The following is a 57,671-nucleotide window of genomic DNA, read 5'->3' on the forward strand; positions in this document are numbered from 1 at the left end:
GAAGTATCGCAAGAATATTCGTTTACGCTAAGACCTGTAGGGGCAGCAATCAGTCATTTAATCTAACAAAACTATTACGGCAGGCGGTAGCGTGGCTTAACGTTTTAAATTAGTTTTAGTGAGTGACTGCATAAGTTGCCCGGAGCGCGCGGAACTAATGACCAAACTGGCAGGACTGACACTCGCGGCGCTGTTGTCGCCTTCCGCCTTGGCGCTGAATGAAGAGACACAAGCCAAAGATGAAGGCATGCGACTCTAAGGTATTCGGAAGGCAGATGCCTCAATCCCTTATTTAGAACAGGCGGCTGAAAAAGGTGATGTCGAGGCGATGTATTACCTTGGTGAGACGGACCGTCGATTGGTTATGGGTGGTATGAATCAAGCCGCTCAACACGGCGGACCCTACGCTATGTTGCGCCTGTTTGATGGTAGAGCCTGCGAGTTGGAGGACGTCTGCCCGGAAAACGGCGACGACTGGCCCCAGGAGGCGGTTGAACTCACTTTGCCCGAGGCCGAAGCGGGTGATCCCGAAGCCATGGCTGCGCTTTACGATATTTATTACTACGTTAAAGAGCCCGATGAAGATGAGGCAATGAAGTGGCTACGGCGTGCCGCCGAGGCGGGCCATGTGGAGTCCATGCATTTGCTGGGTGAGATAGCCCGCAACGACGAAGGTTACGCCAACGATACCGAGCGTCTGGAAGCAGCAGAGGTATTGCTATAGAGCCGAATCATTAATCCGTCGCCGTAAGATGTATCCGGCTCGAACCTCTCGCCTGCCCTGCTGAATCTAACGGCAAAGCTTCTTAGCCTTAATACCCCTCCCTGACCAACCACGCTTTCAAAAAAGCAATTTCACTCTCCTGAGCAGCAATTATTTCCTCGGCCAGCTGGCGAATCTCTTCGTCTTCGCCGTATTCCAGTACAATTTCAGCCATGGCGATGGCGCCCTCGTGGTGGGGGATCATGCCTTGCGCGAAATCCACATCAGGGTTTCCTGTGAACGCCATTGCCATGTCTTCATGCATTCGATCACTGGCGGCTTGGTAGGCGGCTACAGCAGGGTTATCACCGTGGGAACCAGCAGTGGCACTGTGCTCGCCGTGGCTGCCATGGTGGTCATTTTGCTGGGCGATGGCAGACGGCGCTACCAGCACTCCGGCTACTACACATAGGCTTGCAGCCATTTTCAATGCAGAGAGTGGTCGGAAAGTGGACAACGGGCTGTTGGCATAAATTGGCATAGCAATGCTCGTATCGGCAATAGTGGTAATTAAAGTTTAAAACCTACTGGCAGCCCACAGGTCAAGATGTGCTAAGTGGGTTACCCTGTAAAGCATCACCGACACATTGCATTGGAGAGCACATGGATTGGAACCCGGCTTACAGCTGGCTGGTACTCGCCCTACTATTAAGCTTGGCAGAACTGACTTCTGGCGCGATGGTGCTGCTCGCGCTGGGTATTGCCGCGGCGTTAACGGCAGGCGGTTCTGCACTAGGATTAACGCTTCCCTGGCAACTGCTTAGCATGGCTATTTTTACCGGGGTACTGCTGCCGATATGTATTATGGTCATTCGTCCGCACTTCTCCCCCCGCGGCGTAGCTTATGGAACAACAGGTACGGGCGTGGAAAAAGGTAATCGCTACACCACTCTACGCCGCGATTTTGATGACGCTACAGGTATTAAAGTCAACGGCGATTTCTACCGTTTACGCGTACTTGAGAGCGGTAAAACCGAGCTACCTAGCGGTACCCCGGTCGTATTTAGACGTTTTGAAGGCACCACTGCGCTGGTCGCATTACATCAGCCCGCTGACATAACCCCTCAAGACAACAATTCCCAACGCAAGGAGCCCTAACAATGGATTTACCTATAAGCCCAGGTTTATTAATAAGCCTTATTATTGTTGTGATCGCCGTACTGATCATCTCTAAAGGCCTGATTATTATTCGCCAATCAGAAGTCATGGTGGTTGAGCGCCTTGGTTCGTTCCACCGCGTTTTAGAAAGCGGCATTAACATTATTATCCCGTTTATCGAACAACCCCGCGCGATCACCATGCTGCGTTATCGCAAAATGGGCGAGGACTACACCGCCATCACCTCAGACGAAACCCGTATCGACCGCCGCGAAACGGTGATGGATTTCCCCGGTCAGCCCGTGGTCACCACCGACAACGTCACCGTGCGTATCAACGGTGCGCTCTACTACCAAATCATCGACCCCAAGCGGGCCGTTTATGAAGTTGAGAATATGAGCCAGGCCGTCGAAGTACTGGCCAAAACCACGCTGCGTTCAGTGGTCGGCAAAATGGAGCTGGATAAACTGTTTGAGTCCCGCGCTGAAGTGAATAACGAGATTCAGGCCGCCATGGAAGAGCCTGCGTCTAAATGGGGGGTCAAAATCTCCCGCGTCGAAGTACAAGACATCGCCATGCCTGAAGAGGTAGAAACCGCTATGCGCCTGCAAATGGCCGCAGAGCGTAAGCGTCGTGCCACCGTGACCGAAGCCGAGGGTGAAAAATCAGCGGCAATTGCCATGGCCCAAGGCCAGCGTGAGTCTTCGATTCTTAACGCTCAAGGCGATAAAGAGTCGGCGATTCTGCGCGCCCAGGGTGAGCAGGAGTCGATTAAACTGGTGCTTAATGCGATTGGCGATAGTGAAGAGAATAAGCGCACCGTAGTGGGCTATCTGCTCGGTCAGAGCTATATCAAGGTATTACCCAATATGGCTAAAGATGGTGAGCGGGTATTCGTACCCTACGAGTCCTCTGCCCTGCTTGGCTCTATGGGTATGTTCCGGGAAATGGCAGGTTCACCCGAAGATACTGTGGCTAACCATCTTAAGAGCCGTAATCACGGTGACAGTGATTTTCGCAGTGGAATTGTAGGCGGCGCCGCTAGCGGTTACTAACCGAATCATCAAAACACAGGTTGCAAATGCGATAGACCGAGCCCCTAAAGGCTCGGTTTTTTTAATGCTGATTTAATTTCTCTATTAACCATAGTCAACCGTTGAAGAAACACTCATCACCTAAGCCAATTTTTAGCTAAACTAAAAACCACTGCCTAGATGCACGGGCATCATGCAGCATATCTCTTTGCTTGTGTCATTGGTTGATGCCTTAATCGGTGGAATGCAATATTGTTGGAAATCAGGACGTTCGCCATGCTGCTTCGTGGGTACGCCATTCGTTATGGCATTCTGCTCGTAATGGCATTTGCCATTCTGTTGTTTTCGCCAAGCGGCCTCCTCGCTGCTTCTCCGCCACAACCCCTGCAGAGCTGGGAGTATCGCTGGGGCGACTCTCCCTTCGATGCCGATAAGCGCCCTCAATGGCTGCAAAGCGGCTCAACAGGGTGGCAGTCGATTGATTCCCCTTCCAACCCACCTGGTCGCGAGGGGCACGAACACCTTTGGCTACGCACTACCGTGCCCACCGGTGATTGGAGCGATCCAGTGCTCTTTATCACCAGTATCAATTTGATTGGGCAAGTTTATCTAGGCGACGAACTCATCTATCAATATGGCCAATTTGATGATCAGGGCAGAGGTGATTTTGCAGGCTGGCCCTGGCACATGATCGAGCTACCAGAAAAGGCCGCCGGTCAGACGCTCAACTTTCGATTTTACTCTTACTACACCAGTATTGGCTTATGGGGCCAAGTCCAGGTAATGGAGCGCATCGAGGTCTTTAAGCAAGTTATCCATGACTCCGCTCAGGATCTCGGCGTGAGTGCCTTGGTTTTGGTACTCGCTATCTTGGCCACCATTTTCGCCATAATAGGCCCCGAACGTCGCGGTTTTGGGTCTATTGCGTTATTTGCCTACGCTTCAGGGCTGATGCTGCTTGCGGAGACGCCTGCCCGCCAATTTATTGCCGATAATCCATTGGCCTGGGACACACTCCGAGCGGGCAGCTACTACACACTGCCGGTGGCATTAGGGCTGTTGCTTAGCTACTGGCTGGAAGGGACCGCTAAGCGCTGGATAACGCACTTGTGGGTTATTCACTTGGTGTACTTGGTGTTGGCGATTGGCTTGGTTCAACTTGGGGTGGTGAGTCTTTCACTAACCTTCCCCGTATTTGATGTCATGCTTGCCTTAACGCTTCCCATGATGCTGGCGCTTGCACTCATGCGGTTTCAACGGCTCACCCTTGAACAACGGCTTTTAGTAGTGAGTTTTACTTTTTTTGCCCCGCTGCTGTTGGCTGATATGGTAGTCGCCCACGGTTTTGTGGGCTGGCGCAGTGTGCCCTTGAGCTACGGTACGCTGGCTTTTTCGTTAGCTAACGCGGCAATTTTTCTATGGCACTACCGGCATACACAGCAACAGCTTGCCATGGTCAATGAGACCCTAGAGCAACAGGTCGCCGCACGAACCGCCGATCTCGACCGGTTAGTTCAGGAACTGGAAGGACTCTCACGCAAAGACCCGTTAACAGGCTTGCACAACCGACGCCATTTCGACACGGCATTCGAGCACCAGTGTCAGCGAGTAAAGCAGCATGCCAGTCAACTGTCCGTGTTAATGCTGGATGTGGATCATTTTAAACAGATTAATGACGATTTTGGTCACGATGCTGGAGACGCTGTACTGGTCGAAATCGCCCTGTTACTGCGTCACCACCTGCGGGATCTGGACGTAATTTGTCGCTTTGGAGGTGAAGAGTTTGTTGCCTTGCTACCCACCACCTCTCGGATCGCTGCCGAATCTCGCGCAAAGGCGCTGCTAGAAACCATTGCTCATCAGGCATTTATCCATCAAGGCACCCCACTGCGGAAAATCACGCTCTCCTGTGGTGTCGCAACGTATCCCGATCACACTCAAGACCCTAAGAAACTGCTACGTCTTGCCGATGAAGCGCTTTATCAAGCCAAGCACAGCGGCCGTAACCGCTGTGTAATATGGGAAAAGACGCTAGAAGTGCAGGGATGTATGCTCGGTAGACAGCAACCGCAATAATGACTCATGGTGTTGGTTAATTAAGCCGACCCCGTCGCCAGAAAGTGATCGATAAACACAGCATAATCCTGCTCTGTGCAGTCGGCGTAAGCTACCGCCAGTGTCGACACTACCTCAACAAACAGGTCTTCACGCCCTTTTAATCGTTGGCAAACGGCCTTGGCAAAGCGTGTTGGGTCACCCTGGTTAAGCACCTGGGCACCGCGCAGGTGCTCACGGGCGAGAATTTCTCCCCACTGCTGGGCCAGTTTTCGATATGACTTATCGCCAGAGAGTTTATGGGTCGGAAAGTCTTTCTTGAACGGCGAGCGCTCACGCACCGAAAACACCTTTCCGTTCATGGTTAGCCAGCCAAGATAGACGTCTGGATGCTCGGCAATAGCGTGGAAAGCCGCCGCATGGCGGATGGCTTCGTTAGGAAACAACTTACGCCACGCCTGCTGCTGGTTTTTATCCATTAACCGAAACGCTTCCGGGGGAATCTGCTCTTTAACATCCAGAATGATGTCATCGTGCTCTTGCTCGACTCCGCCCTCAATCAAGACGTAATAGCGTTCCACGCCCAACGAACCAGTGCCTGCGTCCAAGCGTCGTACCGTATCTTTGACGCGAAAATGGTGGGGATCACTCTCTTTAATAGCGTGTTGCAGCGTTTGCTGATACTCCTGCTCAATCAGGCGGCGCAGTTGGCTGGCCACATCCGCCGGAAGGTTAGCGAGCTTGCCAGGCCGTTCGGCGAACTGGCGGCCTTTCTGCTCATCAAGGGACGTCCACTTTTCAAGCATGCGAGCACGGCTCTGCTTATCGGCCACTTTACTCATGAAGGGCTTTAGTGGGCCTTTGGCGCTATCAAGCGTCACGGCATGAACGGGTTTGCCGTCAACGTGGTTAGCCAGCGTTTGGTAATAGCCCTCTATTAACTTTTTAAGCGCTTTATCAATCGCTTTTGAATCCATCTCAGCGTTTTCGCGAGCATCTAACACGACGCTGATGGCCAGCCGCCACAGATCATATTGGTAATCGCCAATTAGCGCATCATCAAAGTCATCCATACCGTAGCGCACTTGATCATCATGGTGACCATAGGCGCCGAAGTTGTAGACGTGAGCATCCCCTTGTAGCCAGGTTTGGGTTTCCGGCCAGCCGCCGAACAGTGCAAAACGCCAATCGTGCCATACATCATTCCAGTACAGATGGTTACTACCTCGGTAAAAGCGGTAGGGCGACGCAGCCATTTTGGCGTACTTGGCTTGGCGGGTGGCCGTTGGCAAGGTGTTATTCGCCTGGTGAGTTGCCTCAATCACTCGCTGAGGGCGATTATGTCCAGTTAATGCATGACTCATCGAATTACCTTGTTTGATGCAGAGAAGCGGTTTGTTATAAAGGTAGCCGATAACCATGAATAGATTAAGTCAGCGGCTGACCGTGCACACCTATTGGCCCAAGCGAGTAAAGCCACGAGGGGCGGCAATACGAAAGAAACGCTCGACCACCTCGTCGTGGGTAGCCGGTGTCATCAACGAGACCGCCACAAACACCGGCAGATTAATCATCAATCCCCAGAAGCCCGCGTGAATACCCAGCGGATGCGGCCAAAGGGTCGTAAACGCCACGGTAATCAGAAATCCCGCCACGATACCGGCTATCACGCCCAAGCGAGAAGCCCGGGGCCAGAAGAACATGCCGATAAAGGCAGGCAGCACCTGGGAGGCAAACCCCAACCCCACCAACAGGATCATTACCAAACTGCCGGGTTCGGCAATCGCCAGCGGGGCTACGACTAAGAACATGATGGGCAGGATCAACAGCCGTGCGAGTTTACCGGTAACACCATTCGAGAGCTTTAACACTGGCTGAAGTACATCCTTGCTTAGCGATAGCGATACCGAATGAATAAACGGCTCGCTGGAAGACATTGAGGCCGCCAAGGTACCCGCGCCGAGCAATCCCACTAATACCACCGGCAAGTTCTGCATGGCGTATTCGAGTACAACGGTATCGGCCCGGGCCAGCTCAGGCAGCGAAAAAATGCCGATAAAGCCTACAACCACCATAGGCAAAATAACCACGTAATAAGTAGGCAGCCAAGTAGCGCTGCGGCGAATAGTGCGTGCTGAGGAAGCGCTCATCCACTGCGTCCACACCGGCGGCATAAACGAGAACATTGAAACGATGATTGAGGTCGTCCAGAAACTAAAGCTCATATCGCCCCCAGCTCCTGGCAGGGTGAGAAACTCGCTATGCTCGGCCTGAATACGCTCGAACACCCCGCCAAAACTTAAGCCGCCGGTAGCGCTGTGTACCGCCCAAAGGCCAACGGCCCAGGCCACGATCAGCATTAACACGCCCTGAAAGGCATTGGTGCGGCCAATCGCCCGCTGTCCACTGGCATAGAGGTAGACGGCAATACAGGCCAGCACCAGCACAACCCCCAACCAAATGGGAATCAAACCACCACTAATCACAAACAAAATATAAGCGGAGCCAATGGTTTGCAGTACCGCGTAGGCAATAGAGCCGATCGCCATCACGAGTGCCGCCAGAGCTCCCAGCGCAGGACTTTGATAGCGGTCAGCTATGGCGCTTGCCTGGGTCACGTGGCCAAACTGCTCGCCGAACTGCCACACCTTCGGCCCGAAGTACCACGCTATCAACGCCAGGTAAGCAAGGTAGATCGCTACATAAAATACCGCGACGCCTTTTGAATAAGCCCAACCGGGCGCTCCCATAAAGGTGTAAGCACTCACACTACCGGCGGCGATCAGCAGGTAGAGCGTTACCGGCCCCATGCTACGCCCCGCCACTCCCCACTCTTCCAAGTTATTCATAGAGCGGCCTCCCCTGGCGCGTAGGCCAATCGCCATCGCTATCGCGACATAGGCCAACGTAATCAGCAGTGGCCAAGGGCTATTCATGGTCGTCTCGCTCCACAATACGATTACCGATCAGCATCACCACTACGCAGGCAAAAATCACCAAGTAGCTCCACACCACTAACAATGGCAAACCGATCACCAAAGTTGCCCGGTTCACCCAACCAATCACCGGCCACGTACCCGCCAGCACCAGCGCCAAAAAAGCAATTAACAGCCCCCAGCCCGCCCAGGAGGTAGGCAGCACCAATAAACGTCGCATTACTGTTTCCCTTGGTAATTTGTTGAAAGCTTTTCGATAAAAGTTTTTTAATTAGAGAGCTAGTCAAGAAGGCTATTACGTCTAACCACCTCAGCCGCCCCGGCTTCGTCCAGCGCCGATAGAGCGAGATTCCCTACGAATGCCCACTAGCCCCGCGCAAAATCTGGCATCCTGAATCGCTTACGGTAAGCGCCTGGCGCAAGCCCGGTTGTGCGTTTAAACAAGCGCCGAAAGAAAGCCGCATCCTCATAACCCACCTGCCAACTGATGTTATCGATGCTGGCATCAGTACGCTCCAAGCGGCGTTTGGCATCCTCAACGCGTAAACGCTGGATGTAAACGATAGGCGTCAGACCGGTGCCGCTAGCAAATCGACGTTTGAAAGTGCGTTCGGCAAGTGAGGAGCGCTTGATCATCTCCTCCACAGGGTTAGCGACCGAAAAATGTGTGCACAGCCACTTTTGCGCGGCCTGAATATCGGCATCACCGTGGTCTGTTTTACCTTCGAAGATCATGTAGGGAGTAAGGCCATCCTGATGCCACTGCAGGGCGTAAAGGCGTGCGATTTCCTGCGCGGTGGTGGCACCGGCGTAGCGCGCAATAAGGTATAACGCTAAATCGTGCCAGCTGGTGGAGGCACCGGAACTGATCAATTCGTCACGCAAGCCAGCGATAACCAAGACACGCTCGGGGTGCGCCACCACCTCAGGATAGCAACTCGTAAACGCTTGGGCGTAGCCAAAATGCACCGTGGCATCACGGCCGTCGAAAAGGCCAGTCTCGGCTATCAGGAAAACACCAGAGCAGGCTGAGCACAGCACGGCGCCTTTATTGTGCATTTCTTGCAGCCATTCAACCAGGTGTGAATAACGCCCTTTCTCCCAACCAGACGCGCGCAGCAGTACCGAGGGAACGATCACGATATCGGTGGTGGCAATGCTCTCAATTGCTCGCTGAACGGTGATAGGTACGCCACTCGCCAGTGCAAGGGAGCCCTCGGCCTCGCCCACAATTTCAACATGAAAAGGTGCGGGAGCCCCCTCTGGCACAAGGTTCATCAACGAGGCAGCGTTCATCACATCGTAGATACCCGCCAGCGTAGAGATCACCGCATCAGGCAACGCCAGCAGGCTGACATGATAAGGAGTAGAGCCAAAGCTAGCGAGTGGTTGAGGCATGGCCTAGGTTTCCCAGCGCACAAAAACGTCGTGGCAGAAACGAACCGATTTAGGGTGATTCTGACTCTTATACCGAGAGGGCACCGCTGAGATTATGAATGCGGCCAGTTGTTACCTTCAACTGATACCCTCACACCACACAAGAGAAGCTTAGACCATGTGCGTAGCAACTATCGATCAAAACAAGTTGGAAACCTTTGTCATGCAGGCGGTGGGCGATCTGTCATCTGCTTATGGCGGTGTTATGGTCAGCCTGGGGAACAAGCTTGGGCTTTACAAAGCAATGGAGAGTGCAGGCCCCATTAGCGCTATAGAACTTGCCCAGCGCACCCACTGCGCTGAACGCTATGTCCGGGAGTGGTTAAACTCCCAAGCCGCGGGCGGCTATGTTGCCTACCATGCTATCAGCGATACCTACGAACTCCCTCCTGAACAGGCGATGGTGCTGGCAAATGAAGAGAGTCCAGTTTTCATACCCCCCGCATGGCAGGTGCCCGCCTCAATGTGGTTTGACGAAGAAAAAACTCTTGAGGCATTTCGCACTGGCACCGGCGTGGCATGGGGCGACCATGACAGCCGCCTTCAGTGCGGCGTCGCGGCCTTTTACCGTAACGGTTATCGCAGCAGCCTGGTACCTGAATGGCTGCCCGCCCTAGAAGGCGTCATTGACAAGCTTGAAGCCGGTATCACGGTTGCCGACGTTGGCTGTGGGTTTGGCCACTCCACGGTGCTAATGGCTAAGGCCTTTCCGAAATCGCGCTTTTACGGGTTTGATGCCCATGAACCTTCTGTTGGCGAAGCGAGCCGAAATGCCACCCATGCTGGCATCGCCGAGCGCGCACACTTTGAAGTGGCACGGGCGGACGATTATCCGAACAGGCAGTACGGGCTGATTTGCTTCTTCGACTGCCTGCACGATATGGGCGATCCAGTGGCAGCCGCGAACTATGCCGCCAAAGTGCTGGCTCCCGGCGGTACCGTGTTGTTAGTTGAGCCTTATGCGCAGGACCATCTTGAACACAACCTGTCGCTGGTAGCGAGAATGTATTACGCAGCGTCCACGACTATTTGTTGTGCTCATGCGATCTCGGAAGGTGGCAAGCAGGTCCTCGGCGCGCAAGCTGGCGAAGCACGCTTAGCAGCGGTGTTTCGTAAGGCGGGGTTCAGCCATTTCAGGCGCGCAGCTGAGACACCGTTTAATTTGATCCTTGAGGCGCGCCTTTAAGGGTAGAGAAGATAAATTGGCTGCGTAAAACGTTACATAGGGCGCTCCATTAGGAGCACCCTATTTTACAAGCAACACAGATTGAATATCAGATGGATACAGGCTTCATTTTCTCAGCCAGCTCATCGTCCAACTCATTGGCCCGCTTGGCGGCTGGCCTGCTTTCCATGCGCTCTATGTAATGCTTAAACACCTCGTTCGGCGGGATATTCTTCTGCATTGTCTCCCACCAGAGATAACTGCTAACCAATATATCTGCGGCAGTAAACTGATCGCCGCAGATATAGGTGTTTTCACTAAGGACTTTTTCAAGCGTATTGATACTGTCTTCCACTTGGCCACAACCGACAGCCTGTGCGTTGCTGCTGTCGATTTTCCAATCGTAGGCCATAGCACTGGTGGCCATTTCGAACGGTCCCGCCATAAAAAACAACCAGCGATAGTAGGCTCCGCGTTCGGGAGATTGCGGGGGCGGTGACAGCTTTTTATCTGGGAACTGATCTGCCAGGTACGCACAAATAGCCGCCACTTCCGTCACCACAGTATTGCCATGCTTAATGGCAGGCACTTTCCCCATGGGGTTGATGGCCAAGTAGTCCTCGGCTTTCATCTCTGAGCCGTACTCCAGCCCCTTTACCGAATAGGGTATGCCGACTTCTTCCAGCATCCAGCGCACAATTCGCCCACGGGACATCGGATGAGTGTAAAACGTTAGCTCTGACATATTAGGCTCCTTTTTCAGTCAATTTTCCGGTGACATCAGGTACTACCAGGTCAGATTAGTTTGTTAATAGGCGAAAATCCGTCCTAAATAAACGCAACAATGCACTTTTTCTGCAAAACTTCAAAAATAACCTCGAGAGGAAGGTGGCAATGGCAGGACCCACGACGCGTGTGCTTGCTGTGCTTGAGTTGCTACAGGCTAATGGCCAGATGGACGGAGCAGACTTGGCTGAACGCCTGGGCGTGGATCGGCGCACTATAAGGCGTTACATTACCGCGCTGGAGGATATGGGTGTGCCGATAGTGACCGAGCAGGGGCGCTACGGCGGCTATCGACTGGTGGCTGGCTTCAAGCTGCCCCCCATGATGTTTACCGACGAAGAAGCTTTCGCCGTTTCTCTAGGCTTATTGGCCGCCAGCCAACTGGGACTGACGAATGCAGCGCCTGCCATCGCCAGCGTGCAAGCGAAGCTCGAGCGGGTGATGCCTGCGAATTTAAAAAGACAAGTACGTAGTATCAGTGAGACCACTCAGGTGTTCTTACCCCGGCGTGAACCCAGCCGTGATGACCGTGCACATGAAACACTGACCAAAGCCACTGAAGCTGCACGAAGCGTAGGGCTCACCTACCACTCCCCGCAGTATGGTTCGATTAAACGTCAGGTCGACCCCTACGGGCTAGTTTTCCAACAAGGCCGATGGTATGCCGTTGGTTTTTGCCATCTGAGGGGCGCCATGCGCTCGTTTAGGCTGGACCGTATCAGCGGCATTCACCTACTAGCCGACACCTTTATACGCCCCACCCACTTCGATGCAGCCGAGTTTTTAAGCGAAAGCCTTATGTCATGGGGCCCAACTCATGAAGTATCACTGGTGCTGCACACCGACCATGATTCGGCCGCTTACTTTGAGAACCAATTTTTCTGTACGGGTAAGTTCGAGCAGGTTGAAGGTGGACTACTGCTAAATACCCGAACCGACAGCTTCGAGTGGTTTGCCTATTGGCTGGCACAGCTCCCGTTTCGTTTTACCATCCTCAAGCCAGATGGTCTCAAAGAGGCACTACGTGAGCACGCCAACCAGTTAATAGCCAGTTGCGGGCACTCCTCATCACAACCAATTGATATGCCCTGATCCTGGCTAAAACCTTGGTGATAGGATGGGCAAACAGTGCTATTCGACTGACGCCAAGATAGGACTTCTTCGCCTCATAGATGCTAGTGTGTTAATCAAACAACTTCGAATACAGACTAACGAATGCAACCTTCTTTGAGACGCGCACACCGTCTTGCATTGGCGACGATTACCCCGCGAATTTTTGCCTTTTGCCATACCTTCGGGCTAACCGTATGGATCGCCGTCGTAGAAGGCAGCGGCTGGACGCTTATTCTGCCTGGGATTTTGCTGCTGCTATGGCCCGGAGTCGCCTATGCGCTTGCGGCAAACGCTCAGAACTCCAAGCGTGCCGAGTTCAGGAACCTCCTCTTCGACAGCCTGTTGTTTGGTTTTTGGTGTAGCGTACTGGATTTTTACGTTTTGGCCACCATCACCATCGGGCTTGCCTGTTTGATGAACAATTTAGTGGTCGGCGGACTGGGAAAGATGCTTGTTTCAGCTGTACTTTTTATCATCGCGGCCATGATTGGAAGTGTCCTAACAGGATTCACTTTTCGCCCCTATGTGAGCAACAATTTAGACATCTACCAATGGGCGGGGGCAGTGGTCTATTTTCTAACCATCGGTCGCGTAACTTACAGTCAGAATCGTCAGATCGGCCACAGCATTAGCGAGATTAAGTTTCAGAACCGAGTCTTTCACGCCCTACTTGATCTAGGAGCAGTCGCAAATCGCGCGACCAATATCCATTCCCTGCTGGATGACTCTTTAAACCACCTACATACTCATTTCCCCGACTACGGCTTTGCCGTTTTTCTCCTGGAACGGCAACGCTCTGAAGTAACACGCTACGCGGCTGTTGCGGGGCTAAGCCCAAAGGATGAACAACGCCTAAAGCCCCTATTGTCCAGCGTTCATGAGCAAAGAGAGCATCCGGTCAAACTGCCACAAACAGAGCAAGGTGAGAATCTATATATTACGCCCATGGGGGGCCGTTTAAGCTTGTACGAAGGTTGGCTGTTCTTGCAAGCTCCCAACCGAGACGATGGCTTGGAGCAAATACTGTCGCTATTTGCCGACCAACTGGCGACCGCTACCGAAAATAAATTGCTGCATTTGGAACTGAAGAAAACCGCTGAGCGTGACGGGCTCACTGGCCTTTATAATCGAGGCTTCTTGGAATCTGCACTGCAGATGAGCATTCAGGGCAAAGCACAGACGCCAAGCCTGGATTTTGCTGTACTGATGATGGATGTCGACAGACTCAAGGAAGTGAACGACCAATATGGCCATGTCGCAGGCGACCAACTAATTGCCAGCGTTGCCCAGTACCTGCAACTTCATTGCAGAGGCAGTGACGTACTGGCACGCTACGGTGGCGACGAATTCGTCATTCTGTTTCCCTCTGCCGATCTGACAGCAGCCAAGCGGATGGCCAGTCTGATCAGGGAAAATCTGCCCGACCAGCGCTGCATCATCGACACTGCTAGCGGCGAACGCGAAGAACTGGCGCTTCATGTAAGCTTGGGATTCGCCAGCTCCAGCGAAGCGCCTGCCCCGCAGGTGTTTGCTCTGGCAGATGAGCGCATGTACGAAGACAAAAGTCATCGCCGCAAACCAAATACAGGTGAGCCAGGCACAACGAGCAAGCCCTCCTTATAGAAGTTTTCTCATCAACCACTGTCCAGCGGTTGCCCCCACTTATCACCATGCACGAGTTCACTTAATGGCAGACGGGAGCGCCAGCCTTTGGCTTCAAGCTCCGGCTGATCTAAAAACTCGCTCACATAGCCAAGGCAGAGATACGCCAGCGGATAAACGTGCTCAGGCAGGTTCAGCGCTGTACTTAGCTGCTCCTGGTCGAGAATGCTCACCCAACCAACGCCGATGCCTTCCACTCGTGCTGCCAGCCAGAGGTTTTGCACTGCTAAACAGGTGCTGAAAAGGTCGGTATCGACAATGCTATTGCGGCCCAGCACATGGGGGCCGCCCCGGCTTCGGTCGCAGGTAATGCAGAGATTAAGCGGGCTTTCCATAATCCCTTGCAGCTTAAGGCTGCGATAATGCGCTTGGAGCTCGCCTTCAAAGCGCTTGGCGGCTTTCTGGTTCTCCTGCTCGAACATCGCCAGCACCGTTTCCCTGACGTCGCGGCTTTCAATCACGATGAAATCCCAGGGCTGCATAAACCCCACCGAGGGCGCATGGTGTGCAGCCTCCAGCAGGCGGGTCAGCACTTCAGGGGGAATCCGGTCAGGTAGAAACTGCGAGCGCACATCGCGCCGCTCAAAGATGGCGCGGTAGAGCCCACGCCGCTCAGCATCGGAAAAACGGTGGTTCGAGGTGGTCATTGCGCTGCTCGGGCCTTTTGCTGATCAATTGTGTCGACAGTGAAGAGTCTACACGAGCTCAGCCCAGCCGCCATCGCAGCGGGGCAGTCTGTCTTAAAATGCCGTCATCGTCCCAGTCACCCCATCCTGTAAAGGGGATTGGCAGTTCGCTATCCAAGTTCCTCAGACGAGATGACCAGGCCGCTTTGCAGTCCTCTAGGTGACCAATGATGTTAGCCTCCGCTTGATAGCGAATACCGCCCCCCTGAATGCCGTAGCTCACCTGAGGCGCTAACACGTCAAAGCCAACGTAGTATAACGATGCGTGCATGGGCCAAAGCCAGTGCACCATATTGCCGGCACGGCCAAAAGGCTGAAACGCCTTCTCCGGCGAGCCCGTGGTGACTGATAGCATCGCCTGCTTACCGCGATAGTAGCCCTGGTCGTAACGCATACGGCTTGTGTAGCGCCCGCCATACACCAACACCCGATCAAACCAGCCTTTTAGAATGGCAGGCTGGCCGTGCCACCATAAAGGGAACTGGAAGATCACCAAGTCAGCCCACTCAAGCCGCGCCAACTCCCGCTGAACGTCCTGCGGTAATGTGTTTTGCTGGAAGTGAGCGCGCTGCTCATTGAGGGGATAAAAGTAGTCCACATCAACGGCTTGATGCGGATAGTGCGCAGCACGCTCCACCGGATCAAACTGCTCTGCATAGAGATCATCCACCTCGACTGTATGCCCCGCGTCCACAAGCTGTTTTACCGCCACATCCACTAAGCCACTATTAAACGACCTGCGTTCTGGATGAGCCAGGACGATCAACACATTCATACTGCGCCTCCCCTATCGATTGGTTTGATGACAGGCTAACCTGTTCATATATGTCATAACACTGGCTAAAAATGAGAACCTGGCTTGCATGAATGAACAGCAGATAAGATGGGACGACGTACAAATTGTGCTAGCGATTGCCCAGGCGGGCTCGCTATCCGGTGCCAGCCGAGCGCTGCGTATCAGCCATGCGACTGTCTTTAGACGTTTAAGTGAGATGGAGCGAGGACTTGGCGTGAGCCTTTTTGAGCGCAGCCGCACAGGCTATACGCCTACCTTGGCAGGGGACGATCTGGCGGCTTCAGCCAGGCGCGTACAGAGCGAAATCAACAGCGCTGAGCGGCGCATTATTGGGCAGGATTTAACCCTCACCGGTAGCCTGCGCATCACCACCACCGACACACTTTTCGCGGGGCTGCTTTCGCCGCTACTGGCAGGCTTTCGCCAGCGCTATCCGGATATCACGCTGGAAGTGGTTATCTCCAATCAGTTGCAGAGCCTGTCGCGACGGGAGGCCGATATAGCAATCAGGCCTACTCGTAAACCACCCGAAACCCTGGTCGGTCGCAAGATAAGCGATATCACTCAGGCAATTTATGGACAAAAAACGCTTTGGCAAAACACTCCTCTGCCGCTAGAGCCATCGTCACTGCCATCAGAAAGTTGGATCGGACCAGACATTCACCTGGGCGACGCAACGCTTGAAAAGTGGATGATGGATAAAAACGCCGCCTACCGGCTGGATAGCATGCTGGGCATGCAATCAGCAGTGCGCCATGGGGCAGGTATTGCGGTGCTGCCCTGTTACCTCGGCGATGGAGATAAAGCACTGTTACGCCTAAGCAATCCTATTGAGGAATTAACCACTCAACTCTGGCTGCTCACCCACCCGGATCTGCGCCATGTGGCCAGAGTACGCGCGTTTATGGAGGCGATGACGGAGGGCATTCGCAGATAGTGATCGCTCCTCCGATGTTAAATACGCAAATTAATATAGTGGCTCGCATGCCGTTTCGGGCCATCCCCCTAGTGCTCAAACCCCGCTAAAAACTGCTTTAGCAGATCATCAAGCTGCGCCTGCTGCTCTTTACTCAGGCCACTCACCAGCTGCGCCTGGGTTTCTACATGGGCGGCCACCGCTTCGTCGATTAAATCGAACCCACGTTGGGAAAGAGAGATTAAAAAACCGCGACCATCATTGGGGTTTTTGACCCGCTCAATCAACCCCGCCTTTTCCAGCTGATTGATACGGTGAGTCATGGTGCCCGAGGTCACCATGGTGGATGCCATCAAATCCCCCGGCGATAGCGCGTAAGGCTCCCCTTCTCGGCGAAGAGTCGCCAGAACGTCAAAGCTGGCGTCCGTCAGGCCGTATTCCGCCCAGGTCTTCTCCATTGCGCGCATTAAAGTGTGGTTCAGCCGTTTGACCCGCCCGATGGTACCCATCGGCACAACGTCAAGATCAGGCCTTTCCTGCCGCCACTGTTTGAGAATGTTGTCTACATGATCCATAGCAGTATTCTGCGCCTAATTAGCTTGACGTCAAGATTAACCACACATACCTTGATATCAAGATATTTTCAAAAACGGTACGAATGAGAACTTCGCCAATGACGTTATCAAGCACTGCCCGCACAACACACTCACGCAAAAGCGCTTGGCTTGCCCCACTGGTATACCTGCTAGCCGGTGGCGCCTTGCTGGGTCTATCGACTAATTTGGCGAAACTTGCCGGTGATATTCAACTGTCAGCGCTCGCTTTTCTGTTCTGGTCGATTTCAGGGGCGGCACTCATTTTGCTGGTTCTTGCCGCCTTCCGCCGTAATCTACCGCCAGTTAACCGTCGCACCGTTGAGTATTACGCTATGTCAGGGCTGCTGGGAGTGGCGGGGGCCAACTTACTGTTTTTTTCTGCCATCCCCCATGTAGGTGCTGGGTTCGTGGCATTAATTATCACCCTGCCACCGCTACTCACCTACGTCGGCGCACTAGCGTTAAACATGGAGCGGTTCCAGGTGTTGCGTGCGGTAGGGGTAATATCAGCTCTAGTGGGGGCCGTTACCCTGGCCTTCCATAAGCTTTCTGCTCCGGATGCCGATTATCTCTGGATTCTCCTCGCTTTAATCGGCCCGGTACTGCTGGCCATCGGCAATCTTTACAGAACCTTGCGCTGGCCAGAAGGCGTATCCAGCGATGCGCTGGCGCCGGGGATGCTCATCGCCGCCGCCGTCATTCTACTCAGCGTGGGTTTTCTGCCGGGCTTCTCACTGAACGTTTCAACGGACCGCTCTCTGCCAATCATGCTGATTGCCGTTCAAGCAATGGTCTTTGCAGGCCAGTTCTTGCTGCTCTTCCTATTGCAAAAAAGTGGCGGCCCGGTGTTTCTGAGTCTACTGGGTTCCGTCGGCGCCGTGGTGGGCATCCCCGTCGCCATACTACTGCAGGGAGAAACCGCCCCCGAGGGCTTACTACTAGGCACCCTATTCATTGGTGTCGGCATTGCCCTGCTGAATATTGGCAAAGCCAAACAATATCCAAATACACCAGTCCAAAAAGGGGGATAAAAATCAAGGTAGTGCGCCGCATAGAGGCGTTCAGAAGAAGCCTTTAACCGAACCTGATTTCATTATTGGTTGAAGCCAGGGTTAAAGAATACACCGCTCCATATAGTGAGTATTATCTTCTGTTTTACAAATGCGAAAACCCATACGCTCATATAATGCTATTGCGGGATTTATACAAAATACGCGTAGCCGAAGTAAGTGAATGCCCGCTTGTTGAGCAATTTCTTCCGTGTATCGAATTGCCGCTGTACCGAAGCCATTGCGCTGCCATTTTTGATCGATCTGTAGTTCCCGAATATAGTAAGCGCTTTCATCGTGATTTAAGCACAGCAGCCCCACTCGTGACGCGTTTATAACCAGCTCGTAGCTGTCTAACTCACCCCACTGTTTAGCAAACAGGGCGGTATCCCAGCGCATATCCAGCTGCTTGTAGTAGGCTGACATATTCTGAAGAATTATGTTTTCCGCAAACGCCTTGTCATTAGTAGGCTGAATAATAGGCGTCATATACATACTCTCAGTGCTGCGTTCAGACACTTTCTCCAATAAGCGCTTTATCGGCTTCCGCTATTTCATACTGATTAAACACCAGAACGCCATGTTCGCGGAGCAGCGCGGCTGTCACTCCCATACCGGGTACTTTTTGACCAGAGAAACTGCCGTCATAGATAGAGGAGCTTCCGCATGAAGGGCTGAAGTCAGCCAGCACTGCGACGCTGATATCGAATTTATGGCACAGGCTCAAGGCGATAGAGGCACCTGCTAAAAACTCATTGGTTACCTTGCCTCCCTCTTTTTCGATAACATCGACCTCACCATTTAATACGCTCTCACCGCTGCCGTTGAAAATCTCTGCGGGGGGTCTGGGAATACTCATCCCCGCCTCAACCTCTGGGCAGACAGAAACGATTCGACCTTCCAAACGCCACCGCTCAACAATTTGGTCAGCCACGACAAGGGTTCCACCATCATAGCGGACCTTTTTCCCCCGCAGGCAGGCGCTCATTAATACTTTTCTCAAATCACCGATCTCCAATACGGCGGTTAACGTAAAAATGTAACTTCGACTTAATCCCCTTGATAGACGACACCCACCTCGTTTCAACCAATTGTCATGGGCCCGACTCCCTTCATCTTAGGCTAAGCCGACTTTTCTGCTTCTAGGAAGGGCTACAACTTGTCTATCTTTAATACCAATACGAACACATTATGAGGCTATAGAAATTCGATATTGAGTCACTCCACTAACTGTACGGTTATTTGGATTTCGACACTGTATAAGCACACTGTTTGGTCAAGTAATTGATACACCTCCCTAACGGTATTCGAGTTTCTCCGTGTTTTGAAAGCATCCATTGGTTGACCTCTGTCAATTTAATTCATGACAAAGCAACTACGCTGAGAATACACCCAGTGTGGAGAAATCACGTGAAAGATGAAAAACTCCCTCCGTCGAATCCTGAAGAGGATCTAGCAACACGATTCCCTACAGCCTACTCCATTCTCTTTCTATTAATCATTCTCGTAGCAGCGCTGACCTGGATCATTCCTGCAGGGCAATACGAACGCTCGATGAATGAAGAGGTCGGGCGCGAAGTTGCGGTACCCGGCACCTATGAAACCGTCGACTCAAACCCCCAGGGCTTTGTGGACGTTATGCTAGCCCCCACAGCGGGCTTTTATGACCCCGAAAGCTATGCCGCCAACGCCATTGACGTCGCCTTGTTTGTATTGTTTTTGGGTGGCTTTCTCGGAGTTATCAATGCCACTGGCGCAATTGATACGGGGATCCGCAACGTGATGCATCGGCTTGAGGGTCGAGAGATCTGGATGATACCCATCCTGATGACGCTGTTTGCCCTCGGTGGCACAACCTACGGGATGGCGGAAGAAACCCTGGCATTTTATGCCATTCTGATCCCGATCATCATCGCCGCGGGCTACGATGCTGTAACCGGAGTAGCAGTGATCCTGATCGGCGCCGGAATCGGCGTACTGGGCTCTACCATTAATCCCTTTGCTACAGTCATCGCCTCCAACGCAGCGAATATCCCCTTTACCGACGGTATTGTACTGCGGCTGGTACTACTGATCGGCGGCCTGATGATTTGCGCTGGCTACGTGATGCGTTACGCCAAACGGGTCAAGGCGGATCCTACCCGCTCCGTTGTCGCCAAACAAAGAGATGCTCACCGTAAACTCTTTCTTCAGGGGCATGATGAACTGGAAAATTTTGATCTTTCCGGTACCCAGAAAATTACTCTAATCATTTTTGCTCTGACCTTTATCGTGATGATCTGGGGCGTCTCGTCCCAAGGTTGGTGGATGGCCAAGATGGGCTCACTTTTCTTTGGCTCGGCTATCCTGGTGGGTCTTGTTGCTCGTTTGGGGGAGAAAAAACTGACCGGCAGCTTTGTCGACGGCGCTCGAGACCTCCTGGGCGTGGCCCTGGTCGTTGGTCTGGCCCGTGGCATCGTGGTGATCATGGAGCAAGGGATGATTGCCGATTCCATCCTGCATAGTGCCGAAAGCACGCTGGGTGGATTGCCAGAACTGGCCTTTATCAACCTAATGTTCTGGATTGAGGTAGGAATGAGCTTCTTCGTGCCCTCCTCATCAGGCCTTGCGGTACTTTCCATGCCTATTTTGGCGCCCTTGGGCGACTTCGCTAACGTGGGGCGTGACCTAGTGGTGACCGCTTACCAGTCGGCCAACGGCCTAGTCAACCTGATCAACCCGACCTTTGCCGTGGTAGTTGGGGGTCTGGCCATAGGTCGCGTCTCCTATGATCGATGGCTCATATTTATCTGGCCCCTGCTACTGATTCTGACTGTTTTTATTAGTGTTGTAATCAGCATTGGCGCGTTTCTTTAACCCACCGGCAAATGAGGATAAGACATGACAGAACATACGCTTGGTGTCCACTCCGAAACTGGCACCCTGCGGCAGGTGATTGTCTGCCGCCCGGGGCTTGCCCATCGGAGGCTGACACCGTCGAACTGCGATGCACTGCTTTTTGATGACGTGTTCTGGGTCAAGCAAGCCCAGAAAGATCACGACGTATTCGCCGGGCTCATGCGTGCCCGGGGCGTGGACGTACTGGACGTGAACGAACTGCTGGCAGAGACCCTTGATATCCCCGAGGCACGGGCCTGGATTCTGGACAACCGGATCACCTGGAACCATATCGGGGTGGGCATGGTGTCAGACCTTCGCGCCTGGATGGACGAGCTACCGGGCCAGACCCTGGCGGAGTTCCTGATCGGCGGGCTGGAAGTCGGCGACCTGCCGTTCGACCCTGTCGGGTTGTTTGGTAATCACCTGGGGCCATACGGATTCGTGCTGCCGCCGCTGCCAAACTTCCTGTTTACCCGGGACAACAGCGCCTGGATCTATGGCGGGGTCACCCTGAACCCGATGTACTGGGCAGCGCGCAAACCGGAGACGCTACTGATGAGCGCGATTTACCGGTTCCATCCGAAGTTCACCGGCAAGGTCAATGTGCATTGGGGCGACCCTCTTGAGGACCATGCGCTGGCGACCCTGGAAGGGGGCGACATCATGCCGGTAGGCAACGGCGCGATTTTAGTAGGCATGGGAGAGCGTTCCTCTCCCCAGGCCATCGGACAATTGGCTAAAGCTCTGTTCGACAGCGGCACCGCAGAACGAGTGATCGCCTGCCAGATACCCAAATCCCGTTCCGCAATGCACCTGGATACCGTATTTACCTTTTGTGGAGGCAACGTGGTGACCACCTTCAAGGAGGTGGCCGATGAAATGGTGTGTTACGACCTGCGTCCGGGAGAGGGGGACAAACATCTGTCATTTTACCAAGACCCCCGGCCGCTGTTTGAAGTGGTGGCGGACGTGCTTGGTTACCCCTCCCTGGAAGTGGTTGCCACCGGCGGCGACACCCCTGCTGAGCGGGAACGGGAACAGTGGAACGATGGAAATAACGTACTGGCATTGAGCCCTGGTGTCGTTATTGGTTACGACCGCAACGACGACACCAATGCCGCCCTGGAAGCGGCCGGAATCGAGGTGCTAGCTATTCCGGGAGCCGAACTTGGCCGAGGCAGAGGGGGTGGTCGCTGCATGAGTTGCCCTACGGTACGCGACGCAATCTGACAAGGAAGGAGCAAAACCATGGCTTTTAATCTCAAGAACCGGCATTTCCTGACCCTTAGAGACTTTACTCCCCGGGAAATCAGCTTTTTGCTCAAACTTTCCGCCGACCTGAAAACCGCCAAATACACCGGCACTGAAGTGCCACAGTTACAGGGCAAGGACATAGCGTTGATCTTCGAGAAGAACTCCACCCGAACGAGAGTGGGGTTTGAAGTTGCGGCGTTTGATCAGGGCGCCCGTGTAACCTACCTGGGCCCGACGGGCACTCATATCGGCCACAAGGAATCGGTGAAGGATACCGCCCGTGTGCTTGGCCGTGTATATGACGCCATTGAATACCGGGGCTTTGGGCAGACGATCGTTGAAGAACTGGCACAGTATGCCGGCGTGCCGGTTTACAACGGGCTGACCAACGAATTCCACCCTACTCAGATTCTGGCGGATTTCCTGACCATGCAGGAAAACGTTGAAAAGCCGCTGCGGGACGTGGCATTTGTGTTCATTGGGGATGCCGCCAATAACATGGGTGACAGCCTATTGATCGGCGGTGCCAAGATGGGAATGGATGTGCGTTTGTGTGCTCCCAAAGCCTGTTGGCCTAGCGAGGCGATTCAGAAGGAAGCCCAGAGCATTGCCAGTGACACCGGCGCGCGAATCATGATCACGGAAGACATTGACGCCGCCATGGCAGGCGTGGATTTTGTCTACACTGACGTGTGGGTGTCCATGGGTGAGCCCAAGGAGAAATGGGCGGAGCGAATCAAACTGTTGCAGCCCTACCAGGTCAATGCAGCACTGATGAAGAAAACCGGCAATCCGAGAACAAGGTTCATGCATTGCTTGCCGGCGTTTCACAATACCGAAACCACCGTTGGCAAGGAGATGCAGGCAGAATTTGGCATTGATGCCATGGAAGTCACCGACGATGTCTTCGAGAGCCCCGCCTCTATCGTATTTGACCAGGCGGAGAACCGGATGCACACCATCAAAGCGGTGCTCGTTGCCACCCTCGGAAGCTAATAGGGGAGCCTGATATGAGGAACCTGAAATGCTTGTAGTAGCTGCTCTTGGAGGTAATGCACTGTTGCGGCGCGGTGAACCCCTGACAGCCGATGCCCAGCGCGCCAACGTGAAAATTGCCGCGGAATCACTGGCCAAAATTGTCCGGGCTGGCCACCAGCTGGTTGTCACCCATGGCAACGGCCCACAAGTAGGCCTGCTGGCACTACAGGGTGCGGCTTACAAGCCAGATGAGGCTTATCCACTGGATGTGTTAGGTGCTGAAACTGAAGGGATGATTGGCTATATTATCGAGCAAGAGCTGGAAAATGCCCTGGACCATGATCGGCCCGTGGCAACTTTGTTAACTCAGGTACTGGTAGACAAGGACGATCCTGCCTTTAGCAACCCCACGAAATTTGTCGGGCCGGTTTATGAGAAGGAGGAGGCAGAGGCCCGAGCCAAAACTGCTGGCTGGCAGATCGCCCAGGACGGCGACAAGTGGCGAAGGGTAGTGCCATCGCCCAAACCTCTGGAAATCCCCGACATGCGAGTGATCAAACTGCTGCTGGATCAGGGCGTAGTTGTGATCTGTGCCGGAGGTGGGGGCATCCCTATTCTTCGCCGGGACGATGGCAGCATGATAGGTGTCGAAGCCGTGATCGACAAAGACGCCTCCAGCGCGCTACTGGCACGCCAACTGGGCGCGGATGCTTTACTGCTTCTCACAGATGTGAAGGCTATCTACCATGATTTCGGAAAAGACACTGCCAAGCCCATTCACATGCTGACCGTTAACGAAACAAAAGGACTTAACCTGCCCGCTGGTTCCATGGGACCAAAAATGGCCGCAGCGGGTAACTTTGCAGAAAGCGGTGGTATCAGTGGTATCGGCCGACTCGAGGATGCACTGGCTATTCTAAAACAGCAGGCAGGTACTTGTATTACTAGTTAGTACTTTTGTTGCGGATGTCTGACCTGAATGGTTCGGTGACTAACGAAGAGCGAACCCGCGACAGCTGGAGCACCAAAATAAATTAATATTTGCTTACACCCTCATCATACTAAGGAGGGTTGCCACCAACTCTGGGGGCAACCCTCCTTCATAGCGTTTTCTTTGCTTTGCTTATCCCCTATACCCCAACTGAAACGGGTAAACAGCCCCAATCTTTAATAACAGGGTTAGCTCATCCAGTGCAGCGAGGGACTCCTCCGCGAGCTGCGGATCAGCGAGATCATCAGGGGCAAGCCGGTCACGGTAGTGGCGATTCACCCAAGCCGTCAGGTCGTCATAAAGCCCATCGGTGAGCAGTACACGACCGGTAAGCGCGGCGCGTTCGGCGTCTGTCAGCACCACACGCAGGCGCAGGCAGGCCGGGCCGCCGCCGTTGCGCATGCTCTGCTTAACGTCTTTAACGATCACTTCGCTGATGGGGTTATTGCCCGCTAGTAGGTAGTCTTGGATGGTGCGCCAGACCGCTTCGCGCTCTTGGCATTCGCCGGGCACGACCAGGGTCATGGTGCCGTCCGGGTTGGAGAGTAGCTGCGAGTTAAACAGATACGAGGCTACCGCATCCTCCATGCTCACTGCTTCCAAGGGTACGCGCACGGGAATCAGCGGCGTGGCCATTTTAGCGCGCAGCTCGTCCAGGGTGCCCTCTTCGTCCAGAAAGGCCATTTCGTGGTAGAGCAGTACCGGGCCGTTGCCCACGGCAATCACATCGTTATGGAATACGCCTGCGTCGATGGCGTCCGGGTGCTGCTGGGCAAATACCGTCTGCGCCTCCGTTAAGCCATGCTGGCGGGCTACCGCCTGACTGGCTTCCAAGGTTTGTCTGGCGGGATAGCGCTTGGGTGCGCGCTCGCCGCTACGCACGTCACCAAACGCCTGGCGGCCATATACAAGCAGATGCACGCCGGGTTCACCGTGCTCACCGCATAGACGGGTGTGATTCGCCGCCCCCTCGTCGGAAAAGGCTGGGGTAGCGGGCAGTACCGGATGGTGGGCGAAGTGCTGCTCGTCACGGAAAATTGCTTGCAGCACCCGGCCAGTCGTTTGCGGCTCTAAATAGCGGTGAAAGCTGGACTGTAGGTTGGCTGGGGTGAAGTGAACCCGGCTATCGGGTGCATCCATGCTGGGCGTGATCGTGCCCGCGTTCGCCGTCCACATACTGGACGCGGAGCAGACCGCCCGCAGCAGTTGTGGAGCCTCACGAGCGGCACGGGCCAGCACTTCGCTATTGCTGCCGCTAAAGCCCAAATCGCGCAGTGCGCCAATATCTGGGCGCTGCTGGGGGGGCAGCACGCCTTGGGCATAGCCTGCGTCCATCAGCGACTTCATTTTTAGAAGCCCCTGCAACGCGCCCTCTTTGGGATTAGACACTAACCCGCCGTGGCTCATAGACGCCACGTTACCTACCGCCAGTCCCGAGTAGTTGTGGGTCGGGCCGACTAGGCCGTCAAAATTAACTTCCCGGACGTCGAGGGCGCTCATAGACTGACTCCTGGCGGCAGGGTCTCGGGCATCTCCAGGCTATCGGCTTCCATGGACGCGACCGGGTAAGCGCAGTAGTCCGCCGCGTAAAACGCGCTGGGGCGGTGGTTACCGCTATCCCCTACACCGCCGAAAGGTGCGTCGCCGGAGGCGCCGGTGGTTTGGCGATTCCAGTTGACGATCCCGGCACGAATGCGCAGCAAGAAGTCGTCCCAATCGGCTTGGTCACCGCCAATTAACCCAGCGGAAAGCCCGTAGCGGGTGTTGTTGGCAAGCGTGAGCGCTTCATTCCAATCGCTATAGCGGTGGATTTTCAGCAGCGGGCCGAAGTGCTCCTCGTCGGGCACATCCAATCCCGTCACGTCGATTAGCGCAGGGCTTAACAGGCTGGTGTTCTCTTTCAGGCGCTTCATACGATTGATCACCGTACCGCCCATGGTCTCCAACGCCTCTTGGGCCTTGAGCAAGCCATCCGCCGCCGCCACGCTGACCAAACCGCCGTAAAACGGCGCAGGATTTTCCTCAAACTGACCCGCCACGTGCAGCTTAGCGATTGCCTCTGACAGCGCATCGATCAAGCGATCACCGACGGCGCCTTCAGGCACCATCAAACGCCGCGCGCAGGTGCAGCGCTGGCCGCCGGAAAGAAACGCTGACTGCAGAATCGCCAGCACAGCGGCCCGCTCGTCGTCGACATCTTTCACCACCAGGGGGTTATTGCCGCCCAGTTCCAGCGCCAGAATCTTATCCAGTTGACCGGCAAACTGTTGGTGCAGCATCCCGCCCACTTTGGCGCTGCCGGTAAACAGCAGCCCATCAATATCGGGATTACCTGCCAGCGCTTGGCCCACCGGCACACCGCCCTGCACCAGGTTGATAACGCCGGCAGGCAGACCGGCTTCCAGCCAGCACTGCAGGGTTAAATCTGCCGTCAGCGGGGTTTGGTCGCTGGGCTTGAAGACCACACAGTTACCCGCCAATAGCGCAGGCACCATATGCCCGTTGGGCAGATGACCAGGGAAGTTATAAGGGCCAAACACCGCCATCACGCCGTGAGGGCGATGGCGCAGCACCGCTTTTGCACTGCCAACGGCTTTTTCCCGCTCACCGGTGCGCTCGTTATACGCCTTAATCGACAGCGCCACCTTACCCACCATGGCACCCGCTTCGGTGCGCGCTTCCCAGAGTGGTTTACCGGTTTCAGAGGCTATCGCCACGGCTAACGCTTCACCGCGGTTTTTGAGCACCTCGGCAAACCGTTCGACCAGCGCCTGACGCTCGGCAAAGGGGGTACGGGCCCAATTGGGGAAGGCACCGCGGGCGGCCTTTACCGCGGCGGCGACTTGTTCAGCGCTGGCGGTTGCGGCTTGCCATAACGGCTGACCGGAAACGGGATCAACCTTGCTCAACGGCTCTGCGTCGCCCGCGACCCAGGCGCCATTGATAAGTTGCTGCTGTTGGGCGTGCATAAAAAAATCTCCTGTAAACGTCGCCTAGGAAACCTCTGATTAACTATTGCGCTTGGCCATACTGCGTTAAAAATCGCCTCAAAATGCTCATTTACACCCCGTAAACTCCGCTTTTTCGTTGATTTTTGCCTTGTCTGGCCTGCGCTCATCACATTAATCAGAGGCTCCTTAGGTTTCGAGTAGCCGTAAGGTATCGCCGGTGGAAACGCCTAAACGCTGCGCTTCTTGTTCGCTAAGCACGATGGTGTTGTCATCGGTAGGCGCACGACCTACCCAGCTAGCGGTGAAGTTCAGCATGTGGGTGGTGGCGGCCAGCCAGCGGCTAACGCTCTCTTCCGCTGCGCTATTGGATATTTCCACGTGGCAGAGACGTGAGTTACGGATGGCGCGCACGTCGTCAATATAAGCTTCCACCGTCGGGCCACCGTCGAAAATATCGATATAGCCTTCCCAGCGCAGCCCCTCTTTTTTAAGCATTTCCAGCGCCGGGCGGGTATGGCGATGCACCTGACCAATACAGGCCCGCGCCTCTTCAGCCATAAAGGTGGTGTAAATAGGAAACTTGGGCATAAGCTCGCCAATAAAACTCTTCTGCCCCAGGCCGGTTAGGCGGTCAGCTTCGCTGAAATCCATAGGGAAGAAGTGTTTGCCCAGGCTCTCCCAGAAAGGGCTGGTATTGTTTTCGTCAAATACGCCACGCATTTCCGCCAGCACTTTATCCGGGAAACGGTCGCGGAACTGGGCGATAAACAGCCAGCGAGCTTTGGAGAGCAGCGCGCCGTTGCGCAAGTGTTTGTTGGCTTCGCCGCGGTATTCCGGGCGCAGAAACAGCGAGCACACTTCGGCGTCACCGGTGTGGTCAGAGCTTAAAAACAGCGTATCGATGGTGCGGTGCAGATCCAGCTGTACTGACGAGTGTGCCAAGGTGCCCAGCCGGTAGTTATAGAATGGCACTTCGCGGCCCACCTGGCCCTCTATGGCGCAGCAACCAGCGAGCTCGCCGCTTACTTCATCTTCCAGCACAAAGAAGTAGAGCCGGTCATCCACCGGGGTGCGCTCTTCAAAGGCGCTGGCCGCAGACTCAATCTTACCGGCCAGAAACTCGCGGTTATCTGGCAGCGAGGTAAAGCCAACGCCCGCCTGCTGCGCAAGCGCCTGGAGCCCATCCAAATCATCACGGGCAATGGGTCGAATGCGCATTACATCTCTCCTTCATCGAGTGCGTCTACCGCGGAGGGTAGCGTCAGCGGCGCGGCAAGCACCGCCCGCCCTTCCGTGACGCCCAACCGCTCGGCGTGCTCAGGAGATAGCATCAACTGACCGGTGGGTGACAGCGCGTAACGCGCGACGATGCAACGGAACTCACCCAGCTTTTGATTGGCAACCAGCGCCGGTTCAGCATCAGGCAAGGTGTGCTCCGGGCGGATGCGCACCGGGTGCCAGGCGGCACTGCGGAAGGTTTCCAGCCGCTCGCGCTCGGCTTTGACAATCGGCCCGGCGTCGAAAATATCCACATGCCGCGAACGCACAAACCCCTCGGCCAGCATCTCTTCCAGCGCCTCTTCGTGAGCGGGGTGCTCACGACCTATCGCCGCCCGCGCCTGGGGCGTTAGCAGCGGCAGATAGAGCGGAAACTGGGGCATGACTTCAGCAATAAAGCTTTTCGAACGCACCCCGGCAATATGATTCATATCCTGGAAGCTGCGGGCGAAAAAGTGCCGCCCGACGCTCTCCCAAAACGGCGATTCGCTGCGGGTATCCAAGTAGCCGGGGAATGCCACCGCCAGAATGCGCGAAAAGCGCTCAGGATACTGGGCGATAAACATCAACCGCGCCCGGCGTAACAGGCTCTCCGCGCTGGTGCCTTTGTAACGTGGGTTAAGCGAAAAGGCGCACAGCAGCGTGGCGTCCGAGACTTCATGGGAGAGAGCCAGCGTCTGCACTTCGCGGCGCACGTTGAGCTGCTGGGAAGCATGAATCAGCGTTTCCTGACGGTAGGTATAATAGGCCTCGTTGGCGCCCGCCTGGGCACGGATAGTGGCCGTGCCCAGCACTTCCTCGCGGGTGTCGTCCGCCAGAACAAAGGTATAGTGCTCGTCTTCTGGAAACTCAACGTCACCGTTAAAGGCGTCTTGAGAACGCGTGATACGCTCCTGAAGCCGCTCACGATTAGCAGGCAAGTTGGTCAGCCTAGGCACTGCATGCTCGGCTAATTGCTCAAGCGCCGTGAGATCAGACGCCCTAACGGGTCGAACGACTAACATCCTCGACGTACCCCCTTCAGTTAACACGATTGACGCAGCCTGCTGCTCACTCATGCTGTCGCAACTAACCGCTCAATCGCGCGCTCTAAGCGCGCCATACCCTCGGCGATATCGGCTTCAGGAATGACCAAAGAAGGCGCCATACGCAGCACGTTCGGCCCGGCGATCAGCGCCATCAGGCCTTCCTCAATCGCCAGCGGCAGAATATCTTTGGCACGCCCTTCATAGGCATCCGACATCTGGGCGCCCATCAGTAGGCCCATACCACGAATCTCTTTAAACACGCCGTGCTTGCGGTTAATGGCTTCTAAATGCTCGCGGAACAGATCGTGGCGACGCTTAACGCCTTCAAGTACCTCGGGGGTATCGATAAACTCAACTGCCGCCAGGGCAACGGCAGATGCCAGCGCATTACCGCCGTATGTTGAGCCGTGGGTTCCCACAACCAGCGATTTGGCCACCGCATCAGTGGCCAGCATGGCGCCAATGGGGAAACCGCCGCCCAGGGATTTCGCGCTGGTGAGAATATCCGGCGTAATGCCGTAATTTTTATAGGCGTAGAGTTCGCCGCTGCGGCCAACGCCGGTCTGCACTTCGTCAAAAATCAGCAGCGCGTTATGTTCATCGCATAGGTCGCGCAGACCTTGGAGGAACGCCTGGGTGCCGGGCACGATACCGCCCTCGCCCTGCATAGGCTCGACCATAATCGCGCAGGTATCATCGCCGACCAGCTTGCGGACGCTTTCCAGATCATTGTAGTCAGCATGTAAAATGCCACCAGGTACCGGTCCAAAGCCTTGGGAGTACTTGGGCTGGCCGCCGACGCTGACGGTGAAGAAGGTGCGCCCATGGAACGACTGATAAAACGAGATGATTTTATCTTTATGCTCGCCGTGGTTATCCACTGCCCAGCGGCGCGCCAGCTTCAGCGCAGCTTCGTTGGCTTCACCACCGGAGGAGCACAAGAACACCTTATCGGCGAAGGTGCGCTCGACCAACGTTTTGGCGAGCGCAAGCGCTGGCTCGTTGGTGAATACGTTAGACAGGTGCCACAGCTTTTCGCCCTGCTCTTTGAGCGCATTGACCAACACCGGATGGCAATGGCCAAGGGAGTTAACCGCGATGCCCCCGGCAAAATCGATATATTCTCGCCCCTGTTGATCCCACAAGCGGCTACCTTCACCACGCACGGGAATGACCTGCTGTGGTGAGTAGTTGGGCGTCATGTAGTGGTCGTAATCTTGACGGCTTGGGGTATCGCTCATGGGACGCTATCTCCAGTGGAGGAAAGGAATGAAAACAGTATAAGGGGCCAACAAGGTTAACCGCTTTCAGCAATGGGACGGCAAATTATGAATAGCGGCGCTTATCCTAGGCGCTCTTCTCTCGGCGTCATGCCGAAATGGTGACGATAGGCGGTAGAAAAGTGTGCTCCAGAGGAAAACCCCGTGGCAAACGCAATATCGCCTACCGGCCGGTCACTATCGCGCAGCTGTTTGCGCGCTTCCTGCAAGCGCAAGTCGAGATAGTAGCGGCTGGGCACCGCCTGCAGATACTTTTTAAATAGCCGCTCCAACTGACGCCGAGAGATCCCCAGGTGTTCGGCCAGCTCCAGGGTCGAGAGCGGCTCCTCAATATTGGCTTCCATGAGTGTGACAGCATCCACCAGACTTTGCGGCGCATGGCCCAAGCGGCTACGCAGCGGCACGTGTTGGCGCTCATCTGCCAGGCGAATGCGGTCGCAGACAAACTGCTCTGACACCTGCTCTGCCAAGCGGGCACCGTGATGCTGGCCAATCAGTGTGAGCATTAGATCCAGGGCCGCGGTACCGCCCGCGCAGGTGAGTCTATCGCGATCAATTTCAAACAGCTGCTGGGAAAGCGTCACCTGCGGATAAGCCTGGGAAAATGCCTCAAAGCGCTGCCAGGGCAGCGTTGCCCGATAGCTATCAAGCAGCCCACAGCGCGCCAACACCTCTGTGCCCCCTGCCAACCCACCTAGTGCCACACCGCGACCCTGATGCCCCCGCAGCCAATCATTCAGCTTTGCAGGCAGCGTATAGGGCAATGGTGTCGGTGCACATATGAACAGCAGGTCTAGTGGGCCTAAAGCCGTACTTAGCTCATGCTGCGCTATGAGCGAAAGCTGGGCGCCACTCCGCACTGGCTCGTCATTGAGGCTTAGCGTGACGGTTTGGTAAAGCATTTGCCCACTTAGTTGGTTGGCCATTTGCAGCGGTTCTAGCGCACTGGCGTGGGTCAATAACGAAAACCCCGGCAACAGCAGAAAAGCCACCCGCCGACGAGTGATACCGGTGTGGGAGGTTAACGGGTTGGGCAGCATGATAACTGACTGGCTTGTATAAAAAACCGCATGAAAAACCGCATGAAAAACCGCCATCGGCCTAGGGAAGCGACCATCTTACCCAATTGCGTAGAGGATGGCAGCGTTATGACCACTGCAGCAAAAACGTGACGCATGAATGCAAATTGCCGGGCCAAAGCCCGGCAATTTAAAGCCTAGTTAAACACTAATTTCCCCGATTAATAATGCCTAACACGATGATGCTAACCACAATTACGCCGAGAATGATCACCACCAACGGTAGCAGCTTGTATAACCCGTCTGGTCGCTTCTTGGCTTCAGGCTGTAGATGCGGTTTGGAGGTTTCATAATCCTCTGGTATCCGCTCATTGATAATGTGCTGCTTCTCTTCTTCCGGGGTTTTGCTTTCCCTAGTATCCATAAACACCTCCCGCGTTCCGGTCGAATTGGGCGGCGCTCCCGCCCCAGTGAATGGCTTACAGATTCACGACATCAAACTTAACCTCTGGGTTGACGTCGGCATCGTAATCAACATCGTCACGCTCGAAACCAAACAGTTTCAAAAATTCGTGCTTATACCCAGCATAGTCGGTAATTTCGAATAAGTTTTCAGTCGTCACCTCCGGCCAAAGATCCTGGCACGCTTGCTGTACGTCATCGCGCAACTCCCAGTCATCCAGACGCAGACGTCCAACTTCGTCGGTGGAGAACTCACCGCGAAGACCTTCGGCCGAATAGAGCTGCTCGCCAAATAGACGGTTCAACTGATCGATAGTGCCTTCGTGCAGGCCCTGCTCTTTCATGATGCGGTAGACCATGGCGATATACAGCGGCATCACTGGAATAGCCGCGCTGGCCTGGGTGACGACCGATTTCAGAACGGCCACATTGGCGCCGCCACCGGTCTCTTTCAGTTTGGTATCGATAGCCGCTGCAGCGCGGTCAAGGTCTTCCTTGGCTTTACCCAGCGCACCGTGCCAGTAAATCGGCCAGGTAATTTCGGTACCGATATAGCTAAACGCTACGCTGCGCGCGCCTTTGGCCAACACTCCGGCTTGGTCAAGCGCCTCCATCCACAGTTCCCAATCTTCGCCACCCATCACGGTGATAGTGTCATCGATTTCCTGCTGGGTGGCCGGCTCCACCTCGGCTTCGATGATAGCGTCTTTATTGGTGTCGATAGCGGTGGCGCGGTAGGTCTCGCCAATCGGCTTCAAGCTTGAGCGCTTCAGTTCGCCGCTATCCGGCAGTTTGCGCACGGGGGACGCCAGCGAGTAAACCACCAGATCAATCTCACCCATGTCTTGCTTGATCAATTCGATGGCTTTTTCCCGCGCTTCATGGGAGAACGCATCGCCGTTAATCGAATTGCTATACAGCCCTTCCTGCTTGGCAAACTTGTCGAAAGCTGCACTGTTGTACCAACCTGCGGTGCCCGGTTTTTTATCGGTGGCGGGCTTTTCAAAGAACACGCCAAGCGTGTCGGCGCCATAGCCAAACGCTGCGGTAATACGTGCGGCCAACCCATAGCCACTTGAAGCCCCAATGACGAGCACTTTTTTTGGGCCAGTCTGCTTATCCAAACCACGAGCGCGGGTCGCTTCAATCTGTTCGCGAACATTCTGCTCGCAGCCGATGGGATGAGTAGTGGTACAAATAAAGCCGCGTACTTTGGGTTTAATAATCACATCGAACCTCGTTATCGGATTGATTTTGCTTTTGATATCGTAACTGGCAACATCACAACTAGCGACATCGTTTTGCCATAGCAGTGTCATGACTCAGTGAGGCTATTCTAGCTGTCTCCGTGCGCCCTGTCCGCTCTTGAGCTATTGTCCACCTTTAACTACTCCTCCCTTGAGCTGGGGGCGCTTTCGCGTCACGATAGGAGCTCAAGTGCTTATGTCAGCAACGACTTCCCATGAGGCAACCATGAATGCACAGCAGCTAGTAGATGAACGTGGCGATTTATGGCTAGCGCTAGCCCCGCTGTGGCTGGATCGTGAACCCAGCGAGCGTGATTACGTGCGTATGGTCGAGGTCGTAGAGCGCTATGATATGACTCTTAATGAGCTGGAGTGGATGTTTCGCCTGGAAATGGCGCCAGTGATGTCCCGCCACCAGCTCTCAATTGCCAGCGAGTGGCGCCAGTTTAACGACCGTAAGCTGATGCAGCAGCTGGTCAATCACAACATGCGTTTGAAGGGCTGGCGACGCAAAAGCTGGGCGCTGTTTTCAGGCTTAACCACCATGATGGTGCGTCACCGCTGGAACGCACTAATGAACCGTGTGACCGTCGCGCGGGGCGAGCAAGTATAGAAGGGTAGTACCTCGACGCTATGGGTAGCTTTCATCTAAAGCTTTTTCCAATGCCAAGCGCAATGGTCGCCCGTGGTCTCGCGGCCCAAAGCGGGCAATCACCTTGCCATCACGGCCCACCAGGAACTTGGTAAAATTCCACTTGATCAGTTGTGTCCCCAACACGCCAGGCGCCTCACGCTTGAGCAGCACAAACAGTGGGTGGGCATCACGGCCATTGACATTAACCTTCTCCAGTAGCGGATAACTGACACCAAACGTCTGTTCGCCAAATTGGCAAAACGCTTGGGCGCTTTCCGGCGACTGACGGCCAAACTGATTGCACGGGAAACCGAGTACGGTGAAGCCACGATCCCGGTAGCGTTGGAAAAGGGTTTCTAGCTCGCTTAGCTGCGGAGTAAAACCACACTGGCTGGCAACATTCACCACTAGCAGCACTTGGCCGCGCAGCGCACGTAAGTTGAACGGCAGCCCTTGGTGGGTATAGCAGTCTTGGTCGTAAATTTGCATCAATCGGCCCCACAAAACACCAAACGGCATGGGTATTACCATGCCACGGCTATGCTTTTTACACCAGCGGTCCAGCGACCACTCGTAGCGCCAGCACGATTAATAGTACTCCAGTGATGCGGTTAATCCAGTGGGCACGCTGCTGCAGCCAGGGCAGAAACTGTGAGTGGGAAAGCACCACCGCGACCAGTACGTACCACCCCCCGTCAATAATCATCGCCGTTAACACAATGATCGCTTTGGCCAACCCACTCATCTCCGGGGTCACAAACTGGCTCAGCAGCGCGACAAAAAACAGAATCAGCTTCGGGTTACCTAATGCCACCAGTACACCCTCTTTGGCGGCCTGGCCCCGGCTAGTAACAATCGCATTAGGCGCTAAGGCACCGGCTTTACCGGCTCGCATGGCTTTAACCCCTAGCCACGCCAAATAAGCTGCGCCGCACCAGGTAATCAGTTGGAACAGCAGCGGAAAACCAGCAATTAACGCGCCTAGCCCCCAAACGGTCAATAGCGCATAAAAGCCCACACCAAAGGCATGGAAGATTGCTGCGGTCACCCCAGTAAAACGACCACCGCCTAGCGTATGGCGCAGCACTAGTGCCAAGCTCGGCCCCGGCGACATAGCGCCCATGGCACAAATCGCGGCGAGTGATAGCCAGAGTGTCAACGGCATGCCTGTTCCTCCTTGAAGGGTCGATACCACAGTGTGGGGGCTGGCGGCCAGTAAACGCCAAGCCAAGCAACACTTCGGTAAGCATCTTAAATAACGCTGTTAGCATGGTACGCTGTTGGGTAAAATTTACTCTTTTTGCTCTATGCGACTTTTTCGCTTCTTTTCACTAATTTGAAAACATCCGCCCCGCCGCTCAATGCGCGGGGCATATAGCAAACATAGGTCTTGAAGACATAGATCTTGAAAACCTAGGACTTGAAAAAACAGGACGGTAACATGGGTAGGGCTTTTCAGAACCGTAAGGAATCCATGGCCAAAACGGCCGACGCCAAGACCAAAGTCTATAGCAAATATGGACGTGAAATTTACGTTTGCGCTAAAGCGGGCGGCACCGACCCCAACGGCAACTTGGCGCTGCGCGGTTTAATGGAGCGGGCAAAGAAAGACCAAGTGCCCTCTCACGTTATTGATAAAGCACTCGACAAAGCTAGCGGCGCCGGGGGCGAAGATTTCTCCGCTGCTCGTTACGAAGGTTTTGGCCCTGGCAATGTGATGGTGATTGTCGACTGCCTTACCGACAACCCCAACCGCACCTTTGGTGATGTGCGCGGCTGCTTCACCAAAACCAAGAGCAAAATCGGCACCCCGGGTAGCGTCAGTCATATGTTTGACCACTGCGCTATCTTCTCCTTCGCCGGAAGCGATGAAGATGCCGTGCTTGAAGCCTTGATGGAAGCCGATGTGGATGTTACCGACATTGAGCAAGAAGGCGAACGCATCACTGTTTTCGCCCCGCATACCGACTATGCCAAAGCCAAACAGGCGCTGCTAGATGCCTTCGGTGATATTGACTTTGAGGCTGACGAGATCCAATTTCTGCCGCAAACCACCACCCCGGTTGAAGGCGACGATGTAGCGATGTTTGAAAAGTTTCTCGCCATGCTCAATGAGCTGGACGATGTGCAAAACGTCTATCACAGCGGTGAATTGCCTGAAGAGAATGATAGCTAGTCACTACCTCTTGAGGAAGCTGACCCCACCGCGTTGCGGTTATCCAAGGCCGCATCCGGTGGCAACATCGCTGATTGTACACCCGCGGCACTCAGCACTTTTTTGCCGCGCAAGGTGAGATCGGTAATAAACAGAAATTGCTGACGGGGATCTACAGGATAGGCGCGTATGCGATAGTGGGTGCCCCAGGGTTTCTCCTCGGCCACCACAATGATCGGTTGGTCGAATTTGAGGTAGGCACTGGTCAGCGCTACATCGCGCAGCGCTTTACGTACCCAGCCTGCCTCATGCTCTGGGTGAAGATAAAAGCTCGCCACGCACTGCAGGCTGGCACCACCGTTGTTGGCATTATAAACGGCGTGATCCCACAACTTTAAATGCGGCACATAGACCAAATCATCGTCGGGGGTTTGGATGTCGACGGTGCGTAAGCCAACGTGTTTGACCTCACCGTAGGTATCTCCAATTTGAACCCAGTCGCCGGGCCGATAAGGGAGCTCTACCGCTGAAACAACGCCGGCTATCAGGCTGCTCACGTAATCTTTCATAGCAAAGCCAATAGCTAAGCCCAGCGCGCCCATCAGGGTCACCATGTTGCGTAGCGACGGCTCAACAATAATCGGTACGATGATGGCGAGCGCCGTAATCAAAATCAGCAAGCGCGTCATCGGCACCAAGGCAAAAATACGAAAGCGAACTTGGCCGTGCAGACGGTTGCCAAGCCAGTTCAGCCCCCTCTGGCTGACAATAATCAGCACAATGGTCGATAGCAGCACTATCCCCAGGGAAATCAGCGCTTCGCTATCGATATCGTTAAACAGTCGGGCGTACTTCTGTTGCTCTTCCATAGGTTGCCCTCCGCGGGCCTGTCTCTTTTACCGGGGCTGCTTAGAGAGGGTCCACTAGGTATTTACGCGACTCTAATAATTGGCGAACGCTCGCATAGCTTAACGGTGTTATCTGCCAACGCCCTTCGCAGTTTGAAACAATGCCTTTGCGCTGCAGGGCTAAACGAGCATTAAGTGCTTCATGGTGTGAGAACGGCAGCACTTCCCCTAGACAGTGGTCATCCAGACCGCCATGAACCAATAACGCATGCAGCACCAGCGTGGCGATATCTCCGGTATCAGCGGCAAGTTCCGCCTCGGCGAGGGCATCTACCAGCCACAGCGCCTCTTCATCGTCTACTTTTGGCTCACGCAACCGCTCTCGCCAGTAGTGCCAAGCAAGGCCTACATGACCGCGGCAATTGGCTGCCAGGCGTTGTAGCTCTTTATTGGTGCCTTTACGTGAGGCTTCATTCTTCACTAGCTCGTGGCCATTGCCTTTCAGGTTAGCGAGTACCTGCTTACCTGTTCGCGTGCTGTAAACAGGCGGAGGCTGCCCCGAATGGGTCGCAATTTCTGCAAAATAGCGCGACAGCTGCTCGCCTTCCATCGATTGAAGGGTAAACACTGGCGCTCCATCGATACCGATCGCTCGTTGAAGGAAGGCGTAGGTCCAGCTGTCACAGCCAATCACCCCCTGCCCCAAGCGGCCACTTAAAGCGCGCTCAAGAAACTCTCGGATACCCTGAATACCCTGGGTGTGACGTAAAAAATAGCGTTCTAGAGCGGGAATGGCCCATTCTCGTTGATTGACACAACGCTCTACCCACTGAGTGCTGCCCTCGGCTATTTCGCTAAGCGTGGGCGGGGCTAAACAGGTAACATGATGCTTTTCAGCCCAATGAGTGACCACCGAAGCATGGCCACTGAAGGGCGTGGTAATAAAGAACGTAACCGGCGCATCCTGGCCTTCTAGCTGTTGCGCTAACGCCATCGCCACGGGAGCCCAATCAATTGGCGGCACTATGTGCGCTAGCCTAACCTCGGGTAGCGCGCGTAGCTCACTCTCGTCTTTGACCTGCTGTTCAGCGTTGTTTTTACCCCCCAGCCACGTCGAAACCGAGCGCAGCGAACGTCGCCACTGGCTTGCCTGGGTCTGCTCGGGGGTACGAAATTGATCGAGCTCGACGACCGCCCACAGCGGTGCGTCAGCTGATGATGGTTGCTCCCCCATGACTCTATCCCTATGGCTAGCGTTAAGCACTCACTTTAGCATGACGCACCCCGGTTCTAACCTCTCAGGCGAACTTATGGTCTAAAATAAAGTCTTTATAGCCAGTAGTTAGCACACTTAACGGACTATTATTTTATTGCCTAAGCAATGGCATAAGCTAAAGGAGAAAGCGATGAGTGTTGTTCACGTTAGTGAAGCAGAGCTGCACGCCAAGCTCGAGAAGTGTATTGCCGGTGAACGACTGCTGATTGAGCATGAAGGCAATCGCTTTAGCGCCAGAATCCAGCATGTCGGGTTAGTGGGCGTGAAGGTGATACCTGAATCCGAGATCAAGAACAGCCACAAAACGCCAGGGGACGTAGAAGGCGTCACGGTACCCTATGACGAGATACTGGAGCTTGAAGTGAAGGGTGTGGTCTACAGCCGATTGCCAGATTAGTCGTCACTGACTAACCTTCCCACCCCTTTCTTTCAGTAATCCGACTGACCCTTCCCTACGCAGGCACTTGCGGGCTTTCCATAAGTGCCTCGGCAACACGCTCAAGCACCAGGGTTTCCCTATGGATGGAAATGCCCATTTTGCTAGGGCGGCGCTGAATCACACTCCGATTATGCGTCAGCGCATCTTCAAGACTCACCCAAGCAGCGGACATACCGTTGGCGACTTCATAATCTTCAAAGCGTGTCTCGCCTAGCGTATGGCCGATCTCACAGCTAAACCAGTGTGAAGTCTGATACATCACGTCCCAGTCCGCCTTAAAGGTGGGCGCGTATTCGGTCACATAGCCGAAGTGGGAAACGATCTCGATTTGGTTTGCACCCGTCTCTTCATGAAGCTCACGATGCAAGCCAGCCTCAGGACTTTCCCCCGGATCAATCCCGCCACCGGGAAAGCTAAAATCGTCATAGCGTTCGGTATACAGCAGCAGTATTTTATCGTCACGGGTGACGATGGCTCTGGCTGCCTCACGCTTTAATACCCGCAGCCGCTCGACATCCAGCGGCTGGGCTAAAGATTCATGCACTAAGTGAGCTAAACGTTGCATAAGCACCGTATTTAAATGAGTAAGTAAATTGGTTAATGGCTAGATGAAAAAAGCGGCCATTCTACCCGAATGGCCGCTTAACGTCAGGCTGCTGATTGCATGAAAAGCTTACATGGTCAGGCAAATTTTGCCGAAGTGCTGGCCAGACTCCTGATGGCGGAAAGCGTCGGCTATCTCGGCAAGCGGAAATTCACGGTCAATGATCGGATGCATATCGAATGTTTCCAGCGCACGGATCATCTCGATCTGCTGGCGACGACTGCCCACAATCAAGCCTTTCAAACTCGCCTGCTTAGCCATTAATTTAGCCGTGGGTATTTCACCTTCGCGGCCGGTGAGGATACCAATCAAGGCGATATGCCCACCGATTTTGATCGCATCAAAGGATTGCGGCAACGTACCCGGCCCGCCCACTTCGACGATATGATCAACGCCTTCTCCATTGGTAAGCTCTTTAACTCGCTTACCCCAATCAGGCGTCTCTTTATAATTAATAGTGTGCTCGGCGCCCATCTCACGCAGACGCGCCAGCTTTTCGTTAGAGGAAGAAGTAGCGATTACCCGCGCGCCCATTAGGCGAGCAAACTGCAGGGCAAAAATGGATACCCCACCGGTGCCCAGCACCAGCACGCTATCGCCCGCTTTAATGCCACCATCGACGACCAGCGCCCGCCAAGCGGTTAAGCCAGCGGTGGTTAAGGTAGCGGATTCCGCGTGGCTGTAGCCCTTGGGCTGATGGGTAAACCACTCAACGGGGCGGACCACCTGCTCGAGGGCGTAGCCATCCACGCCGTCGCCCGGCGTAGTGCGAAAATCACCCACTCTGGCGGGGCCTTCCAGCCAATGCGGGAAGAAGGTCGAAACCACATGGTCGCCCACCGCGAATTCGCTAACACCTTCGCCGACGGCTTCAACAACGCCCGCGCCGTCCGACATGGGTATACGCCCATCGTCGGTGGGAATCATTCCCGCCACCACGGCGTAGTCATGAAAATTCAGCGAACTGGCGTGCAGGCGTACTTTAATTTGGCCTGGGCCAGGCTCGCCTGGGGCCGCTAGTTCAACGACTTCTAGCTTGTCTAAACCGCCGGGCTTTCGAAGCTGAATGGCTTGCATCACTACCTCCTATTGAACGCATGTCGTTAAAAAAACGACTGGTCTAATTTGAGATGAGGGCACTATCTTCGAGATCAAGGTCGTGACCTAAAAAACCACCCGACTGACGCTGCCAAAGGCTGGAATAGATACCCCCTTTTGCCAGTAACTCCTGATGGGTACCGGTTTCGACGATGCGCCCTTCATCTACCACAATCAGTCGGTCGAGCATGGCGATGGTGGAGAGACGGTGGGCAATGGCAATCACCGTTTTACCTTCCATCAGCGTATCTAGCTGCTCTTGAATGGCGGCTTCCACTTCTGAGTCCAGCGCCGAGGTGGCCTCATCCAGCACCAGAATCGGGGCATTTTTGAGCAGCACTCGAGCTATCGCGATCCGCTGACGCTGCCCGCCGGAAAGCTTAACACCGCGCTCGCCCACATGGGCATCCAGGCCGCGGCGCCCTTTCGGGTCAACCAGGTCATTGATAAAGGTATCGGCGTGGGCGCGGCACACCGCCTGCCACACGTCTTCGTCGCTGGCGTGGGGGCTGCCATAACGAATGTTGTCGCGCAGCGAACGGTGCAACAGCGAGGTGTCTTGGGTCACCATGCCAATCTGGTGTCGCAGGGAGGTTTGGGTAACATCGGCAATGTTCTGTCCATCAATCAGAATACGCCCACCCTGCACGTCGTAAAAACGCAGTAGCAGGTTGGCAAGAGTCGATTTACCCGCCCCTGAACGTCCTATCAAACCGATTTTTTCACCGGGAGCGATGGTTAGGTTCAAGCCATCAAACACGGTTTTGTTTTCGCCCTTGGCCTGCTCGTAACCAAACCGCATGGCGTCAAAATGAATTTCCCCTTGGGGCACCTCCAACGGCAGAGCGCCTGGGGCGTCACGCACAGTAGGCTGCCGGGCAATGGTATTCATGCCATCCTGTACGGTGCCGATATTCTCAAACAGCCCGGCGACTTCCCACAAAATCCAGTCGGACATAAAGCGAATACGCATAACCAAGGCAATGGCGATCGCCAGCACGCCCAGCGAAATCGCTTCTGTGTACCAGGCGCTTATGGCCATGGCCGCTGTGCCTATCAACAGCGCGGTATTCAGCAGCGTAAGGCCCACACTCATGATGGTCACCAACCGCATCTGGCGATGCACAGTGACCATAAAGCCTTCCATGGCGTCCTTGGCATAACGCTGCTCGCGCTCGGTGTCAGCAAACAGCTTGATGGTTTGGATATTGCTGTAGCTGTCCACCACGCGGCCGGTCATCTGGGCACGGGCATCAGCCTGGGCCATGGAGACATCGCGCAGGCGCGGCACGAAGTAGCGCATAATCGCCAGATAGCCCACTAACCAGAGCCCCAACGGGATAAGTAGCAACAGATCCGCCCGGCCCAACAAATAGGCCGCGCCGGTAAAGTAGACGATAGCGTAGACCAGCAGATCCATCACCTTGGTGACGGTTTCACGAATCGCCAGCGCCGTTTGCATCACTTTTTGCGATACCCGCCCAGCAAACTCATCCTGATAAAACGCCAGGCTTTGGCTAAGCATATGGCGGTGGGATAGCCAGCGGCCAATCATCGGGTAGTTACCGAAAATACTCTGATGGGTGACCAGCGACTGCAACAACACCAGCAGAGGCAAACCGACCAGCATCAACAACCCCAGGCCAGCAAGCCAGAGTCCATTTTCCGACCAAAAGCCCACCCGTTCAACGTTGCCCAGCCAATCAACCAGTTGACCCATGTAGCTAAAGAAAACCACTTCAGCCGCCGATACCAGCGCCGTGAACAGCGTCATTAGCAGCAACAGCGGCAGCATCGGACGGGAAAAGTGCACAATAAACGGCATTAAGCCCTTAGGCGGCGTTTCAACCTCGCCTTCCGGGTAGGGGTTAACCCGCGTTTCGAAGTAACGAAATAACGGCTGTAAAACACGCGATAGCATGAGGTTTCCTTACGTTACTGGCGTTGGTATTGACGGTCTTTAATTTGTTATGCGTGAGTGTGGAGAGTGTAGATGTCGTTGAAATGTCATTAAGAATTGGAGTGGCGCAGCAGCCAGCGTGCCCAGAACGGCGCAATAATCATCAGCGTAACCATGCGCAGCAGGTGGTGAAAGGCAACAAACACCGGGTCAATATTTAGCGCGACGGCCAAAATAGCCATTTCGCCAATGCCCCCAGGCGCCAGCGCCAGCAGCGCCACGTCGCGACCTACCCCTAGCAGTTGGTGAATCAGCTCGGCAAATAGTGCCAGTACCAGCAACGCTAACAACGTCGCCACGCCGGACTGCCATAAATAGCGGCCAAAAAGCTTGCGCGTCATGCCCTGAAAGCGCGAGCCGATGGCGCTGCCCAGTACCCATAGCATCAGGTTCATTCCCCACTCTGGGAGAGCGAGACTGGCAATATCAATACCGGATAATAAAGCAGCAAATAGCAGTGGTGCCAGCAGTGCGGAACTGGGAATTCGCAGCCAGCGACCTATCGGCAATAGCAGCGGGATCATCAATAGCATCCAGCCGTGTTCAAAGCTGCTGTGAACAGGGCCGATCCCGTCACCGCCGCCCTCATAGGCCCAAAATAGCGGCGGCAAAAAAAGAATCACTAAAATGATGCGAAGCGACTGCGCGACCGCTATGCGCTGGGGGTCGCCACCGCACTTCTCACCTAGCATGATCATCGCTGTCATCGCGCCAGGAGAGGCGCCAAACCAAGCGCTAACCGGATCAAACCCGCAGCGTCGATACCAGGCGGCGGCTACAGCGGTGGAGGCCGCCACCCCCAGCAACAGTAGCGCGGCGGAAACAGGCCAATCCACTACGCGGTGCGCCAACTGCGGCGTCACCTGACTACCCAGCACCATGCCCATCACCGCTAAAAAAACATTACGCAGTGGCTCAGGCACCGAAACCTTAACGCCTTGAGAAGAGGCCAGCAGATTGGCAATCAGCGGGCCAAGCATCCAGGCAAGGGGTAAACCGGTCAGTTGAAATAACGTACCGCCGGCGGCGCCAACGGTTAGCGATATTGCCAGCGCTTTTGCGCTCCCTGCCGACACTCCCTTTATGCTGCCCCTCACGCGTGCTCCTCGCCTTAGCCATGTTGTTGAGTGGCAGTACTGCTAATAACAGAACTGCCGATAACAGTTAACATGCTAAGAATATCGATTTACGGCGCCTATGGCTATCGATCGGGGCTATCACCAAGGTTGTTTCAGTAAGGCTGGGGAATCTCGCCATCGTCGTCTTCATCGCGCATGCGCGCCAAGCGATCGGCCTCTTCCTCTTTGGCATCGTCGATCACTTCCATCAACTCATCGACGTTGGCAATGTGGGTGTCGGCATCGAAGTGGCCGGTGAGCTTGCTATCCGGATGCAGTTCGCCCGACTCATAAAGCGCCCACATCTCTCTGCCATACTCGGTATTCAGAATCTCCGGCGCGAACTGGCCGAAGTAGTTGCGCATGTTATCCACATCGCGATACAGCATGGCGGCCGCGCTGTTATTACCGGCGGCGTCAACGGCCTGGGGCAGATCGATAATAACCGGGCCGGAGGCATCGACCAGCACGTTGAATTCCGACAAATCACCGTGAATCAGACCCGCGCAGAGCATTTTAACCACGTCCTGAATGACTTTGGCGTAATAGGTGACGGCTTGCTCTGGCGTTAGCGTCACTTCGTCCAAGCGCGGCGCTACGTTACCCTCGGCGTCACTGATCATCTCCATCAGCAATACACCATCAACAAAGCCATGGGGCTCGGGCACCCGTACGCCTGCCGAGGCAAGGCGGTAGAGCGCATCGACTTCGGCGTTGAGCCATGCCTGCTCCTGCTCTTTTTGACCGTAACGGGTTTTTTTGGCCATCGCACGTGAACGGCGGCTATTGCGCTCTTTACGCCCTTCTTGATATTGAACGGCCTGTTTAAAGCTGCGCTGTTTGGCCTCTTTAAACACCTTGGCACAGCGCACTTCCTCACCGCAGCGCACCACGTAGACCTGCGCTTCTTTACCACTCATTAACTGCACCAGCACCTCGTCGATCATTCCATCATCGACCAAGGGTTGTAATCGCTTAGGGATTTTCATGGTTAGCTGCGTCGGCTCCTCTTTGGTACGCGTTCAATAACGGATACGGCGAACACGGAAAGCACGCCCTTTTAATTTATCACGCTCAAGTTTGGCCTGAGCTTGTTGAATCACATCGCGCTCAACAGCCACATAGGCACTGCGCGCGAGCACTTTAATTTTACCCACTTGATCACCGTGCAACCCGCCTTCACTGGTCAGTGCGCCAAGAATGTCACCAGGACGCAGCTTGTCTTTCTTGCCACCGGCTAGCTGCAACGTCGCCATTAGCGGCTCAAACGGTACCGAATGCTGAGGTTTAGGCAAGGGTTCAGTGGCAATAGGCTGCTCCAGCAACCCTTCCAGCCGTTCCAGCCGATAACTCTCTTTAGGGGTCACCAGTGTGCAGGCTATGCCACTGGCCCCAGCACGCCCGGTACGCCCTACCCGGTGCACGTGAACATCAAGCTCGCGGGCAATTTGGTAGTTAAACACGGCGTCCAACTGGGCGATATCCAAGCCACGGGCAGCAACGTCCGTGGCCACCAAAATAGATGCACTCTGGTTAGAGAACAGAATCAGAATACGGTCGCGGTCTTTCTGCTCTAAATCGCCATTGAGCGCTACCGCGCTAAACCCGGCATCGGTTAGTTGCTCTGCTACTGCCTGGGTCTCGCGCTTGGTGTTGCAGAATACCACGCTGGTCGCGGGCCGATAGACCAGCAGCAGTTGGCGCAGGGCGTCGAACCGCGCTTCTTCATTGGCGACGCTATAAAAGTGCTGTTGAATCGTGCTGGCATCGTGAACCTCAGCGATTTTGACCATCACCGGTTCACGCATAATGCCACGGGTCATCTCGGTTAGGCCGCCAGATGCATGCTCATCCGGAAAAGTGGCGCTGAACAGTAGCGTTTGGCGGTCAGTGGGGGTATCGGCAATGATGTCATCAATGGTCGCTTGGAAGCCCATATCCAGCATGCGATCCGCTTCATCCAACACCAGTATCGAGAGTGAATCCAGGGTGAGCGAGCCTTTACGCAAATGCTCGTCAATACGCCCTGGTGTACCCACGACAATATGTGCCCCGTGCTCTAAAGAGCCGAGCTGCGGGCCAAAGGGCGCACCGCCGCAGAGGGTGAGTATTTTTACATTGGCCATGCCACGAGCTAAACGGCGCAGCTCTTCAGCCACCTGGTCAGCGAGCTCCCGGGTGGGGCACAGCACCAAGCCTTGCACTGCGAAGCTCTCTACTTTCAGTTTAGCCAGCAGTGCCAAACCAAACGCTGCGGTTTTACCTGAACCGGTTTTCGCCTGCGCCAGCACATCGCGCCCGGCCAGCATCGGCGGCAGGCTTTCCGCCTGCACCGGCGACATTTCGTGGTAGCCAAGGGACGCAAGGTTGCTCAGCAGAGCTTTTGGCAACGCTAACGAGGAGAAAGAGGAGTCAGACACGATATTACCTTGCTTGGGCCACAGGTAGGTGGCCATCGAAAAAAACAGCGCACGCTAGCGAAAGGGCAAACGACACGCGCAAATATTACCGCACCATACCAGAAAGTACCCTGGGCTGCGCCGCCATCACTTCGACATCAGGTGGCCAGGGGTACAAAAGTAGCCTGACTCAGCGTGGCTAAATCCCCAGGCGCTAGCTCAATCTCAAGCCCCCGGCGGCCGGCGCTCACATAGATACTGGCAAAATTTTCGGCAGAATGATCAATAAAAGTGGCTAAGCGCTTTTTCTGCCCCAGCGGGCTAACGCCCCCCAGCACATAACCGGTAGTGCGCTCCACTTCCGACGGTTCCGCCATGGTCGCTTTCTTCGCTCCTGCAGCTTTGGCTATCTGCTTTAACCCCAGTTGGCCATTCACCGGCACAATGCCTACCGCCAGCTGTTTGCTATCCAGCTTTACCACTAAGGTTTTAAATACCTGCTCAACCGCTACGCCCAGTTTTTCAGCCGCTTCCAATCCATAGGACTGCGCGGACGCATCGTGATCGTACTCATGGATTTGAAAAGCAATGCCTGCGTGTTTTGCACTATTAATAGCCGGTGTCATGAAATTCTCTTAGTCAGCCAATATGGAAACATCACTACCCACTGCTAGGTTTAATAACGTGCCCAAGTTAAGGAAGTCAACTGACAGGAGTCTTAAAATGAAAGCCACTTCAAAAGCACAGCAGAAAGCCGCTGGTGCGGCACTTTCCGCCAAGCGCGGTGACACCCAACCCAGCGAGCTGGTAGGCGCCTCTAAGGAGATGTACGACTCGATGAGTGCAGATGAGCTAGAGGAAATGGCGGGCACAAAGCGCAAAGGCAAGCCGCAGAAAAAGGAAAACGATTAGACTTGTCGACGCTTCATGCTTTTCGCGGCTTTAAGTTACTAACGTTAGGCTGGTAACAGGGCGCAGGTTTAGCCGCTTACAGCGTTTCTCTACGCTGTCCACAATCTCTTGAGCGTCGTCGAATTGCTGCTTACCCAGTTGGATATCCACCACCAGGAAGCTACCCACCTGAGCCAAGCGAATGTCGTCGGCAGTAACATCAAAGTCGGCGACTTCTTGCACCACATCCTCGCGCACGCTGCCTAACGGCTCGCCAAACATAAGTTCACGCAGCGCCCCACGCACCATACGAATCGGCATGGGCAAGAAGTAGCCAGCGATAACCAGCACCATCACCGGGTCGGCAAAGCGTGCGTAGCTGGCCCAGGGCGACAGGGTTAGCACCCAAGTAAGTCCAAAACCAAGCATGACAGCGGCACTCAGCAACGTATCCATCTGCCACTGACCTAGCTCTGCGGCCAAAAGCGAGGAGCGCGCCACCCGGGCGTAGCGCGCCAGCCACCACCAAGTTAATAAACAGCCAGTTACGTTGACCAAACCAAATATCAGGGCCAAATCCAGCGTTACCTGCCGCCCGCCATCGAGCAGGCTCCACAGCGCGGAAACCAACGAGACGATACACACCATAGCGATCACGACGCCTTTGAGCAGTACAGCAAGCGGTTCTACCGTCAGCCGCCCAAAGGGATAATGATCATCTGCGGGTTTGCGCGCCTGCTTAAGCGCAAACAAAGATAACGATGCCAGCACAAGGCTCAATAGCGAGTAACCACTGTCAAACAGAATCGTTATGGAACCGCTGGCCAACCCTAGCGTTAGCCCGGCAAACGCAAACAGGCTAGCAGAAATGGCTGAAAATCTTAGCGCACGACGCTCGGCAACAAAGGGGGTCACGCGGATAACTCCATCACATTAGACAAATTGTGCGCCATAATAGTGAAGAGTTATGACAATCACGAATCGCTCAGCGCCAAATTAACTGGCGCTCAAAGCGCTTAACGAGGCGACTATGCGTGCAGAACAGGTACAGGCCTTTATTGATGTCACCGAGCATGGCTCCTTTGCCGCCGCTGCAAGACATACCGGCCTTAAACGGAGCACGCTGAGTGCCGCCGTTAATGCGCTAGAGGACAGCCTTGGTGTGGCGCTATTTGAGCGTTCGGGCAATAGCCTAACGCTTACCGCCGTGGGTGATAGTGTGCTCCCCGACTGCTACCGACTGCTGACAAGCGCCAGCCGAATCAAAAAACACTGTCACCAGCACTTGCAGGGAGTGGAGAGCCAACTCGGCATTGCCCGTGATGATGCCTTGCCCGAGGCGTTTTGGCGCCAGGTAATGCATGATTTAAAACAGCAGTTCCCGCTAACCGCGATTTCGGTGTACTTGGTGCCACCCCAAGAGCATGCCCAGTTTGTCCAGCGCCAAACGGTGGACATTGCCTTTGGACTGTATACCGCTGAAGGCATTGACGCCAACGCGACCAGCCTTGCCCCCGTCAGTATGCGTTTAGTGGCAGCGCCCCTTCATCCACTAAGCCGACTCCCCAGCATTAACCGCGATGACTTAGCACAGTACACCCAAGTGTGTTTGACCCACGTGCAGGATGACAAGCTGATCAGCGAAGCGTTGTTTTCAGGTAATTATCTTGCTTTAACCATGTTTGAGGTGATCCGCGACGCCGTCATCAACGCTACCGGTTGGGCGCTGCTGCCTTATCCGCTGGTTAAAGACGCCCTAGAGGCTGGCACGCTCTGCACGCTTAATCATGATCTAGCCTTGGCTAGCCACTATTACCGTTACGTGGAAAGCGATAACCGCGGCGTAGTGGCTACCGCCTTGTTAAACAAGGTGGTGTATTTCCTAGCTTCCCAGAACTGATATCCAATACTAATCCAGAGCTAACACCCAGGGCTAACTGGCATATCGTTGAAATCATTTATGTGGAAAAAAACACCAAAGCCTTCCACGCTATTAAAAAGTGCTAAATAAGGAGCTGCCAGGACACGCCACGTACGGAACACTGGCAAGTGTCATCCAGGCGTCATATGCACCTGCCAGTGTCGAAGTTGCCGTCAACCAAGGAGTGATTCCAACGATGGTACGACTCGATAAGAAAGCCACTCGGCTGTATGTGTTGGACACCAATGTCCTCATTCATGACCCCACCGCGCTCTACCACTTCGATGAGCACGACGTCGTTATCCCCATGACCGTCCTGGAGGAACTTGATAAGCACAAAAATGGTGTTCGTGAAATTGCCCGCACGGCCCGCCAAATCAGCCGTACGCTCTCTGACCTGACCAGCCAAGTCACCTTTGATGAGATCCAACGCGGCATTCCGATTCCCCGGCTTAGCGGCGACACAGGACGTCTGCACTTTTTATGCTACAACGATTTAAAGCTCTTTGACGCCCTCGACGATAGCCCCGATAACCGCATACTGGCGGAGACCTGCCGCCTACGCGAAGAACGTCCCGACGCCTCCGTCATCCTGATTACCAAAGATATCAACCTCCGCGTTAAAGCCGCCGCGTTGAAAGTGCCGGTTGAGGATTATCTCAACGATCGCGCCTTCTCCGACAGCGACGCCATGATTGAGGGCGCACAGGTCTACGCCTCTGCAGGCCAGCATGGCGCGTCACTATGGGAAGCATTGAATGTCGATGTCACTGTGGAGCGCCTGGATCACCAAACATTCTATCAACTCACCGGTACCATGCCCCGCCACTGGCACGTGGGCATGCTGGTATCGGATAGCGAAAACGGGGCGGAGTTTGAAGCGATCATTCGCGAGCTGAGCCCCTCTTCGGCCCGCCTTCAACTGCTGACGAACTACCGCCACCACGCTGGCGTTTGGGGCGTTCACGCCCACGACAGTCGGCAAAATTTCACCCTAAACCTACTCATGGATCCCGATATTGACCTGGTCACCATTGCCGGTAATGCCGGTACCGGTAAGACCTTTATGACCCTGGCCGCGGCCTTTCAGCAGACCCTCGACGCCAAGCTGTTCGAGCGCATTGTGTTTACCCGCGCGCCGATCCCTATGGGCGAAGATATCGGCTTTTTGCCCGGCACTGAAGAGGAGAAAATGTCACCGTGGATGGGTGCCTTCCATGACAATATGGACAATCTGTTGCGCAATGAGGAAGGCGATTCCAGCTGGGATAACGGCGCCACACGGCAACTGATTGGCTCGCGAGTGCAGATACGCGCACCAAGTTTTATGCGCGGCCGCACCTTGAACGATACCTTTCTAATCATTGATGAGGCGCAAAACTTCACCCCCAAACAGCTTAAATCACTAGTAACACGGGCGGGGCGCAATACCAAAATTGTCTGTTTGGGCAACGTCGGACAGATTGATACGCCTTATCTCACTGCCAACACCTGTGGCATGGCCGCGGTGGTTGAGCGCTTTCGCGACTGGCCCCACGCCGGGCATATCACCCTGAAAAGCGTTGAACGCTCGCGCTTGGCCCTGGCGGCGGAAGAGCTGCTTTAAGCCTGTTGTTTTAAACCTATTGTTTTAAACCTATTATTTTAAACCAATCGCCTCCCACCACTGGTGGGAGGTGATTCTTCGCCATCATGTATCGTTACTTTCCTTAATATCCTTCCTCGGCCGAGGGGCGCCAATGGTGTCCGCGGCAAACGCCTCGCGTTCCCCTAACGGACGCGTCTCGCCAATGGTGGTGTCGGTGAAGGTTTGGCGCTCCATCTCACAATTAACTTCCGCACCAAACAGCACAACAAAAGCGGAGAGCCAGAACCATAACATTAGCGCCACCACCGCTCCCAATGAGCCATAAAGCTCGCTAAAGGTAGAGAAGTAGCGCACATAGAGCGAAAGCCCGCCGGAACCTAATAACCACATTATCGTCGCCAGCAGCGTGCCATAGCTTAACCAGCTCCACTGGGCTGAACGCCGATAGGGCGCGTAGCGGTAGAGCAGCGCAATTAGCATACTCATCATCAACAATAGTGCAGGCCAGCGCAGCCACTGCAGTATTCGGTTCAGCGGTTGGTCAATCGCCAGGGAGTTAACCACCACCGGCACGATGGCAATAAACGCCAGCGAGACCAGGGTCATAAAAATCAAGCCAAAGGTCAGTGATACCAATACCGTACTGCGATGTAACAGGCTGCGCTTTTCGGTTTCGCCGTAAACCACATTAAGACCGATAACCAGCACCGCCACTCCTTTGGAAGCGATATACATTGCAATCAGCAACCCGGCTAAAGCGCCCAGAAAATTACCCGATTCCGCGCTCTCCACGACCTTCTGGGCCTGCTGATCAATCAGTTTGGCAGCATCCGGCGGCATAAAGCGGCTAATTTCGTACAACTGCTGGCCAGCTTCATAAGGATCAAACAGTAACCCCCAGAGAGAAATGACCGCCGCAATGGTGGGAAACAGCGCTAGCAAGGCGTAGAAAGCCACACCTGCGGCCAGCATGGTAAGACGATTACGGCGCGCAGCGCGCACTACCCGCCAGGCAATATCGTGCCAACCCCGCTGGGGGATATCACTGGGTACTAGCGCGCGGCGACCGCGAGGCAGTTTACTCATAGCACGTTCCTGACAAGTAAATTCCACACAATCGACTCATCGCTGGCCTTCCCACATCAGTAGCGCCGCAAGCAGCACGGCAAGTATCATCATCAAACCACTGGTATGGTGACGCAACCAGGACTCGGTCGACAACAGCCGCGTTAAATGCCCCATCAACATTGCTTCGGTTTTTTGTGCGGTTGCCACGCTCGTCGCTTTTATCTGGATGCAGCAGTGCCCAACCCAGCGTAATGGCACCAGCACAGCGCCTACGATACCCGCGTAAAGCCACCATAGGTCGCCTGCGGGGAGCGATTTACCCTTCAGCGGTTGCGTTAGTAGCCAACCCACCATCGCGAACATCACCCCAACCGGAAAGGGCCACATGATGCCCAGCCACTCTTTCAGCGGCGGTATCTCGATGCTGCCTGCTGGAAGGGGAAGCCAAAGCGGCGTTAACAGCGCTGCGGCGATGGCGACTAACCAGGCACCCCACTGCTCTCGGTTACTGCCCCCCTGATGGCGCTGCTGCCACTGACGCCACAAGGCAACACTCACCAGTGCCGCCGTGCCAACAGCGGCCCAACTAAGCAGCGTGATCAGCGATTCATGGTGCATTTCATAGAGCGGACTCTTAACACTCCACTTGCTGATCAGGCCCGCGCCAATGGCGCCCGCCAACGAGATACCCGGCAGTGCCAACAAAGCCCAGACCAACGGCAGCGGCCAGCGCGGTAGATGCTCGCTGATACTCGTGCCCATAAATAGCGAACCTTTGGCCAGCGCGTGATGGGCGGCAAACAGTACTAAACCTGGCCATAGCAGCGGCCATACCTCTGGGGCGACCAAGCCCATGGCCACCAGCGCGGTCATCATGCCCATCTGGCTGATACTGGAATAGGCCAACACGGCTTTGGGATGGCGCTGAAAAACCCCATACAGCGCGGCGCCAAACGCCGCCGCCAGCCCTGCGATTAACATGTAGTTGCCAAACCGGGCTAGCGGTTCTGACACTTGCTCATGGCCTAACGGCAGCACACTGATCCAGCCCAATAGCCCCGCCTTGATCATCGCCCCACTCAGCACCGCGCTAGCAGGCGCCGGTGCTACCGGGTGCGCTAACGGTAGCCATACGTGCAGACCGATAACACCCGCTTTTACGCCAAAGCCCAGGCACAGCAAGGCGGCCATCCAAGCACCATGTTCAGCCACTAAAATGCTTTCACGTACCCCTTGGAGCGTAAGCGTATTAGCTTCACCGGCTGCCCATAGAAAGCCGCCTAGAATTAGCCCTTCACCCACTACAGCTAAAATCAAATAGGCCTTAGCCCCCAACCGTGCCTCCTCTGTACCGCTATGCACCACCAGGGCGTAGGCGGCGAAGGTCATCAGCGCAAAACCGAGATAAAAGCTGGCGATATCCTGGGCAATAATCAGCAGCACATTGCCCAGCAGCGTCAGCGGCCACAACAGCGCCAAACGCAACAGCCGCCGCTCTGCGTCTTGATCACCGTCCTGAGCCTTCGCCTGCTCCGCTGCAAAATAGCCCCTGGCATGAAACGCCGCCAGACTCCAGAGCAGCGCGGTAAACGCAAGCCACGGGCGGCTTAACGAGTTTAGCGCCCATTCGCCGCCCAGCATCCAGGCATCCATTGTCCACTGCGCTTCGCCGCCGTAGGCTAATAGCAGCGCTGGCCAAGCGGCGCTTAGCCACAGTACTGAAAAATATTCGCGCCGGGCGCTTGGAGTGCTGGAGGTCTGCCATATCACCACCCCGGCAACCCCTAGCGGCCACAGCAGCGATAGTGCCAACAGCAGCGTCATCATGGCAGGTACTCCCCGTTGGCCACCCGAGCGGCCCAATCCAAGGGGCTAAAGGGCAGCCCGGCAAACAATCCGGCTCCCAGGCTGGCCATGGCGGTAAACACCATGGGCCAAAGTAGCCAGCCATGGGTTTCTAAACGGCCTAGACGCTGCTCTTCGGGCCAACCACCTTTACCGTGGGAGGGCCCTAAGCGGAACCACAAACGGTGCACAATGGGTAAAAAATACATGGCGTTGAGTGTACTGCTCGCCACTAGCACACCGACGACCCAGTACATCTCGGCTTGAATCGCGCCAACCCCGAGATACCACTTGGTAATAAACCCCGCCACGGGCGGAAGGCCAATCATGCCAAACGCGCCGATGGTAAACGCAATGCTGGTCAACGGCATGCGCTTGCCTGCACCGTCCATCTCATCAATGCGATGAATTCCCAGCTCTTCGGCATAGTTGCCCGCGCAAAAGAACAGCGTGACCTTCATTAAGCCCTGATGCAGCAAATGCGCTAAGGCGCCGACGGTGCCAAAAGGGCCAAACAGTCCTATACCGAGAATGACGTAGGAGACTTGGCTAATGGTGGAAAACGCTAGGCGTGGTTTCAGCTCCTCTTGGGCAATGGCTCTTAACGAGCCATAAATAATCGTAAAAGAGGCCGCCACCGCTAGCACTGTAATAACACCTAGTTCCACGCTCAGCTCAACGCCAAACAGGTCGTAAACGACCCGCAGAATCCCGAAGGCACCGGCCTTCACCACAGCTACCGCGTGAAGCAGCGCACTCACCGGCGCGGGCGCCACCATTGCTCTCGGCAGCCAACCGTGCAGCGGCACCATGGCAGCTTTTACCGCAAGTCCACCGACTAACAAGGCAAATATCAGCGTAAGCAGGCCACGGTGATCGTTCAAATAGTCACCTAAGCCCTCTTCTGAAGAGAACGATTGATCCCCGGTCAGGCTATACAGCAACACAGCCCCAAGTAACAGCACCACACCGGCACTTAGCGTATAGCGTAAATAGATACGCCCCGCATTGAGGGCTTTCTCAGTGCCCCGGTGAACCACCAGCGGGTACGTGGAGAGCGTCAACATTTCGTAGAAAATCAGGAAAGTAAACAGGTTATCGGCGAGTGCTATGCCTAACGTACTGGCCACGCATAAGCTAAAGAAGCCAAAGAACCGCTTCCGGTTGGCAGAATTTTCCAAGTAGCCGATGGCATAAACCGTGGTACACAACCAAAGCAGTGACGATAGCCCGGCAAACATCACTCCTAGCGCATCAGTACGCAGTACGAAATCGACGCCACCGATCACTTGAAAGCTAAAAATATCCTCATGCCCCGCGGCTACCCGCCTGACCATCAGGGCGACCAGAACAATTTTAAACACCGCTGCCACTAGGTTAACCGTCGTGCGCAGCCGCCTGGCGTCTTCCGGTAGCGCAAAAATAGTCACAGCGGCCAGTAGCGAGGTAGCCAAAGCAGTAAGCGGTAACCAGGCGGCGTTCATGGGCTACCTCCATGCATCAATTCCAGCGGGAAATGCGCCAATAGCCCTAGGGCGAACGCAATCAAAGCAAGCGTTAACGCGATCAGATCCATGCCCGGCGCCAAGGGTTGATAACGATGGCGGGGGGCCGTCTCATCAAAGGAGTAGCGAAACATGCGAAACACATAGGCCGCGGTCAGCAGCGTACCGGTTAATAGTGCCGCCACCGCCCACCACTGCTCGGTGATGATCATCGCCTGAAGCAGCATCCATTTAGCCGTGAAGCCAGCACTAGGTGGAAGTCCCATCAGGGTGATAGAGGCGATGCCAAACACTAATAGCGAAAGCGACAAGCGGCGGCTGGTACCGGCCAGGCCTTTGAGCGTGCTCTCCCCAGTGGCCAGTATCAGGTTGCCTGCAGCCATAAACATGGCAGCTTTAGCAAAGGCGTGGCCCATCAGTTGCAGCCAAAACCCTTCCCAGGCTAAAGCACGGGGCAGCGGCGCAATATCCGGCCCCAACAGCAGCGGAAAAGCCACCATGAGATACCCCAACTGCGCCACGGTGGACGAAGCAACTAACGTTTTAAGCGAATCAGTACGCCAGGCCAGCAACCCACCCCATACAATCGCCAACATGCCCAGCCAGGCGATAACACGCGGAGCATAGAACGTATCAGGTAGCAGAATGCTCCACAGTTGCAGCAGCATAAACAGCGACGCTTTGATCACCAGTGCGGCATGCAGCGCGCTCACTGGCGTCCAGGCACTCTCATGTACGGGGGTCAGCCACGCATGCAACGGAAACAGCGCGGCTTTTAAGGCCAACCCAGCGCCGATCAGCGCCGCAGCGAACCATGCCACCGGCCCTGGCTCAATGACGTCAGCCAAGCCCTGCAAATCCAATCGGCCCCAGTGGCCTAAAATCAGCGCCACCCCGAGCAGATAAGTTAACGAGCCCACCAGAGCCAACAGCAAATAGCGCATCCCCGCTACTAGCGCGGGTACCTTTCCCGACAGCATCAGCATGCCGACCGCAGCCAGGCCCATCAGCTCTAGTGCTGCATAAAGGGTCAACAGATCGGTGGCCAGCCAAATTAACGAGAGCGCACTGAGCACAACGCCCATCAAAGGCCACAGCCAGCGTGCCAACGACCCGGTTTCGCTTAAGCGCAAATACCCTGGGGTATAGAGCGCCGCCGCAACACCAATTACCTGAGTCATTAATAGCAATAGTACGCTCAGCCCGTTTAATCGCAGCGACAGGTGAACGCCCGCTATTTCCCACTGCCAACGCAGAAGTCCCGCTTGGTCATAAGCAAAGAGCAGCACTAGTCCAGAGGCCAATACCGGCACGCTGGCTAGCACTATGGGCCATGCCCGCTTAAGAGGAAATACTACTGCCAGCAAGCCCAGTAGTAGCGGCAAGCCAAGCGCAGCTAACAGCGCCCAGTGAGTAAGGGCAAGGGGTTCAAAGGTGTGATCGAAAAGGCCAAAGCGCCAGATCATGTAGCGCCTTCCTTGGACTCGCCGTCATGCCCCAAGGCCTCGATGCCTTCCAGATGTAAAAGCTGCCTAATCAGCAAAGCGCCGAGCATCGACCCTAGCCAGGCGACTAACAACCCCACGCTAATTAACGCCTGGGCAGGCGGCGAGGTACCCGCCACGCCAGCCAGCAGCATAAACACCCCCGAGCCAAGCAGATTAAACGCCAGCAGGCGACGTAGCAGATGGCGATGCAGTGCAAATGCCCCTATGGCACTGGCGGCAATCACCACCCCAGCAAGAAGCAGCGGATGCTCTGAAGGTGAATACGCCATGTCGACTATTACATAGAGAATCGCCGCACCGATCATCACAAACCAGGCCAGCGCCAACAGCAAACGTATAGCCGCTCGCGACCAGGGTTCGTTAAAGGTATCGCGCTTGAGAGGGGAAGAAGCACCAGGTAAAAGGTGGCCCAGGGCATAGAAAAAGCAGAGCCCTGTTAGCACGACGCCCAACAACAGCTCGGTAACAACAAGCCAGGGAGCGCCGAGTTGCCACCATGCCAGCGTCATGACGACAGCAAAGGCCACAAAAAAGCAGCAGGCGCGCACCAGGTGGCGATCAAACAGGCACACTAGTGCCGACACCGTTAGGCATAGCGCCAGGACTGCTTCTATCGTATCAAAGGAAGCTATCATTCGTTTTCGCTACATCCTTGCATCGGTCACGAATAGGTGCTTACTGTGCCTGCCTTTTACACCGTTGTCGACGCAGCTATTAACCTAAACGAGCACTTAGCCATTTGCCAATATCATTCACCTGCTGGGGGCAAAGCGCATGGGCCATCGGGTATTGGCGATAATTAACGCTGTAACCCATCGCTTTTAAGCGGTCGGCACCGGTGCGACCCAAGCTTTCAGGCACAATGGGGTCAAAGTTACCGTGCTGGACTTCTACAGGGATCTGACGGTTAGCTTCTGCAAGGTCGATATTGTCTGCCGTCGCAAAGTAGGTCGACATGGCCAACAAGCCCCCCAGCGGCACAGGAAAAGTCAGCGCGGCGTGGTAGGCGACAGCACCACCTTGCGAAAAGCCCGCCACAATAATGCGTTGGCTGTCTATACCCTGATCGATCTGCTCTTGAATCAGCGCTTGGATTCGCTTAGCAGATTTCTTGAGCTGGCTCTCATCAACCCTACGCCCCAAATCCATCGCTAAAATATCGTACCAAGCGGGCATCACCATACCGCCATTAATCGTTACCGGCAGGCGTGGCGCATGGGGCATGATAAAGCGCACGTGTGAGTCTTTGGGTAGCGCTAATGCGGGAACCAACGGTTCAAAATCGTGCCCATCCGCACCTAAGCCGTGAATAATAAAGACGCAGGCATCGGCGGGTTGACCATCTTTCGGTTCA

Annotated in this window: 56 protein-coding genes (1 of these 56 only partly in view); 19 read left to right on the forward strand and 37 right to left on the reverse strand. The window is 54.9% G+C overall.

Annotated features, from left to right (window positions below; all coding sequences use genetic code 11):
- The first annotated feature begins 373 nt into the window (after positions 1-373).
- The gene (locus KUC_RS12200; protein ID WP_141243480.1) at positions 374-724 is read left to right on the forward strand and encodes an SEL1-like repeat protein; all 351 of its coding nucleotides are present in this window, start codon (positions 374-376) and stop codon (positions 722-724) included.
- A gap of 88 nt (positions 725-812) precedes the next feature.
- Here the strand turns inward: KUC_RS12200 and copM are convergent, their stop codons facing one another.
- Positions 813-1,244, reverse strand: a complete 432-nt coding sequence (copM, locus tag KUC_RS12205; RefSeq protein ID WP_141243479.1) for a CopM family metallochaperone — start codon at positions 1,242-1,244, stop codon at positions 813-815.
- 122 nt (positions 1,245-1,366) lie between these two features.
- Here copM and KUC_RS12210 point away from each other — a divergent pair, with 122 nt between their 5' ends.
- The 3 genes from KUC_RS12210 to KUC_RS12220 all read left to right on the forward strand — a co-directional run bounded on the left by KUC_RS12210 (position 1,367) and on the right by KUC_RS12220 (position 4,971).
- Entirely contained in the window at positions 1,367-1,861 is a 495-nt protein-coding gene (locus KUC_RS12210; protein WP_007113509.1) for an NfeD family protein, read from the forward strand.
- A gap of 2 nt (positions 1,862-1,863) precedes the next feature.
- Positions 1,864-2,916: an SPFH domain-containing protein gene (locus KUC_RS12215; protein ID WP_007113510.1), complete on the forward strand. Its 1,053-nt coding sequence runs from the start codon at positions 1,864-1,866 to the stop codon at positions 2,914-2,916.
- 255 nt (positions 2,917-3,171) lie between these two features.
- Positions 3,172-4,971, forward strand: a complete 1,800-nt coding sequence (locus tag KUC_RS12220) for a GGDEF domain-containing protein (protein ID WP_007113511.1) — start codon at positions 3,172-3,174, stop codon at positions 4,969-4,971.
- A gap of 20 nt (positions 4,972-4,991) precedes the next feature.
- Here KUC_RS12220 and KUC_RS12225 read toward each other — a convergent pair whose 3' ends face one another.
- From KUC_RS12225 to KUC_RS12240, 4 genes are all read right to left on the reverse strand, one after another.
- Entirely contained in the window at positions 4,992-6,314 is a 1,323-nt protein-coding gene (locus KUC_RS12225; RefSeq protein WP_040481056.1) for a DUF2252 domain-containing protein, read from the reverse strand.
- Positions 6,315-6,404: 90 nt separating this feature from the next.
- Positions 6,405-7,886 carry a sodium:solute symporter family protein gene (locus KUC_RS12230; RefSeq protein ID WP_007113513.1) on the reverse strand — a complete coding sequence of 494 codons (1,482 nt, stop codon included), beginning with the start codon at positions 7,884-7,886 and terminating at the stop codon, positions 6,405-6,407.
- Positions 7,879-8,106 (reverse strand): hypothetical protein, encoded by a 228-nt coding sequence (locus tag KUC_RS12235; protein WP_007113514.1) that lies wholly within the window; start codon positions 8,104-8,106, stop codon positions 7,879-7,881. The genes KUC_RS12230 and KUC_RS12235 overlap by 8 nt, the downstream gene beginning before the upstream one ends.
- Before the next feature lie 146 nt (positions 8,107-8,252).
- A complete protein-coding gene (locus KUC_RS12240) occupies positions 8,253-9,284 on the reverse strand; it encodes a GlxA family transcriptional regulator (protein WP_007113515.1) in 1,032 nt (343 codons plus the stop codon).
- Between the two features lie 157 nt (positions 9,285-9,441).
- Here KUC_RS12240 and KUC_RS12245 point away from each other — a divergent pair, with 157 nt between their 5' ends.
- Positions 9,442-10,509 carry a class I SAM-dependent methyltransferase gene (locus KUC_RS12245; protein WP_007113516.1) on the forward strand — a complete coding sequence of 356 codons (1,068 nt, stop codon included), beginning with the start codon at positions 9,442-9,444 and terminating at the stop codon, positions 10,507-10,509.
- An 88-nt stretch (positions 10,510-10,597) separates the two neighbouring features.
- Here KUC_RS12245 and KUC_RS12250 read toward each other — a convergent pair whose 3' ends face one another.
- Positions 10,598-11,233, reverse strand: coding sequence for a glutathione S-transferase family protein (locus KUC_RS12250; protein ID WP_040480789.1), 636 nt, complete (start codon positions 11,231-11,233; stop codon positions 10,598-10,600).
- A gap of 149 nt (positions 11,234-11,382) precedes the next feature.
- Here KUC_RS12250 and KUC_RS12255 point away from each other — a divergent pair, with 149 nt between their 5' ends.
- Positions 11,383-12,366 carry a helix-turn-helix transcriptional regulator gene (locus KUC_RS12255; RefSeq protein WP_040480790.1) on the forward strand — a complete coding sequence of 328 codons (984 nt, stop codon included), beginning with the start codon at positions 11,383-11,385 and terminating at the stop codon, positions 12,364-12,366.
- Positions 12,367-12,489: 123 nt separating this feature from the next.
- Positions 12,490-14,010 (forward strand): sensor domain-containing diguanylate cyclase, encoded by a 1,521-nt coding sequence (locus tag KUC_RS12260; protein ID WP_050804854.1) that lies wholly within the window; start codon positions 12,490-12,492, stop codon positions 14,008-14,010.
- A gap of 11 nt (positions 14,011-14,021) precedes the next feature.
- Here KUC_RS12260 and bluB read toward each other — a convergent pair whose 3' ends face one another.
- Both bluB and KUC_RS12270 read right to left on the reverse strand, forming a co-directional pair.
- A complete protein-coding gene (gene bluB, locus KUC_RS12265; RefSeq protein ID WP_007113520.1) occupies positions 14,022-14,696 on the reverse strand; it encodes a 5,6-dimethylbenzimidazole synthase in 675 nt (224 codons plus the stop codon).
- A gap of 58 nt (positions 14,697-14,754) precedes the next feature.
- The gene (locus tag KUC_RS12270; RefSeq protein ID WP_007113521.1) at positions 14,755-15,510 is read right to left on the reverse strand and encodes an NAD(P)H-dependent oxidoreductase; all 756 of its coding nucleotides are present in this window, start codon (positions 15,508-15,510) and stop codon (positions 14,755-14,757) included.
- Between the two features lie 88 nt (positions 15,511-15,598).
- Here KUC_RS12270 and KUC_RS12275 point away from each other — a divergent pair, with 88 nt between their 5' ends.
- Positions 15,599-16,468, forward strand: coding sequence for a LysR family transcriptional regulator (locus KUC_RS12275; protein WP_007113522.1), 870 nt, complete (start codon positions 15,599-15,601; stop codon positions 16,466-16,468).
- Positions 16,469-16,536: 68 nt separating this feature from the next.
- Here KUC_RS12275 and KUC_RS12280 read toward each other — a convergent pair whose 3' ends face one another.
- Positions 16,537-17,022, reverse strand: a complete 486-nt coding sequence (locus KUC_RS12280) for a MarR family winged helix-turn-helix transcriptional regulator (RefSeq protein ID WP_007113523.1) — start codon at positions 17,020-17,022, stop codon at positions 16,537-16,539.
- A 98-nt stretch (positions 17,023-17,120) separates the two neighbouring features.
- Between KUC_RS12280 and KUC_RS12285 the strand changes: the two genes are divergently transcribed.
- A complete protein-coding gene (locus KUC_RS12285; protein WP_007113524.1) occupies positions 17,121-18,074 on the forward strand; it encodes a DMT family transporter in 954 nt (317 codons plus the stop codon).
- 81 nt (positions 18,075-18,155) lie between these two features.
- On the opposite strand, the gene KUC_RS12290 is transcribed toward KUC_RS12285, so the two are convergent.
- Positions 18,156-18,581 (reverse strand): GNAT family N-acetyltransferase, encoded by a 426-nt coding sequence (locus KUC_RS12290; RefSeq protein ID WP_040481060.1) that lies wholly within the window; start codon positions 18,579-18,581, stop codon positions 18,156-18,158.
- A gap of 22 nt (positions 18,582-18,603) precedes the next feature.
- On the reverse strand, positions 18,604-19,110 hold the full coding sequence (locus KUC_RS12295) for a 2-thiouracil desulfurase family protein (RefSeq protein ID WP_007113526.1): 507 nt from the start codon (positions 19,108-19,110) through the stop codon (positions 18,604-18,606).
- A gap of 392 nt (positions 19,111-19,502) precedes the next feature.
- On the opposite strand from KUC_RS12295, the gene KUC_RS12300 reads away from it, so the two are divergent.
- The 4 genes from KUC_RS12300 to arcC are packed head-to-tail and all read left to right on the forward strand — an operon-like array spanning position 19,503 to position 24,156.
- The gene (locus tag KUC_RS12300; protein WP_007113527.1) at positions 19,503-20,948 is read left to right on the forward strand and encodes a YfcC family protein; all 1,446 of its coding nucleotides are present in this window, start codon (positions 19,503-19,505) and stop codon (positions 20,946-20,948) included.
- A gap of 24 nt (positions 20,949-20,972) precedes the next feature.
- Entirely contained in the window at positions 20,973-22,202 is a 1,230-nt protein-coding gene (locus KUC_RS12305; protein WP_007113528.1) for an arginine deiminase, read from the forward strand.
- A gap of 18 nt (positions 22,203-22,220) precedes the next feature.
- Complete coding sequence (gene argF / locus KUC_RS12310; RefSeq protein ID WP_007113529.1) at positions 22,221-23,222, forward strand: ornithine carbamoyltransferase; 1,002 nt, start codon at positions 22,221-22,223, stop codon at positions 23,220-23,222.
- A 28-nt stretch (positions 23,223-23,250) separates the two neighbouring features.
- On the forward strand, positions 23,251-24,156 hold the full coding sequence (arcC, locus tag KUC_RS12315) for a carbamate kinase (protein ID WP_007113530.1): 906 nt from the start codon (positions 23,251-23,253) through the stop codon (positions 24,154-24,156).
- A gap of 171 nt (positions 24,157-24,327) precedes the next feature.
- On the opposite strand, the gene astB is transcribed toward arcC, so the two are convergent.
- The 8 genes from astB to fabV all read right to left on the reverse strand — a co-directional run bounded on the left by astB (position 24,328) and on the right by fabV (position 33,442).
- The gene (gene astB, locus KUC_RS12320; RefSeq protein WP_007113531.1) at positions 24,328-25,695 is read right to left on the reverse strand and encodes an N-succinylarginine dihydrolase; all 1,368 of its coding nucleotides are present in this window, start codon (positions 25,693-25,695) and stop codon (positions 24,328-24,330) included.
- Positions 25,692-27,164 carry a succinylglutamate-semialdehyde dehydrogenase gene (astD, locus tag KUC_RS12325; protein ID WP_007113532.1) on the reverse strand — a complete coding sequence of 491 codons (1,473 nt, stop codon included), beginning with the start codon at positions 27,162-27,164 and terminating at the stop codon, positions 25,692-25,694. The genes astB and astD overlap by 4 nt, the downstream gene beginning before the upstream one ends.
- A gap of 168 nt (positions 27,165-27,332) precedes the next feature.
- Positions 27,333-28,364: an arginine N-succinyltransferase gene (astA, locus tag KUC_RS12330; RefSeq protein WP_007113533.1), complete on the reverse strand. Its 1,032-nt coding sequence runs from the start codon at positions 28,362-28,364 to the stop codon at positions 27,333-27,335.
- Positions 28,364-29,428 carry an arginine N-succinyltransferase gene (locus KUC_RS12335; RefSeq protein WP_007113534.1) on the reverse strand — a complete coding sequence of 355 codons (1,065 nt, stop codon included), beginning with the start codon at positions 29,426-29,428 and terminating at the stop codon, positions 28,364-28,366. The genes astA and KUC_RS12335 overlap by 1 nt, the downstream gene beginning before the upstream one ends.
- A gap of 50 nt (positions 29,429-29,478) precedes the next feature.
- Positions 29,479-30,693, reverse strand: a complete 1,215-nt coding sequence (locus KUC_RS12340) for an aspartate aminotransferase family protein (RefSeq protein WP_007113535.1) — start codon at positions 30,691-30,693, stop codon at positions 29,479-29,481.
- Positions 30,694-30,794: 101 nt separating this feature from the next.
- Entirely contained in the window at positions 30,795-31,772 is a 978-nt protein-coding gene (locus KUC_RS12345) for a GlxA family transcriptional regulator (RefSeq protein ID WP_176459039.1), read from the reverse strand.
- A gap of 187 nt (positions 31,773-31,959) precedes the next feature.
- On the reverse strand, positions 31,960-32,175 hold the full coding sequence (locus KUC_RS12350) for a hypothetical protein (RefSeq protein WP_040480793.1): 216 nt from the start codon (positions 32,173-32,175) through the stop codon (positions 31,960-31,962).
- A 55-nt stretch (positions 32,176-32,230) separates the two neighbouring features.
- The gene (fabV, locus tag KUC_RS12355) at positions 32,231-33,442 is read right to left on the reverse strand and encodes an enoyl-ACP reductase FabV (RefSeq protein WP_040481064.1); all 1,212 of its coding nucleotides are present in this window, start codon (positions 33,440-33,442) and stop codon (positions 32,231-32,233) included.
- Positions 33,443-33,686: 244 nt separating this feature from the next.
- Here fabV and KUC_RS12360 point away from each other — a divergent pair, with 244 nt between their 5' ends.
- On the forward strand, positions 33,687-34,073 hold the full coding sequence (locus KUC_RS12360) for a DUF7079 family protein (RefSeq protein ID WP_007113539.1): 387 nt from the start codon (positions 33,687-33,689) through the stop codon (positions 34,071-34,073).
- Positions 34,074-34,091: 18 nt separating this feature from the next.
- Here KUC_RS12360 and KUC_RS12365 read toward each other — a convergent pair whose 3' ends face one another.
- Complete coding sequence (locus tag KUC_RS12365; protein ID WP_040481066.1) at positions 34,092-34,583, reverse strand: glutathione peroxidase; 492 nt, start codon at positions 34,581-34,583, stop codon at positions 34,092-34,094.
- Positions 34,584-34,641: 58 nt separating this feature from the next.
- The gene (locus KUC_RS12370; protein ID WP_176459038.1) at positions 34,642-35,259 is read right to left on the reverse strand and encodes a LysE family translocator; all 618 of its coding nucleotides are present in this window, start codon (positions 35,257-35,259) and stop codon (positions 34,642-34,644) included.
- Positions 35,260-35,535: 276 nt separating this feature from the next.
- Between KUC_RS12370 and KUC_RS12375 the strand changes: the two genes are divergently transcribed.
- Positions 35,536-36,270 carry a YebC/PmpR family DNA-binding transcriptional regulator gene (locus KUC_RS12375; RefSeq protein WP_040480795.1) on the forward strand — a complete coding sequence of 245 codons (735 nt, stop codon included), beginning with the start codon at positions 35,536-35,538 and terminating at the stop codon, positions 36,268-36,270.
- Here the strand turns inward: KUC_RS12375 and KUC_RS12380 are convergent.
- Complete coding sequence (locus KUC_RS12380) at positions 36,267-37,118, reverse strand: mechanosensitive ion channel family protein (RefSeq protein ID WP_007113543.1); 852 nt, start codon at positions 37,116-37,118, stop codon at positions 36,267-36,269. The genes KUC_RS12375 and KUC_RS12380 overlap by 4 nt on opposite strands.
- A gap of 40 nt (positions 37,119-37,158) precedes the next feature.
- Entirely contained in the window at positions 37,159-38,331 is a 1,173-nt protein-coding gene (locus KUC_RS12385) for a hypothetical protein (RefSeq protein WP_007113544.1), read from the reverse strand.
- A 172-nt stretch (positions 38,332-38,503) separates the two neighbouring features.
- On the opposite strand from KUC_RS12385, the gene KUC_RS12390 reads away from it, so the two are divergent.
- A complete protein-coding gene (locus KUC_RS12390; protein ID WP_007113545.1) occupies positions 38,504-38,770 on the forward strand; it encodes a hypothetical protein in 267 nt (88 codons plus the stop codon).
- Between the two features lie 55 nt (positions 38,771-38,825).
- Here the strand turns inward: KUC_RS12390 and KUC_RS12395 are convergent, their stop codons facing one another.
- From KUC_RS12395 to ybaK, 7 genes are all read right to left on the reverse strand, one after another.
- Positions 38,826-39,377, reverse strand: coding sequence for an NUDIX hydrolase (locus tag KUC_RS12395; RefSeq protein ID WP_007113546.1), 552 nt, complete (start codon positions 39,375-39,377; stop codon positions 38,826-38,828).
- 108 nt (positions 39,378-39,485) lie between these two features.
- Entirely contained in the window at positions 39,486-40,493 is a 1,008-nt protein-coding gene (locus KUC_RS12400) for a zinc-dependent alcohol dehydrogenase family protein (protein WP_007113547.1), read from the reverse strand.
- A gap of 43 nt (positions 40,494-40,536) precedes the next feature.
- Positions 40,537-42,435, reverse strand: coding sequence for an ABC transporter ATP-binding protein (locus tag KUC_RS12405; protein ID WP_007113548.1), 1,899 nt, complete (start codon positions 42,433-42,435; stop codon positions 40,537-40,539).
- A gap of 89 nt (positions 42,436-42,524) precedes the next feature.
- Complete coding sequence (locus tag KUC_RS12410) at positions 42,525-43,559, reverse strand: AbrB family transcriptional regulator (protein WP_040481067.1); 1,035 nt, start codon at positions 43,557-43,559, stop codon at positions 42,525-42,527.
- 146 nt (positions 43,560-43,705) lie between these two features.
- Positions 43,706-44,581, reverse strand: a complete 876-nt coding sequence (locus tag KUC_RS12415) for a PA4780 family RIO1-like protein kinase (protein ID WP_007113550.1) — start codon at positions 44,579-44,581, stop codon at positions 43,706-43,708.
- A gap of 33 nt (positions 44,582-44,614) precedes the next feature.
- The gene (gene dbpA / locus KUC_RS12420; RefSeq protein ID WP_007113551.1) at positions 44,615-46,048 is read right to left on the reverse strand and encodes an ATP-dependent RNA helicase DbpA; all 1,434 of its coding nucleotides are present in this window, start codon (positions 46,046-46,048) and stop codon (positions 44,615-44,617) included.
- Positions 46,049-46,149: 101 nt separating this feature from the next.
- Complete coding sequence (ybaK, locus tag KUC_RS12425; protein WP_007113552.1) at positions 46,150-46,617, reverse strand: Cys-tRNA(Pro) deacylase; 468 nt, start codon at positions 46,615-46,617, stop codon at positions 46,150-46,152.
- Between the two features lie 97 nt (positions 46,618-46,714).
- Here ybaK and KUC_RS12430 point away from each other — a divergent pair, with 97 nt between their 5' ends.
- On the forward strand, positions 46,715-46,903 hold the full coding sequence (locus KUC_RS12430) for a DUF3008 family protein (protein ID WP_007113553.1): 189 nt from the start codon (positions 46,715-46,717) through the stop codon (positions 46,901-46,903).
- Between the two features lie 30 nt (positions 46,904-46,933).
- Here the strand turns inward: KUC_RS12430 and KUC_RS12435 are convergent, their stop codons facing one another.
- Positions 46,934-47,797 (reverse strand): cation diffusion facilitator family transporter, encoded by an 864-nt coding sequence (locus KUC_RS12435; protein WP_007113554.1) that lies wholly within the window; start codon positions 47,795-47,797, stop codon positions 46,934-46,936.
- Between the two features lie 115 nt (positions 47,798-47,912).
- On the opposite strand from KUC_RS12435, the gene KUC_RS12440 reads away from it, so the two are divergent.
- Positions 47,913-48,782 (forward strand): LysR family transcriptional regulator, encoded by an 870-nt coding sequence (locus KUC_RS12440; protein WP_007113555.1) that lies wholly within the window; start codon positions 47,913-47,915, stop codon positions 48,780-48,782.
- A 217-nt stretch (positions 48,783-48,999) separates the two neighbouring features.
- Entirely contained in the window at positions 49,000-50,409 is a 1,410-nt protein-coding gene (locus KUC_RS12445; RefSeq protein WP_007113556.1) for a PhoH family protein, read from the forward strand.
- Between the two features lie 84 nt (positions 50,410-50,493).
- On the opposite strand, the gene KUC_RS12450 is transcribed toward KUC_RS12445, so the two are convergent.
- The 6 genes from KUC_RS12450 to KUC_RS12475 all read right to left on the reverse strand — a co-directional run.
- A complete protein-coding gene (locus KUC_RS12450; protein ID WP_040480797.1) occupies positions 50,494-51,477 on the reverse strand; it encodes a YihY/virulence factor BrkB family protein in 984 nt (327 codons plus the stop codon).
- Positions 51,478-51,513: 36 nt separating this feature from the next.
- Complete coding sequence (locus KUC_RS12455) at positions 51,514-53,286, reverse strand: complex I subunit 5 family protein (protein ID WP_007113558.1); 1,773 nt, start codon at positions 53,284-53,286, stop codon at positions 51,514-51,516.
- Positions 53,283-54,788 (reverse strand): complex I subunit 5 family protein, encoded by a 1,506-nt coding sequence (locus KUC_RS12460; RefSeq protein WP_007113559.1) that lies wholly within the window; start codon positions 54,786-54,788, stop codon positions 53,283-53,285. The genes KUC_RS12455 and KUC_RS12460 overlap by 4 nt, the downstream gene beginning before the upstream one ends.
- A complete protein-coding gene (locus KUC_RS12465) occupies positions 54,785-56,275 on the reverse strand; it encodes a complex I subunit 5 family protein (RefSeq protein ID WP_007113560.1) in 1,491 nt (496 codons plus the stop codon). Before KUC_RS12465 ends, KUC_RS12460 begins: the two co-directional genes overlap by 4 nt.
- On the reverse strand, positions 56,272-56,952 hold the full coding sequence (locus KUC_RS19115) for a hydrogenase subunit MbhD domain-containing protein (protein ID WP_050804855.1): 681 nt from the start codon (positions 56,950-56,952) through the stop codon (positions 56,272-56,274). The genes KUC_RS12465 and KUC_RS19115 overlap by 4 nt, the downstream gene beginning before the upstream one ends.
- 79 nt (positions 56,953-57,031) lie before the next feature.
- On the reverse strand, positions 57,032-57,671 hold the 3' portion of the coding sequence (locus KUC_RS12475) for an alpha/beta hydrolase (RefSeq protein ID WP_007113562.1). It continues 26 nt past the right edge of the window; the window shows 640 of its 666 coding nt (coding positions 27-666); the start codon falls outside the window, past its right edge; it ends in the stop codon at positions 57,032-57,034.

This window comes from Vreelandella boliviensis LC1 (assembly GCF_000236035.1).
GTDB lineage: Bacteria > Pseudomonadota > Gammaproteobacteria > Pseudomonadales > Halomonadaceae > Vreelandella > Vreelandella boliviensis.

Coding starts and splice junctions, on each gene's coding strand:
- KUC_RS12210 (WP_007113509.1), top strand. CDS start 1,367: ATGGATTGGAACCCGGCTTACAGCTGGCTGGTACTCGCCCTACTATTA.
- KUC_RS12385 (WP_007113544.1), bottom strand. CDS start 38,331: ATGGGGGAGCAACCATCATCAGCTGACGCACCGCTGTGGGCGGTCGTC.
- KUC_RS12445 (WP_007113556.1), top strand. CDS start 49,000: ATGGTACGACTCGATAAGAAAGCCACTCGGCTGTATGTGTTGGACACC.
- argF (WP_007113529.1), top strand. CDS start 22,221: ATGGCTTTTAATCTCAAGAACCGGCATTTCCTGACCCTTAGAGACTTT.
- astA (WP_007113533.1), bottom strand. CDS start 28,364: ATGCGCATTCGACCCATTGCCCGTGATGATTTGGATGGGCTCCAGGCG.
- KUC_RS12390 (WP_007113545.1), top strand. CDS start 38,504: ATGAGTGTTGTTCACGTTAGTGAAGCAGAGCTGCACGCCAAGCTCGAG.
- KUC_RS12380 (WP_007113543.1), bottom strand. CDS start 37,118: ATGGAAGAGCAACAGAAGTACGCCCGACTGTTTAACGATATCGATAGC.
- KUC_RS12440 (WP_007113555.1), top strand. CDS start 47,913: ATGCGTGCAGAACAGGTACAGGCCTTTATTGATGTCACCGAGCATGGC.
- KUC_RS12270 (WP_007113521.1), bottom strand. CDS start 15,510: ATGAATGTGTTGATCGTCCTGGCTCATCCAGAACGCAGGTCGTTTAAT.
- KUC_RS12290 (WP_040481060.1), bottom strand. CDS start 18,581: ATGACGCCTATTATTCAGCCTACTAATGACAAGGCGTTTGCGGAAAAC.
- astB (WP_007113531.1), bottom strand. CDS start 25,695: ATGAGCGCCCTCGACGTCCGGGAAGTTAATTTTGACGGCCTAGTCGGC.
- KUC_RS12415 (WP_007113550.1), bottom strand. CDS start 44,581: ATGAAAATCCCTAAGCGATTACAACCCTTGGTCGATGATGGAATGATC.
- KUC_RS12365 (WP_040481066.1), bottom strand. CDS start 34,583: ATGCAAATTTACGACCAAGACTGCTATACCCACCAAGGGCTGCCGTTC.
- KUC_RS12245 (WP_007113516.1), top strand. CDS start 9,442: ATGTGCGTAGCAACTATCGATCAAAACAAGTTGGAAACCTTTGTCATG.
- KUC_RS12370 (WP_176459038.1), bottom strand. CDS start 35,259: ATGCCGTTGACACTCTGGCTATCACTCGCCGCGATTTGTGCCATGGGC.
- KUC_RS12225 (WP_040481056.1), bottom strand. CDS start 6,314: ATGAGTCATGCATTAACTGGACATAATCGCCCTCAGCGAGTGATTGAG.
- KUC_RS12375 (WP_040480795.1), top strand. CDS start 35,536: ATGGGTAGGGCTTTTCAGAACCGTAAGGAATCCATGGCCAAAACGGCC.
- KUC_RS12430 (WP_007113553.1), top strand. CDS start 46,715: ATGAAAGCCACTTCAAAAGCACAGCAGAAAGCCGCTGGTGCGGCACTT.
- KUC_RS12360 (WP_007113539.1), top strand. CDS start 33,687: ATGAATGCACAGCAGCTAGTAGATGAACGTGGCGATTTATGGCTAGCG.
- KUC_RS12285 (WP_007113524.1), top strand. CDS start 17,121: ATGACGTTATCAAGCACTGCCCGCACAACACACTCACGCAAAAGCGCT.
- ybaK (WP_007113552.1), bottom strand. CDS start 46,617: ATGACACCGGCTATTAATAGTGCAAAACACGCAGGCATTGCTTTTCAA.
- KUC_RS12405 (WP_007113548.1), bottom strand. CDS start 42,435: ATGCTATCGCGTGTTTTACAGCCGTTATTTCGTTACTTCGAAACGCGG.
- KUC_RS12230 (WP_007113513.1), bottom strand. CDS start 7,886: ATGAATAGCCCTTGGCCACTGCTGATTACGTTGGCCTATGTCGCGATA.
- KUC_RS12215 (WP_007113510.1), top strand. CDS start 1,864: ATGGATTTACCTATAAGCCCAGGTTTATTAATAAGCCTTATTATTGTT.
- KUC_RS12450 (WP_040480797.1), bottom strand. CDS start 51,477: ATGAGTAAACTGCCTCGCGGTCGCCGCGCGCTAGTACCCAGTGATATC.
- KUC_RS19115 (WP_050804855.1), bottom strand. CDS start 56,952: ATGATAGCTTCCTTTGATACGATAGAAGCAGTCCTGGCGCTATGCCTA.
- KUC_RS12460 (WP_007113559.1), bottom strand. CDS start 54,788: ATGAACGCCGCCTGGTTACCGCTTACTGCTTTGGCTACCTCGCTACTG.
- copM (WP_141243479.1), bottom strand. CDS start 1,244: ATGCCAATTTATGCCAACAGCCCGTTGTCCACTTTCCGACCACTCTCT.
- dbpA (WP_007113551.1), bottom strand. CDS start 46,048: ATGGCCACCTACCTGTGGCCCAAGCAAGGTAATATCGTGTCTGACTCC.
- KUC_RS12260 (WP_050804854.1), top strand. CDS start 12,490: ATGCAACCTTCTTTGAGACGCGCACACCGTCTTGCATTGGCGACGATT.
- KUC_RS12465 (WP_007113560.1), bottom strand. CDS start 56,275: ATGATCTGGCGCTTTGGCCTTTTCGATCACACCTTTGAACCCCTTGCC.
- KUC_RS12220 (WP_007113511.1), top strand. CDS start 3,172: ATGCTGCTTCGTGGGTACGCCATTCGTTATGGCATTCTGCTCGTAATG.
- KUC_RS12250 (WP_040480789.1), bottom strand. CDS start 11,233: ATGTCAGAGCTAACGTTTTACACTCATCCGATGTCCCGTGGGCGAATT.
- KUC_RS12255 (WP_040480790.1), top strand. CDS start 11,383: ATGGCAGGACCCACGACGCGTGTGCTTGCTGTGCTTGAGTTGCTACAG.
- bluB (WP_007113520.1), bottom strand. CDS start 14,696: ATGACCACCTCGAACCACCGTTTTTCCGATGCTGAGCGGCGTGGGCTC.
- KUC_RS12350 (WP_040480793.1), bottom strand. CDS start 32,175: ATGGATACTAGGGAAAGCAAAACCCCGGAAGAAGAGAAGCAGCACATT.
- KUC_RS12340 (WP_007113535.1), bottom strand. CDS start 30,693: ATGAGCGATACCCCAAGCCGTCAAGATTACGACCACTACATGACGCCC.
- KUC_RS12240 (WP_007113515.1), bottom strand. CDS start 9,284: ATGCCTCAACCACTCGCTAGCTTTGGCTCTACTCCTTATCATGTCAGC.
- KUC_RS12200 (WP_141243480.1), top strand. CDS start 374: ATGAATCAAGCCGCTCAACACGGCGGACCCTACGCTATGTTGCGCCTG.
- KUC_RS12395 (WP_007113546.1), bottom strand. CDS start 39,377: ATGCAACGTTTAGCTCACTTAGTGCATGAATCTTTAGCCCAGCCGCTG.
- KUC_RS12280 (WP_007113523.1), bottom strand. CDS start 17,022: ATGGATCATGTAGACAACATTCTCAAACAGTGGCGGCAGGAAAGGCCT.
- KUC_RS12335 (WP_007113534.1), bottom strand. CDS start 29,428: ATGTTAGTCGTTCGACCCGTTAGGGCGTCTGATCTCACGGCGCTTGAG.
- KUC_RS12455 (WP_007113558.1), bottom strand. CDS start 53,286: ATGATGACGCTGCTGTTGGCACTATCGCTGCTGTGGCCGCTAGGGGTT.
- astD (WP_007113532.1), bottom strand. CDS start 27,164: ATGCACGCCCAACAGCAGCAACTTATCAATGGCGCCTGGGTCGCGGGC.
- KUC_RS12400 (WP_007113547.1), bottom strand. CDS start 40,493: ATGCAAGCCATTCAGCTTCGAAAGCCCGGCGGTTTAGACAAGCTAGAA.
- KUC_RS12305 (WP_007113528.1), top strand. CDS start 20,973: ATGACAGAACATACGCTTGGTGTCCACTCCGAAACTGGCACCCTGCGG.
- arcC (WP_007113530.1), top strand. CDS start 23,251: ATGCTTGTAGTAGCTGCTCTTGGAGGTAATGCACTGTTGCGGCGCGGT.
- KUC_RS12275 (WP_007113522.1), top strand. CDS start 15,599: ATGAATGAACAGCAGATAAGATGGGACGACGTACAAATTGTGCTAGCG.
- KUC_RS12345 (WP_176459039.1), bottom strand. CDS start 31,772: ATGCTGCCCAACCCGTTAACCTCCCACACCGGTATCACTCGTCGGCGG.
- KUC_RS12235 (WP_007113514.1), bottom strand. CDS start 8,106: ATGCGACGTTTATTGGTGCTGCCTACCTCCTGGGCGGGCTGGGGGCTG.